This window comes from Microbispora sp. NPDC046973 (assembly GCF_040644495.1).
GTDB lineage: Bacteria > Actinomycetota > Actinomycetes > Streptosporangiales > Streptosporangiaceae > Microbispora.
In genome coordinates this window covers 1-53,730 of sequence record NZ_JBEYWQ010000040.1, presented here as the reverse complement: position 1 = coordinate 53,730, position 53,730 = coordinate 1, and the positions used below count along the sequence as shown (strand labels likewise).

60 protein-coding genes and 1 pseudogene (1 of these 61 only partly in view) are annotated in these 53,730 nt (G+C 71.2%); 28 read left to right on the top strand and 33 right to left on the bottom strand.

What is annotated here, in order from left to right; genetic code table 11:
• Positions 1 to 317: the 5' portion of a VOC family protein gene (locus tag ABZ860_RS38705; protein WP_357230344.1), read on the bottom strand. The gene continues 109 nt to the left of window position 1, outside the view; 317 of the gene's 426 nt are visible here — the first part of the coding sequence; the start codon lies at positions 315 to 317; its stop codon lies off the left edge, out of view.
• Between the two features lie 259 nt (positions 318 to 576).
• Positions 577 to 1,308, bottom strand: a complete 732-nt coding sequence (locus ABZ860_RS38700; protein ID WP_357230326.1) for an alpha/beta hydrolase — start codon at positions 1,306 to 1,308, stop codon at positions 577 to 579.
• 494 nt (positions 1,309 to 1,802) lie between these two features.
• Here ABZ860_RS38700 and ABZ860_RS38695 point away from each other — a divergent pair, with 494 nt between their 5' ends.
• Positions 1,803 to 3,548: a nitroreductase/quinone reductase family protein gene (locus tag ABZ860_RS38695; protein WP_357230324.1), complete on the top strand. Its 1,746-nt coding sequence runs from the start codon at positions 1,803 to 1,805 to the stop codon at positions 3,546 to 3,548.
• Positions 3,549 to 3,599: 51 nt separating this feature from the next.
• Here ABZ860_RS38695 and ABZ860_RS38690 read toward each other — a convergent pair whose 3' ends face one another.
• Positions 3,600 to 4,838, bottom strand: a complete 1,239-nt coding sequence (locus ABZ860_RS38690; RefSeq protein ID WP_357230322.1) for an MFS transporter — start codon at positions 4,836 to 4,838, stop codon at positions 3,600 to 3,602.
• A 179-nt stretch (positions 4,839 to 5,017) separates the two neighbouring features.
• On the opposite strand from ABZ860_RS38690, the gene ABZ860_RS38685 reads away from it, so the two are divergent.
• Genes ABZ860_RS38685 through ABZ860_RS38675 form a run of 3 tightly spaced genes read left to right on the top strand, consistent with a single transcriptional unit; the run spans position 5,018 to position 7,023 of the window.
• Positions 5,018 to 5,917: a LysR family transcriptional regulator gene (locus tag ABZ860_RS38685; protein WP_357230320.1), complete on the top strand. Its 900-nt coding sequence runs from the start codon at positions 5,018 to 5,020 to the stop codon at positions 5,915 to 5,917.
• A gap of 57 nt (positions 5,918 to 5,974) precedes the next feature.
• A complete protein-coding gene (locus ABZ860_RS38680; protein WP_357230318.1) occupies positions 5,975 to 6,742 on the top strand; it encodes an antibiotic biosynthesis monooxygenase in 768 nt (255 codons plus the stop codon).
• Positions 6,739 to 7,023 (top strand): hypothetical protein, encoded by a 285-nt coding sequence (locus ABZ860_RS38675; RefSeq protein ID WP_357230316.1) that lies wholly within the window; start codon positions 6,739 to 6,741, stop codon positions 7,021 to 7,023. Before ABZ860_RS38680 ends, ABZ860_RS38675 begins: the two co-directional genes overlap by 4 nt.
• Positions 7,024 to 7,046: 23 nt before the next feature.
• On the opposite strand, the gene ABZ860_RS38670 is transcribed toward ABZ860_RS38675, so the two are convergent.
• A complete protein-coding gene (locus tag ABZ860_RS38670; RefSeq protein WP_357230314.1) occupies positions 7,047 to 7,997 on the bottom strand; it encodes an NADP-dependent oxidoreductase in 951 nt (316 codons plus the stop codon).
• The gene (locus ABZ860_RS38665) at positions 7,994 to 8,974 is read right to left on the bottom strand and encodes an NADP-dependent oxidoreductase (protein WP_357230312.1); all 981 of its coding nucleotides are present in this window, start codon (positions 8,972 to 8,974) and stop codon (positions 7,994 to 7,996) included. Before ABZ860_RS38665 ends, ABZ860_RS38670 begins: the two co-directional genes overlap by 4 nt.
• A 113-nt stretch (positions 8,975 to 9,087) precedes the next feature.
• On the opposite strand from ABZ860_RS38665, the gene ABZ860_RS38660 reads away from it, so the two are divergent.
• Positions 9,088 to 9,636 (top strand): TetR/AcrR family transcriptional regulator, encoded by a 549-nt coding sequence (locus ABZ860_RS38660; RefSeq protein WP_357230310.1) that lies wholly within the window; start codon positions 9,088 to 9,090, stop codon positions 9,634 to 9,636.
• A gap of 210 nt (positions 9,637 to 9,846) precedes the next feature.
• On the opposite strand, the gene ABZ860_RS38655 is transcribed toward ABZ860_RS38660, so the two are convergent.
• A complete protein-coding gene (locus tag ABZ860_RS38655; RefSeq protein ID WP_357230308.1) occupies positions 9,847 to 10,362 on the bottom strand; it encodes an ATP-binding protein in 516 nt (171 codons plus the stop codon).
• 75 nt (positions 10,363 to 10,437) lie between these two features.
• A complete protein-coding gene (locus tag ABZ860_RS38650) occupies positions 10,438 to 11,325 on the bottom strand; it encodes an aminoglycoside phosphotransferase family protein (RefSeq protein WP_357230306.1) in 888 nt (295 codons plus the stop codon).
• Positions 11,326 to 11,459: 134 nt separating this feature from the next.
• On the opposite strand from ABZ860_RS38650, the gene ABZ860_RS38645 reads away from it, so the two are divergent.
• Complete coding sequence (locus ABZ860_RS38645; RefSeq protein WP_357230305.1) at positions 11,460 to 11,744, top strand: hypothetical protein; 285 nt, start codon at positions 11,460 to 11,462, stop codon at positions 11,742 to 11,744.
• Positions 11,745 to 11,754: 10 nt separating this feature from the next.
• Positions 11,755 to 12,582: an aminoglycoside phosphotransferase family protein gene (locus ABZ860_RS38640; protein WP_357230303.1), complete on the top strand. Its 828-nt coding sequence runs from the start codon at positions 11,755 to 11,757 to the stop codon at positions 12,580 to 12,582.
• On the opposite strand, the gene ABZ860_RS38635 is transcribed toward ABZ860_RS38640, so the two are convergent.
• The gene (locus tag ABZ860_RS38635; RefSeq protein WP_357230301.1) at positions 12,510 to 13,127 is read right to left on the bottom strand and encodes an ArsR family transcriptional regulator; all 618 of its coding nucleotides are present in this window, start codon (positions 13,125 to 13,127) and stop codon (positions 12,510 to 12,512) included. The two genes, ABZ860_RS38640 and ABZ860_RS38635, sit on opposite strands and share 73 nt — an antisense overlap.
• Before the next feature lie 117 nt (positions 13,128 to 13,244).
• Here ABZ860_RS38635 and ABZ860_RS38630 point away from each other — a divergent pair, with 117 nt between their 5' ends.
• From ABZ860_RS38630 to ABZ860_RS38620, 3 genes are all read left to right on the top strand, one after another.
• A complete protein-coding gene (locus ABZ860_RS38630) occupies positions 13,245 to 14,195 on the top strand; it encodes a DUF2218 domain-containing protein (RefSeq protein ID WP_357230299.1) in 951 nt (316 codons plus the stop codon).
• Positions 14,196 to 14,370: 175 nt separating this feature from the next.
• Complete coding sequence (locus ABZ860_RS38625; protein ID WP_357230342.1) at positions 14,371 to 14,709, top strand: ribosomal protein L7/L12; 339 nt, start codon at positions 14,371 to 14,373, stop codon at positions 14,707 to 14,709.
• A 50-nt stretch (positions 14,710 to 14,759) separates the two neighbouring features.
• On the top strand, positions 14,760 to 15,851 hold the full coding sequence (locus ABZ860_RS38620; RefSeq protein WP_357230297.1) for a tyrosine-type recombinase/integrase: 1,092 nt from the start codon (positions 14,760 to 14,762) through the stop codon (positions 15,849 to 15,851).
• Positions 15,852 to 15,859: 8 nt separating this feature from the next.
• On the opposite strand, the gene ABZ860_RS38615 is transcribed toward ABZ860_RS38620, so the two are convergent.
• Both ABZ860_RS38615 and ABZ860_RS38610 read right to left on the bottom strand, forming a co-directional pair.
• Positions 15,860 to 16,417 (bottom strand): GyrI-like domain-containing protein, encoded by a 558-nt coding sequence (locus tag ABZ860_RS38615; protein WP_357230295.1) that lies wholly within the window; start codon positions 16,415 to 16,417, stop codon positions 15,860 to 15,862.
• A complete protein-coding gene (locus ABZ860_RS38610) occupies positions 16,414 to 17,229 on the bottom strand; it encodes a GyrI-like domain-containing protein (protein ID WP_357230293.1) in 816 nt (271 codons plus the stop codon). Before ABZ860_RS38610 ends, ABZ860_RS38615 begins: the two co-directional genes overlap by 4 nt.
• Positions 17,230 to 17,380: 151 nt before the next feature.
• On the opposite strand from ABZ860_RS38610, the gene ABZ860_RS38605 reads away from it, so the two are divergent.
• Together ABZ860_RS38605 and ABZ860_RS38600 are read left to right on the top strand one after the other, a co-directional pair.
• On the top strand, positions 17,381 to 17,788 hold the full coding sequence (locus ABZ860_RS38605; RefSeq protein ID WP_357230291.1) for a YciI family protein: 408 nt from the start codon (positions 17,381 to 17,383) through the stop codon (positions 17,786 to 17,788).
• Between the two features lie 24 nt (positions 17,789 to 17,812).
• Positions 17,813 to 18,958 (top strand): DUF6596 domain-containing protein, encoded by a 1,146-nt coding sequence (locus ABZ860_RS38600; protein WP_357230289.1) that lies wholly within the window; start codon positions 17,813 to 17,815, stop codon positions 18,956 to 18,958.
• A 57-nt stretch (positions 18,959 to 19,015) separates the two neighbouring features.
• Here the strand turns inward: ABZ860_RS38600 and ABZ860_RS38595 are convergent, their stop codons facing one another.
• Positions 19,016 to 20,479, bottom strand: coding sequence for a pectinesterase family protein (locus tag ABZ860_RS38595; RefSeq protein WP_357230287.1), 1,464 nt, complete (start codon positions 20,477 to 20,479; stop codon positions 19,016 to 19,018).
• 245 nt (positions 20,480 to 20,724) lie between these two features.
• On the opposite strand from ABZ860_RS38595, the gene ABZ860_RS38590 reads away from it, so the two are divergent.
• The gene (locus ABZ860_RS38590) at positions 20,725 to 21,483 is read left to right on the top strand and encodes a MerR family transcriptional regulator (RefSeq protein ID WP_357230285.1); all 759 of its coding nucleotides are present in this window, start codon (positions 20,725 to 20,727) and stop codon (positions 21,481 to 21,483) included.
• 39 nt (positions 21,484 to 21,522) lie between these two features.
• Here ABZ860_RS38590 and ABZ860_RS38585 read toward each other — a convergent pair whose 3' ends face one another.
• Positions 21,523 to 21,981: an SRPBCC domain-containing protein gene (locus ABZ860_RS38585; protein WP_357230284.1), complete on the bottom strand. Its 459-nt coding sequence runs from the start codon at positions 21,979 to 21,981 to the stop codon at positions 21,523 to 21,525.
• Positions 21,978 to 22,409 carry a metalloregulator ArsR/SmtB family transcription factor gene (locus ABZ860_RS38580; protein WP_357230282.1) on the bottom strand — a complete coding sequence of 144 codons (432 nt, stop codon included), beginning with the start codon at positions 22,407 to 22,409 and terminating at the stop codon, positions 21,978 to 21,980. Before ABZ860_RS38580 ends, ABZ860_RS38585 begins: the two co-directional genes overlap by 4 nt.
• 97 nt (positions 22,410 to 22,506) lie before the next feature.
• Here ABZ860_RS38580 and ABZ860_RS38575 point away from each other — a divergent pair, with 97 nt between their 5' ends.
• Positions 22,507 to 23,244 (top strand): HAD family hydrolase, encoded by a 738-nt coding sequence (locus tag ABZ860_RS38575; protein WP_357230280.1) that lies wholly within the window; start codon positions 22,507 to 22,509, stop codon positions 23,242 to 23,244.
• A 12-nt stretch (positions 23,245 to 23,256) separates the two neighbouring features.
• On the opposite strand, the gene ABZ860_RS38570 is transcribed toward ABZ860_RS38575, so the two are convergent.
• The 5 genes from ABZ860_RS38570 to ABZ860_RS38550 form a co-directional block, all read right to left on the bottom strand.
• Positions 23,257 to 24,021 carry a GNAT family N-acetyltransferase gene (locus ABZ860_RS38570; RefSeq protein ID WP_357230278.1) on the bottom strand — a complete coding sequence of 255 codons (765 nt, stop codon included), beginning with the start codon at positions 24,019 to 24,021 and terminating at the stop codon, positions 23,257 to 23,259.
• An 8-nt stretch (positions 24,022 to 24,029) separates the two neighbouring features.
• Positions 24,030 to 25,457 (bottom strand): adenylosuccinate lyase, encoded by a 1,428-nt coding sequence (gene purB / locus ABZ860_RS38565; RefSeq protein WP_357230276.1) that lies wholly within the window; start codon positions 25,455 to 25,457, stop codon positions 24,030 to 24,032.
• A gap of 82 nt (positions 25,458 to 25,539) precedes the next feature.
• The gene (locus ABZ860_RS38560) at positions 25,540 to 26,550 is read right to left on the bottom strand and encodes an RNA polymerase subunit sigma-70 (protein ID WP_357230274.1); all 1,011 of its coding nucleotides are present in this window, start codon (positions 26,548 to 26,550) and stop codon (positions 25,540 to 25,542) included.
• A gap of 193 nt (positions 26,551 to 26,743) precedes the next feature.
• On the bottom strand, positions 26,744 to 27,121 hold the full coding sequence (locus tag ABZ860_RS38555) for a GntR family transcriptional regulator (RefSeq protein WP_357230272.1): 378 nt from the start codon (positions 27,119 to 27,121) through the stop codon (positions 26,744 to 26,746).
• Complete coding sequence (locus ABZ860_RS38550; protein WP_357230270.1) at positions 27,118 to 27,933, bottom strand: hypothetical protein; 816 nt, start codon at positions 27,931 to 27,933, stop codon at positions 27,118 to 27,120. Before ABZ860_RS38550 ends, ABZ860_RS38555 begins: the two co-directional genes overlap by 4 nt.
• 798 nt (positions 27,934 to 28,731) lie before the next feature.
• On the opposite strand from ABZ860_RS38550, the gene ABZ860_RS38545 reads away from it, so the two are divergent.
• Positions 28,732 to 29,367, top strand: coding sequence for a TetR/AcrR family transcriptional regulator C-terminal domain-containing protein (locus ABZ860_RS38545; protein ID WP_357230268.1), 636 nt, complete (start codon positions 28,732 to 28,734; stop codon positions 29,365 to 29,367).
• A 199-nt stretch (positions 29,368 to 29,566) separates the two neighbouring features.
• Here ABZ860_RS38545 and ABZ860_RS38540 read toward each other — a convergent pair whose 3' ends face one another.
• The 5 genes from ABZ860_RS38540 to ABZ860_RS38520 form a co-directional block, all read right to left on the bottom strand.
• Positions 29,567 to 30,325, bottom strand: a complete 759-nt coding sequence (locus ABZ860_RS38540; RefSeq protein WP_357230266.1) for a MerR family transcriptional regulator — start codon at positions 30,323 to 30,325, stop codon at positions 29,567 to 29,569.
• Positions 30,326 to 30,335: 10 nt separating this feature from the next.
• A complete protein-coding gene (locus ABZ860_RS38535) occupies positions 30,336 to 31,220 on the bottom strand; it encodes a DUF2268 domain-containing putative Zn-dependent protease (protein ID WP_357230264.1) in 885 nt (294 codons plus the stop codon).
• Positions 31,221 to 31,310: 90 nt separating this feature from the next.
• Positions 31,311 to 32,693 carry an MFS transporter gene (locus ABZ860_RS38530; RefSeq protein WP_357230262.1) on the bottom strand — a complete coding sequence of 461 codons (1,383 nt, stop codon included), beginning with the start codon at positions 32,691 to 32,693 and terminating at the stop codon, positions 31,311 to 31,313.
• Positions 32,690 to 33,319, bottom strand: a complete 630-nt coding sequence (locus ABZ860_RS38525) for a winged helix-turn-helix domain-containing protein (RefSeq protein ID WP_357230260.1) — start codon at positions 33,317 to 33,319, stop codon at positions 32,690 to 32,692. Before ABZ860_RS38525 ends, ABZ860_RS38530 begins: the two co-directional genes overlap by 4 nt.
• Positions 33,320 to 33,404: 85 nt before the next feature.
• A complete protein-coding gene (locus ABZ860_RS38520; RefSeq protein WP_357230258.1) occupies positions 33,405 to 36,710 on the bottom strand; it encodes an efflux RND transporter permease subunit in 3,306 nt (1,101 codons plus the stop codon).
• A gap of 110 nt (positions 36,711 to 36,820) precedes the next feature.
• Between ABZ860_RS38520 and ABZ860_RS38515 the strand changes: the two genes are divergently transcribed.
• From ABZ860_RS38515 to ABZ860_RS38500, 4 genes are all read left to right on the top strand, one after another.
• The gene (locus tag ABZ860_RS38515; protein WP_357230256.1) at positions 36,821 to 37,378 is read left to right on the top strand and encodes a MarR family transcriptional regulator; all 558 of its coding nucleotides are present in this window, start codon (positions 36,821 to 36,823) and stop codon (positions 37,376 to 37,378) included.
• Between the two features lie 45 nt (positions 37,379 to 37,423).
• Positions 37,424 to 38,197, top strand: coding sequence for an SDR family oxidoreductase (locus ABZ860_RS38510; protein WP_357230254.1), 774 nt, complete (start codon positions 37,424 to 37,426; stop codon positions 38,195 to 38,197).
• 222 nt (positions 38,198 to 38,419) lie between these two features.
• Positions 38,420 to 38,800: a hypothetical protein gene (locus ABZ860_RS38505; protein ID WP_357230252.1), complete on the top strand. Its 381-nt coding sequence runs from the start codon at positions 38,420 to 38,422 to the stop codon at positions 38,798 to 38,800.
• Between the two features lie 74 nt (positions 38,801 to 38,874).
• Positions 38,875 to 39,030, top strand: coding sequence for a hypothetical protein (locus tag ABZ860_RS38500; RefSeq protein WP_357230250.1), 156 nt, complete (start codon positions 38,875 to 38,877; stop codon positions 39,028 to 39,030).
• A 136-nt stretch (positions 39,031 to 39,166) separates the two neighbouring features.
• On the opposite strand, the gene ABZ860_RS38495 is transcribed toward ABZ860_RS38500, so the two are convergent.
• Complete coding sequence (locus ABZ860_RS38495; RefSeq protein WP_357230248.1) at positions 39,167 to 39,667, bottom strand: MarR family transcriptional regulator; 501 nt, start codon at positions 39,665 to 39,667, stop codon at positions 39,167 to 39,169.
• A gap of 110 nt (positions 39,668 to 39,777) precedes the next feature.
• Here ABZ860_RS38495 and ABZ860_RS38490 point away from each other — a divergent pair, with 110 nt between their 5' ends.
• Together ABZ860_RS38490 and ABZ860_RS38485 are read left to right on the top strand one after the other, a co-directional pair.
• Positions 39,778 to 40,218, top strand: coding sequence for a hypothetical protein (locus ABZ860_RS38490; RefSeq protein ID WP_357230246.1), 441 nt, complete (start codon positions 39,778 to 39,780; stop codon positions 40,216 to 40,218).
• A gap of 74 nt (positions 40,219 to 40,292) precedes the next feature.
• The gene (locus ABZ860_RS38485) at positions 40,293 to 40,706 is read left to right on the top strand and encodes a nuclear transport factor 2 family protein (protein ID WP_357230244.1); all 414 of its coding nucleotides are present in this window, start codon (positions 40,293 to 40,295) and stop codon (positions 40,704 to 40,706) included.
• 180 nt (positions 40,707 to 40,886) lie between these two features.
• Here ABZ860_RS38485 and ABZ860_RS38480 read toward each other — a convergent pair whose 3' ends face one another.
• The 6 genes from ABZ860_RS38480 to ABZ860_RS38455 form a co-directional block, all read right to left on the bottom strand.
• Entirely contained in the window at positions 40,887 to 41,585 is a 699-nt protein-coding gene (locus ABZ860_RS38480) for a Clp protease N-terminal domain-containing protein (protein WP_357230242.1), read from the bottom strand.
• Between the two features lie 79 nt (positions 41,586 to 41,664).
• The gene (locus ABZ860_RS38475) at positions 41,665 to 42,510 is read right to left on the bottom strand and encodes a hypothetical protein (RefSeq protein WP_357230240.1); all 846 of its coding nucleotides are present in this window, start codon (positions 42,508 to 42,510) and stop codon (positions 41,665 to 41,667) included.
• 193 nt (positions 42,511 to 42,703) lie between these two features.
• Positions 42,704 to 43,477 (bottom strand): recombinase family protein, encoded by a 774-nt coding sequence (locus ABZ860_RS38470; RefSeq protein WP_357230239.1) that lies wholly within the window; start codon positions 43,475 to 43,477, stop codon positions 42,704 to 42,706.
• Positions 43,474 to 44,076 carry a maleylpyruvate isomerase N-terminal domain-containing protein gene (locus tag ABZ860_RS38465; protein WP_357230237.1) on the bottom strand — a complete coding sequence of 201 codons (603 nt, stop codon included), beginning with the start codon at positions 44,074 to 44,076 and terminating at the stop codon, positions 43,474 to 43,476. The genes ABZ860_RS38470 and ABZ860_RS38465 overlap by 4 nt, the downstream gene beginning before the upstream one ends.
• A gap of 179 nt (positions 44,077 to 44,255) precedes the next feature.
• Entirely contained in the window at positions 44,256 to 44,672 is a 417-nt protein-coding gene (locus ABZ860_RS38460; RefSeq protein WP_357230235.1) for a PPOX class F420-dependent oxidoreductase, read from the bottom strand.
• Positions 44,673 to 44,775: 103 nt separating this feature from the next.
• Complete coding sequence (locus ABZ860_RS38455; RefSeq protein ID WP_357230233.1) at positions 44,776 to 46,110, bottom strand: M14 family zinc carboxypeptidase; 1,335 nt, start codon at positions 46,108 to 46,110, stop codon at positions 44,776 to 44,778.
• Between the two features lie 32 nt (positions 46,111 to 46,142).
• Here ABZ860_RS38455 and ABZ860_RS38450 point away from each other — a divergent pair, with 32 nt between their 5' ends.
• Complete coding sequence (locus tag ABZ860_RS38450) at positions 46,143 to 46,751, top strand: TetR/AcrR family transcriptional regulator (RefSeq protein WP_357230231.1); 609 nt, start codon at positions 46,143 to 46,145, stop codon at positions 46,749 to 46,751.
• 292 nt (positions 46,752 to 47,043) lie between these two features.
• Here the strand turns inward: ABZ860_RS38450 and ABZ860_RS38445 are convergent.
• A pseudogene (locus ABZ860_RS38445) lies at positions 47,044 to 47,301 on the bottom strand (Tn3 family transposase); the annotation flags it as partial.
• Between ABZ860_RS38445 and ABZ860_RS38440 the strand changes: the two are divergent.
• The 6 genes from ABZ860_RS38440 (at position 47,266) to ABZ860_RS38415 (ending at position 52,526) form a co-directional block, all read left to right on the top strand.
• Positions 47,266 to 47,466 (top strand): hypothetical protein, encoded by a 201-nt coding sequence (locus tag ABZ860_RS38440; protein WP_357230346.1) that lies wholly within the window; start codon positions 47,266 to 47,268, stop codon positions 47,464 to 47,466. The pseudogene ABZ860_RS38445 and the gene ABZ860_RS38440 sit on opposite strands and share 36 nt — an antisense overlap.
• A gap of 314 nt (positions 47,467 to 47,780) precedes the next feature.
• Complete coding sequence (locus ABZ860_RS38435) at positions 47,781 to 48,134, top strand: hypothetical protein (protein WP_357230230.1); 354 nt, start codon at positions 47,781 to 47,783, stop codon at positions 48,132 to 48,134.
• Positions 48,135 to 48,229: 95 nt separating this feature from the next.
• Positions 48,230 to 48,889 carry an SGNH/GDSL hydrolase family protein gene (locus ABZ860_RS38430; RefSeq protein WP_357230228.1) on the top strand — a complete coding sequence of 220 codons (660 nt, stop codon included), beginning with the start codon at positions 48,230 to 48,232 and terminating at the stop codon, positions 48,887 to 48,889.
• A gap of 161 nt (positions 48,890 to 49,050) precedes the next feature.
• Positions 49,051 to 51,111, top strand: coding sequence for a cellulose binding domain-containing protein (locus tag ABZ860_RS38425; RefSeq protein ID WP_357230226.1), 2,061 nt, complete (start codon positions 49,051 to 49,053; stop codon positions 51,109 to 51,111).
• 60 nt (positions 51,112 to 51,171) lie between these two features.
• Complete coding sequence (locus tag ABZ860_RS38420) at positions 51,172 to 51,549, top strand: MerR family transcriptional regulator (RefSeq protein WP_357230224.1); 378 nt, start codon at positions 51,172 to 51,174, stop codon at positions 51,547 to 51,549.
• Positions 51,546 to 52,526 (top strand): aldo/keto reductase, encoded by a 981-nt coding sequence (locus ABZ860_RS38415; protein ID WP_357230222.1) that lies wholly within the window; start codon positions 51,546 to 51,548, stop codon positions 52,524 to 52,526. Before ABZ860_RS38420 ends, ABZ860_RS38415 begins: the two co-directional genes overlap by 4 nt.
• A 112-nt stretch (positions 52,527 to 52,638) precedes the next feature.
• Here the strand turns inward: ABZ860_RS38415 and ABZ860_RS38410 are convergent, their stop codons facing one another.
• Positions 52,639 to 53,382 carry an alpha/beta hydrolase gene (locus ABZ860_RS38410; RefSeq protein ID WP_357230220.1) on the bottom strand — a complete coding sequence of 248 codons (744 nt, stop codon included), beginning with the start codon at positions 53,380 to 53,382 and terminating at the stop codon, positions 52,639 to 52,641.
• Positions 53,379 to 53,730: LysE family transporter (locus ABZ860_RS38405; protein ID WP_357230218.1), on the bottom strand; the 352-nt coding region annotated here is incomplete at its 5' end. The genes ABZ860_RS38410 and ABZ860_RS38405, both read right to left, overlap by 4 nt.

Sequence of the window (53,730 nt, the reverse complement as noted above, 5' to 3'; positions counted from 1 at the left end):
TGGGTGCGCAGGCGGGCGATGACGTCGTCGATGTCGTCGACGGCGAACATGATGCGGCGAATGCCCAGCGTGTTCGCCGGGGCGTCCTCCGGCACGCCGCCGATCGCCGCCGGCGTGTGATACTTCGCCAGCTCGATCCGTCCGTGGCCGTCCGGGGTCCGCATCATCGCGATGTCGACTCGCTGGTCGTCGAGCCCGACCAGACGCGCCGCCCAGCGTCCCTCGATCAGCGCCTTGCCCTCCAGTTCCATGCCGAGTTCGGCGAAGAACGCGACGGCGACCTCGAGGTCGTCGACGACGATGCCGACGTTGTCCATCCGCTGAATCGCCATGGGAATCCTCCTTTTGTCGCGCGGCCCGTCGTGGCCGCCGGCGTACCTGAGACGGAGCCGGCGCCGCATTCTCGACACCCGGGATCCCGGAATTTTCCTCTCGGGCGCCAGCACGCCCGCATCGCCGAGCGAGAACACTCCTCTATCGCGACAAAAGGCCCCTCTCCGGAGATTCAGCCCCATACCGGACAGAAGGTGAATTCTGTCCGGTATAGGGCGTAGTGTCCGGTCTCTACGTGTGGTGCTAACCGAGGTGCCGCATGAAGAACCGCAGCGAGCCGTCGGTCTCGAACTCGGGGATCTCCCCGTGCTTGCCGGGGTTGGCGTGCAGCGTCTTCTCGGCCGAGGCCAAGGCGTCGAACAGTGCCAGGCCCTGGGCCCGCGGCACCCGCTCGTCGTCCCACTGCAGCAGGAACCGCACCGGCACGGTGATCCGCGCGGCGACCTCGGCCGACGCCGACGCCCCGCCCAGTCCCAGCACCGCCGCGCGGACCCGGGGTTCGGCGGCGACGAACGGAACGCCGAGGCCGCACCCCAGTGACACCCCCCAATAGCCCACAGGGCCGGCGCCGACGTGCTTAATCTGCTGGAGCGCCCGCAGCACGGCCCGCCATTCCGGGACGGTCTGACGGGCGACGAGCGCCTGGAAACCGGCGATCAGCGGAGCCGGCTCCTCCCCTGCCGCCACGCGAGCCTGGTTCTCCGTCGCGATCTTGTCGTATCTCTCGTCCTTGGGCCGGTCGCCGTGGCCGGGCACGTCCACCGCGGCCACGGCGAAACCGCCCTCGGTGACGAAGCGGCGCGCACGGGTCACCACGTCGGGGTCCTTCTTGTGCCGGCCGCCGCCGTGTCCCATCAGGATGAGGGGCCGAGCGCCGGCGGCGCCTTCCGGCGTCCAGAGCACGCCGGGGATCTCACCGAGGGTGAAGAGGTGTTCACGGACGCCGCCGGACGACGTCTCGGAGTCGAAGCGCAAAGCGTTTCATGCCTTTCGGGATGCCTGCTGCGGGCACTCCCCTAGGCCATGCGACGGAGGGAGTCCCGACCTGTCACAGCGTTGATCGGTCTCACCTCCTCGGTTCGCAGCGATGCGCGGTGCCGGTGAATTTATCACAGATCTCGTAAGGCGGGGCTTGTCCCCCACCGAGTCGCAAATGCATACAGATGCCGTGTTGCCACATCGCTGAAGGTGGCGATAACGTCAAACCGTGACTGCCGGGTCGGCCATGGGCCACAAGCGAGTGAGGCACCCGGCCACGGCGTGAGGGCCGGGCGGGCGCGAGGCCCGCCGCATTTCCGACCTCCTGTTCTGGAATCTCTCTTACCGCGTATCGGCATGTCCTGCGACGCCGGCGGAATCGCCGACGTGCAGTTCCTTTGCCGCGCGCGTTTCCGCCATTCCTTCATAACCGCCCGCCCGCGTTCGGCGGCGCGGTCGATTCACCATGCCCGAAAACAAGAAAGCAGAGAATGCCGAACGACGTCAATCAGCAGATCATCCGGGAATTCCGCGCCAACCGCGGGAAAGTGAGCGGCCCCTTCGAGGGAGCCCGGGTGCTCCTCCTGACCACCACCGGCGCCCGCTCGGGAGCCCGCCACACCGTGCCCCTCGGCTACCTGAACGACGAGGGAGGCCGCATGCTGGTCATCGCCTCGGCCGGCGGCGCCCCGCACCATCCGGCCTGGTATCACAACCTGCGGGCCAACCCCCACGTCACCGTGGAGACCGGCGTCTTCACGATCGAGGCCGAGGCCGCCGTCGTGGAAGGCGAGGAACGCGAGCGGCTCTTCGCCCGTGCGGTGGAAGCCGACCCGGGCTGGGCCGGCTATCAGGCGAAGTCCGGCCGTGTCCTGCCTGTCGTCGCGTTGACCCCGCGCTCTGTGGCCCTCCCCGACCTGCCGGAAGGCGAGGTGCTGAAGGCGGTCCACGACGCCTTCCGGCGGGAGCTGGCCCTCGTTCGCGCCGAAGCCGCCTCCTCGGGCCCGCGCGTGGGCGCGCAGCTGCGCGTCAACTGCCTGGCCGTGTGCGGCGGGCTGCGCCATCACCACACCGAGGAAGGCGGCCGGCTGTTTCCGTACCTGCGTGACCGCCATCCCGGGCTCGATCCGGTCCTCGATCGTCTGGACGCCGAGCACACCGTCCTTGCCCGCCTCCTCGGCGATCTGCAGACGCTGCTCTCAGCCGGACCGGCCGGCCTGCCGACCGAGGTGGACCTGCTGACCGAGGTGGACCGGCTCATCGCGCAGATCGAAAACCACCTCTGTTATGAAGAGGGGCACCTGGTCCCTCTGCTGAACGCGCTACCGCCCCGGCATGAGGATCATCTGCGCGTCACGCGCGTTCCCGCCACGTCCGACGACCGTGCGGCCGTGATGGCCGCGATGCGGGGTCTGGTCGCCCGCGCCCCGGCGCTGGCCGCCGACCTGACGCCCGCGCTCGCTCATACCGGAGGCGTGCCAGGACAGTGGGTCGGCGCCGGCGAAGGCTCGGCCACCGAGGACGGCGTCACGCTGTACGTGCACGGAGGCGGCTTCGAGCACACCCAGCCGGCGCTGGAGCCTCTCATGGCCGGCCGCCTGTCCCAGGCCACCCGGCGTCCCGCGTTCAAGGTGGACCAGCGCCTGGCTCCCGCCCATCCGTACCCCGCGGCCTTGGACGATGTCGTGGCCGTCTACCGGAGCCTGCTGGAGCAAGGCGTTCCCGCCGGTCGCGTCATCGTGTGCGGCGAGTCGTCGGGCGGCACGCTCGTCCTGTCGGCGCTGCTGGTGCTCAGGCACGCGGGCGATCCCCTGCCCGGCGCGGCCGTCGCGGTTTCCCCGCTGACCGACCTGACCCTGTCCAGCCGGTCCCTGGACGTCGACGACGGCCGGGATGTGATCAACCGCCGTGTCGCCGAGCACGCCGCCGCCCGGTATCTGGCCGGCGCCCGCGCCGATGAGGCTCCGCAGTCTCCGCTCCACGGCGACCTGCGTGGCCTGCCCCCGCTTCTGCTCGTGGCCGGGACCGCGGAGGTGCTGCTGGACGACACCCGCCGCTTCGCCGCGGCCGCATCGGCCGCCGGTGTCGACGTGACCCTCGACCTGTACGAGGGCATGCCGCACGCCTTTCACGCGAGCGTGATGGCGCAGGATCCACCCGCCGTCGCCATGACGTTCCTGCGCCGCCTCACCGACTGGGTGGCGGAAACCCCGGCAGGGGGTGCGAGGTCGCGCTGATCAGCCCATGGACGCCCCTGACCGCCCGGGCGGGACGGCCTGTCTGGGCGGTCAGGGGCGGTCCGGGACCGGCTGATCGGAGGTGGGTGCCGGCGCATCGCCGGGGACGGTGCGGGAGGTCTTGCGGCGGGTGCCGAGTGTGAGGAGCAGCGAGGCCGCGGTCAGGGCCACACCGAACCAGACGACACTCGTGACGCCCAGATGATCGGCGAACAGTCCGCCGGCGAGCGCTCCGATGGCGATGGATGTGTTGTATGCCATGGTGTTGAGTGACATGGCGGCTTCGAAGGTGTCGGGCGCCGCGGCCTGCGTCATGTTGACCTGGGAGAGCTGGACGACGCCGAAGGAGACGCCCCACAGCACCAGCGTGACGATCGAACCGGCCTGACCGTGGGCGATCGTGAGCAGCAGCAGCAACGACAGGACGAGTCCCCCGCAGCCGGCGATGAAGCTGCCCCTCAGGTTTCTGTTCACCGTGTATCCGGCGACGAAGTTCCCGGCCGCGCCTCCCGCGCCGTAGACCATCAGCGCCGCGGTGATGAAGAAGGGCGTGGCGGACGCGCTCTGCTCCAGGTAGGGGCGCACGAACGTGTACGCGCCGAAATGGCCGAGCACGAAGAGCACGACGGTGAACAGCACCAGGCGGAGCGGCACGTTCTTCAGCGGGAGCCCGAAGACCTCCCGTACGGAGACCGCGTTCGCCGACGGCAGCGAGGGAATGACGGCGACGACCGCGAGGAACACCAGCGCGCTGAGGCCGGCCCAGATCAGGAACGTGGTTCGCCAGCTGGTGAGGCTTTCCAGGACTGTTCCCAGGGGGATGCCCACGACGGCGGCGATCGAGATGCCGGACATCACGATCGCGGCCGCCCTGCTCGCGTGGCGTTCCGCGACAAGGCGCATCGCCATGCTCACGCCTATGGCCCAGAACACCCCGCTGGCGAAGCCCATGGTGAGCCGCGTTGTGAGGACCAGCGGGTAGTTCGGCGAGATGGCGGTGATCGTGTTTCCCAGGGTCAGTATCGCCAGGAGGGTGGACAGCAGGACGCGCCGGTTGACGCGCCTGGTCCATGCCACGATGAAGGGCACGCCGAGCCCGGCTGAGACGCCGTACAGGGTGACCATCAGCCCGGCGGCGCCCACGGATATGTGCAGGCTTGCGCTTATCGGGGTGAGCAGGCCGACGGGCATCAGTTCGGTGGTGAGGAAGACGAAGAGGCTGGCGGTGATCGCCGCGACGCCGAGCCATGATCTCAAGGTCGAGTGCGGATGTGTGTCGGAGGTGACCATTGGTGTTCTTTCTGATGGTGATCGTCCGCCGGCCGACGGCGGCTGGCCGCCCGGTGCGGCGGAAGTAGTCGTCGGCGGCGGGGATCCGGTGAGCCGACGAGATCAAGGGTGCGCCACCATCGATCGATGAGTCCAACACATGCTTTTCATCGGTATTGATCGTGGTTCACTATGGTTGCGTGGAGCTGCAGCAGCTGAGGTATGTCGTGGCGGTCGCGGAGACGACGAACTTCACCCGGGCCGCCGAGCGCTGCCATGTGGTGCAGTCGGCGCTCAGTCATCAGGTCGCGGCTCTGGAGCGGGAGCTGGGCGCGCGGCTGTTCGAGCGGACCAGCCGGCGTGTACGGCTGACGCCGGCGGGAGAGGCGTTCGTCGCCGCGGCGCGGGAGTGCCTGGAGGCCGCGGACCGCGCCCGGGCCGAGGTGGCGGCCGCCGCCGGGGAGATCCGCGGGCGGCTCGCCGTCGGCACCATTCCCACGGTGGCGGCCGTCGACCTGCCGGTCGCGCTGAGGGACTATCGCCGGCGCTATCCGCGGGTGCGCATCACGCTCGCCGCGGCGGGCAGCGACGAGCTGATCGAGCGGGTCCGGCAGGGCGGCGTCGACGTCGCGTTCCTCGGCCTGCCCCCGCGTGCGGAGCCCAAGGGCGTCCAGAGTCGCCGCCTCGGCGGAGGTGAGCTGGTCGCCGTGGTCGCGCCCGATTACCACCGGACGGAGAGCGAGGCGGACCTGCGGGGCCTGGCGGACGAGCCGTTCATCGACTTCCGCGTCGGCGCGGCCGGTCGAGCGCAGTCGGACGAGGCCTTCGCGGCGGCAGGAGTGCGCCGTGATGTGCCCTTCGAGGTGTCGTCCGCCGACCTCATGGTCGATCTGGTGCGGCAGGGTCTGGGGGTGGGCATGTTGCCCGCCGCGTACGCGCCGCGCTTTCCCGACCTGCGGGTCATTCGCCTTCGCGATGCTCCCAGGCGGGTGGAGCACCTGATCTGGGACAACCGGCCGTCTCCTGCGGCCACAGCCTTTCTCGAGCTGATTCGGGCTGATCACGCGTCTTCGGCTGCGGCTTCAGTGGAGATTACATGATTACAATGCAGTCGTGATCGTATTTTCTGGCGGCGCGGTCTTCGGGGCGGTGCTCACATGATCGTCGAGTACATCCGCTATCGGATCGACCAGCAGGACGCGGAAGAGTTCGAGGCCGCCTACAAACGCGCCGCGGTGCCCTTGGCGGCCGCGCCGCAGTGTGTGGACTACGAGTTGTCCCGGTGCGTGGACGAGCCCGAGTGGTACGTCCTGCGCATCACGTGGACCTCGGCCGAGGATCACCTGCAGGGTTTCCGCGGTGGCGAGCACTTCGGTGCGTTCTTCTCCGCGATCAAGCCGTACGTGCGGCAGATCGAGGAGATGCGGCACTACGAGGTCACCTCCGTGCGCGGCACCGGTTCCTCGGTCCCGAGCCTGTACGACTGGGCGGGCGGCGCGGAGGCGTTCGAGCGGCTCACCGAGACGTTCTACGAGCAGGTTCTCAAGGACGAGCTGATCGGCCCCCTGTTCGCCCACATGGACCCGGGTCACCCCAAGTACGTCGCGATGTGGCTGGCGGAGGTCTTCGGCGGGCCGTCCCGCTACACCGACGAGCGGGGCGGCTACCACCACATGCTGGTCCAGCACCTCGGCAAGACCATCACCGAGCCTCAGCGCCGGCGCTGGGTCAACCTCCTCATGGACGCCGCCGACGTGGTCGGCCTGCCGGCGGACCCCGAGTTCCGCGCCGCCTTCGCGAGTTACATCGAGTGGGGCACCCGCCTCGCGTTCGCCAACTCCCAGCCCGGCGCCCGGCCTCCGCAGCAGGCTCCCGTCCCCCGCTGGGGCTGGGGCGTGGCCCCGCCCTACTCCCCCACGTCGTGATCCGGCACGGTTGGGCGGATCGAACCACCCGCGCCCGGGCGGATCTCCGGGATCGTGGCCTCGGCCCTGCACAGCGCGGAGGTCACCTGGTCGGTGCGGATCTGCTCTGGTTGAGAACGGCTGCCGAGGACAAGGGCGGCGAGATCGCCACCGACCGGCGTGGACTGACCCCGCTGTTCTGGCAGCACGTCCAGCCCTATGGCGAGGTACGGCCGGATGTCGCCAGGCGCCTGCAACTGGGCGATGGCGCGGATGCCGCGAAGCCCGGCGGACCGGTGTAGTTCGAAGGCCCCAAGAGCCGTGGTTAAGGACTGGTCAGCATGGTGATGACTCGTTTGCCTCGTGCGTGTCCGGTTCCGGCCAGCTTGTGGGCCTGGCCGATGTCTTCCAGCGGATAGATCTCCTCGACGATCGGCTGAACGGCCCCCCGGTCGACGTATTCGGCCAGTGCGGTGAGGTCGGCTCGCCGCGAGCGTGCCATCATCACGCGCACTCGCGGCCCCGGCGTGACGATTGAGCGGATGGCGTATCCCATGCCACTGCTGGCAGTGGTCATCATCCGGCCGCCCCGGCGTAGCAGGCGTCGGTAGCGGGCGAGGTCGCTGCCGTGGCAGTCGAGAACGACGTCGAAGGATCCGCCGATCGCGGCCGGATCGCGGTAATCGAGCGTGCGGCTGGCCCCGAGGTCGCGGCAGAAGTCGTGGTTGTCCGCGCCGGCGACCGCGGTGACCCGGGCGCCCATCGCGAGGCCGAGCTGGATCGCCGTGCTGCCCACGCCGCCGCTCGCGCCGACCACCAGCAGATCCTCGCCGGCGGCGAGCCGGAGCACGTCCCGCAGCGCGCGCAACGCGGTCACCCCGACGCTGGGCAGCGCGGCGGCCCACGTGAGATCCACCCGGGCCGGCGCGGGCCCCAGACCGGAGGCCTTGACCGCGACGTACTCGGCGGCCGCCCCGATACGGCCGGAGACGTCGCTGAGGAAACCCCACACGCGCTGCCCGACCTCCACGTCGGTGACCCCTCGCCCAAGTGCGATCACCTCCCCGGCGTAGTCCAGACCGGTTCGCTTCGGGAAGCGGCGGCCCGCCATCAGCTTCATCCCGCCGGAGCGAATCGTCACGTCGACCGGGTTGACGCTGGTGCCGTGGACACGGACGAGCACCTGACCGGCTCGCGGCTCCGGCCGGGCGACGGTCCGCACGCTCAGTTCCTCCGGCCCGCCGTACCTGTCGTACTCCACCGCGCGCATGCTCATCGGGCGGCCTCCGGGTCCACGATGACGACGAGCTTGCCGCGCGTGTGCTCGTGCGCCAGGTCCTGGTAGGCGCGCGCGGCATCACTCAGGACATACGTCCTGATCGCGGGTTCGGGCAGGGTGCCGTCGAGCACGTGGCCGGCCAGGGAGTCCATGGTGCCGGGGCGGAGGTCGGTGGTGCCCATCACCGTGGTGACCGCCGGATGGGCCGGCGTACCGGGGGTGGTGCTGAGCAGTCGTCCGCCGGGGCGCAGCATCCGGGTCGCCGCGACGACCGCCTCGCCCGTCAGCGCGAGGTTCACCACCGCGTCCACGCCTTCGGGGTGGCGCCGCCGTACCTCCTCGATGAGGTCACTTTCGCGGTAGCCGATCACGTCGGCGGCGCCCAGCCCCCGCAGGTAGTCCCGGTCGGGCTCGGTGCCGCTGGCGATGACGGTGCACTGCCTGGCCAGCAGCGGCACGACGACGCTGCCGATGCCGCCGGGCGCGCCGATCACCACGACTGTCGCACGCGGCTGGAACCGTCCGCGATCGAGGATGGCGAGCGCGGTCATGCCGGTGCTGGGCAGCGCGGCCGCGGTGACCGCGCTGAGCTTCGCCGGCCGCTTGGCCAGGTACGGCCCGGCCTGAAAGGTCGCGTACTGGGCCAGCGCGCCGGAGGTGACGGCGGGGATGCCGACGCCGGCGGCGAACGACGGCGGTGCGCCGAACCCGAACACCTCCTCGCCCACCTCGAACCCGTGCGTGCCGGGGCCGAGCTTGGTCACCGTGCCGGCGGCGTCGGTGCCGGGGACGAACGGGAAGTCCAGCGGGACCATCTCGCGTACCGTGCCCGCGGTCATCAGCAGGTCGGCAGGGTTGAGCGAGGCGGCGGACACCCGGACCTGCAGCTGCCCTGGACCGGGTTCGGGGATCGGGAGGTCATCGATGGCGAACGAGTCGGGTGTGCCGTAGCCGGGGACGACGAGAGCTTTCATGAGCGTCCTTCCAACGAGACAGGTTGTCTCTCAGCAGGCATACTGTCCGTACTGCGCCGCATCGACCAGTCTCAATACCGGCGTTCCGTCTCAACCTGGACAGGAGGCCTGAAGTGTCTCGGGAGAACGTCCGGGTCCGGCGTACCCGCACGCTGCTCAGGCAGGCCCTGGTCGAGCTCATCGAGGAGCACGGCTTCGAGCGGCTCACCGTCGGGCAGATCACCGAGCGGGCGATGGTGAGCAGGGCGGCCTTCTACCGCAACTACCGGGACAAGTACCAGCTCGTGGAGCAGATCTTCGACGAGGCCATGGGCGAGCTGCTCGGCACTATGACCGACCGGCCGGACACGCCGGTGCTGGAGGGGTGGACCGGCTTCTTCGAGCACATCGACCGTTACCACCGCCTCTACGGCGCGCTGCTGGGCAGCAACGGCAGCACCTGGTTCGCCCGCAGGATGCAGGCCACCCTCACCGACATGACCGCCCAGCACCTGCCCAAGCCGCCCGGCGACCTGGTCCCCACACTCCTGGGAGGCATGTTCCTCCAGGCCATCGTCTGGTGGCTGGACACCGGCAGGCAGATCCCCGCGCGAGAGATCGCCACCCAGACAGCCAAACTGGCCTCAGCGCTCATCGCCGAGGCCGACGATAACGGAGTATGAAGCCGCCGTATCGGCGCTACGCGGCTCCCTGTCAGGCAAGGCCCCGCGTGGGTTCGGCCCTCGGGCATGCCTTCCGGGGTGAGGACCGCTCCGTCAGGGCTGACCGTGCCGAGCAGCGCGTCCGTGTCGTGCGCGTTGAACGCGGCATCGATCGATGCCGTCACGACGCGCCGATGTGTCCCTCCCGCCGCAGTCTTCGCCGGGGGCTGTTCACGGCCATCGCCCGCCCGGGGTGGCTTCGTCTCGTACGGCGAAGCCGCCCTGGTCGTCGAAGGTCACGGTGTGGACCGCGTCGAATCCGTCCGACAGGCGTGGGCGGCGGAGGCGGCTCACGGTTGCGTGGATGCCGATCTCGGGCACCCGCGCGCGGCCCGGCCTCCGTGCGTTGCGGTCCAGGGAGGCGGTGAGGTCGGGAGGGAACCAGTAGGCCACGACCCGGGCGCCGTGTTCCTTCGCCGCGACGATGAGCGGGCCCCACTCCTCCGGGGAGGGATTGGTGTTGTCCACGGCCACGTTGTGCCCCTCCTCCAGCGTCTCGGCGATGATGCGGAGCTGGCGTCGCTGCCGGTGACGGGCGTTCGGCCAGTTGTCCTTGCTGACGTGGGCGTGCGTCGCCGCCAGGCGCTGCCGGTAGAAGGTGGTCTTGCCGGAGGCCTGCAGCCCGACGAGGATGGCGAGCTCCCGGCCGGTCATGGCCGAGCGTCGTGTGCCGGGGTCATACCTCATCCTCCCTCGATGTCGTCCCGGTGGGAGCGAGGGCCGGGCAGCCGGGGTGTCCGTGATCCCGCTGCCGGTCCCCGGTCAGGCGTCGTGGTCGGCGAGGACCTCGTCGATCATGTGTAGCTGGTCGGCGGCCCGCGCCGCGTCCGTGTCGATGACCTGGGCCAGGACGATCAACGCCTTCCACAACGCCCATCCCCTGGCCCGCGCCCAGGTGGCGCGGTCCTGGCGTACGGCCGCACGGAAGGCGCGCCTGCTCTCCCCCGCGAACATGGTCCACGCGATGACCAGATCGCACGCGGGGTCGCCCACCCCGGAGGTTCCGAAGTCGATGACGGCGGTCAGGCGTCCGTCCCTGACGAGCAGGTTTCCGCCCGCGACGTCGCCGTGGAACCACACCGGCCTCCCCTGCCAGGCCGTCTCCAGGGCGGCGTCCCAGACGGCGGTGGCCCGCTCGGTGTCCACACGACCGTCGAGCGCGGACAGCGCGCGGCGGGTCTCGTCGTCGTAGTGGGCCGGGGACGCGCCGCGGTGGAAACTGTGCGCGCCCGCCCGCGGCCCGTCCGTCGCGTCGGCGCTCTGCAGGGCGAGGAGGAACTCGGCCACCGAGACGGCGAACGCGGGCAGGTCGTCGATGCGGCCGGCGAAGGCGGTCTCGCCCTCCAGCCACCTGCGGACCGACCACTCGAACGGATATCCCTCCCCCGGCGCGCCCTTGGCCAGCGGCTCGGGCACGGCGACAGGGAGCGACGGCGCGAGGAACGGCAGCCACCGGTGTTCCTTGTCCACGGCCGGTGCGTAGCCGGCCGCGGTCGGGAGCCGGACCGTCATCTCCGCGCCGAGGCGATAGGTGCGGTTGTCCCAGCCGTCGACCTGGACCGGTGTCACGGGCAGGTCGCGCCACTGCGGGAACTGGTCCGCGATGAGTCGTCTCACCAGCGCCGCGTCGATTCCGGCGCGTCCGTCCAAGGGCGGATGATCGGCCACTGTGGGAGTGTCGCCGCCGCTCCCCTGGCCGTGCAACGGGATTTACCCGGGCCGGCTCTCGTACGATCACGGCATGGCGGAGCTCGACCGGCACCATCCCGAGGGGCGCGGGCCGGATGGTCCGCTCTGCCACTCCAGGGAGGACTTCGACGTCGCCGCGTACGTGCGGCGCGTCAGGGGCGGTCGTCCCCTCGGAGCGTACGTATCTGCTGTCACCGGGCAGCGGGCAGGGCAGCGCCCACCTGCACTGGCACATCGCGCCGCTGCCGCCCGGCACTCCGTACGAGCGGCAGCAGTTCCACGCGTTGATGACGGAGAACGGGGTGATCCCGTGGTCGCTGGAGCAGGCGGCCGACCTCGCGCAGAGGCTGCGCGCGGCGCTCGCCGAAGGCCGACCATGAAGGGACCGGCATGAAGGAGCCTGAGATGGACGAGGAGGAGCTGACCGGGGGCGGGGTCAACCGTGTCGTCCGGGTGGGGGGCACGGTGCGGCGGCCCGCCCGCCCGTGGACTCCGGCGGTGCACGCCCTGCTGGACCATCTGGCGGCGGCGGGGTTCGGCGGCGCGCCGAGAGCCCACGGGTGTGACGGACAGGGCCGGGAGGTGCTGGATTTCCTCCCGGGTGAGGTGCCGGACTATCCCCTGCCGGCGTACGCGATGGCGGATGAGGCGCTGGCCGGTGCCGGGGCGTTGCTGCGGGACTACCACGACGCGACGGTGGGTTTCGCGCCTCCGGAGGGCGCCGGGTGGTACTTTCCGCCGCGCGTTCCGGCGGAGGTGGTGTGCCACGGTGACGTGGCGCCGTACAACTGCGTGTTCCGGGAGGGGAGGCCGGTGGCGTTCATCGACTTCGACACCGCGCATCCGGGGCCGCGGGTGTGGGATGTGGCCTATGCCGCCTACCGGTTCGTGCCGTTGCATGATCCCGGCCGTGACGAGAGCGCTCCGGGGGTGGAGGAGCAGGCGCGGCGGCTAGGTGTGTTCGCCGACGCCTACCGGCTCGGGGCGGAGGACAGGCAGGCGCTGACGCGGAACGCGCGGGCGCGGCTGGAGCATCTGGTGGCCCACATGCGTGCGGAGGCGGCGGCGGGTCACGAGGCGTTCGCCGCTCATGTCGCCGAGGGGCACGATCTGCTGTATCTCACCGACAGCGCGCATATCGGGCGTCATGAGGTGCTGTTCTTGGCGGCGCTCTCGCCGGAGGGGCAGGGCGGCAGCGTGGGGATGTCGGCGGGATAGAGCGAGAGCAGCAGCCCGTACGGCTCGCCGCCGGGGGGCGGGGTGCGACCGGGAGGCGGCAGGAGGTCGCGGAGACGGGCGATGAGCGCGTGGGCCTCCTCCTGGGTGAGCCAGAGGTGGTTCAGCAGGGTCTGCTCGGCCTGGCCGGGCCGGGGGGGCAGCATCTCGCCGAGTGCGGCCCTGACGAGGAATTCGGGGTCGGCGACGGCCTCCTCGTGCAGCCGGAAGCCCCGGCTGACCAGGGCGAGGGTCTGTTCGGTGCCGCCGCGCACGTGCCGGGTGCCGGCGAGGCGGACGATGCCGGCCTCGCGCAGGACGCGGACGTGGTAGCCGATGGTGCCCTTGGCGGCTTGCAGTGCCGCGGCGAGTTCCCCCAGTGTCGCGGGGCGCTGGCGGAGCAGGTTGACGATGCGGTGACGGACGGGGTGGCCGAGAGCCTTGAACTGCGCGGGGGTACGTAGCTCCAGGAGGTCGGGGTCGTGCGGGGGTGTGGCGGGGCGCTCCCCCGGCGTCGCCTCGTCGTCCACGGAGTTCACGGAATCCACGGAAGAAAGTGTCGAGGATGGTCGACGCTTTGACAAACGGGTGAGCGGGCCAGCAGAATCGCCGGGCCGGAAGCGTCGAGAAGCCTCGACGCTTGATGTGTCACATGGAGGAAGCCGATGCCTCATTCGACGGCGTACGTCGTCACCGACAGGCCCGAGCGCTACATCAGGCAGCTCGTATCGCACATGGGTCACAAGGCGGAGGCCGCACTCGGCGGCGACGGCCGGGCGGTGATCGAGCTGGGGTCCGGGCGTTGCGTGCTGCGGCCCAGCGGCGGCGGATTCGAGATGATCGCGACCGCCGCCGGCGAGGAGTCGCTGCTCGGCGTGCGGGACGTCGTCACCCGTCACCTGCTGCGGTTCGCCACCCAGGAGGAGCTCGTGGTCGACTGGACGCCGCCGGCCGGGGGTGAGGCGGCGTGGAGCCTGTCCCCCGTCGTCGACGACTATCTGCTCACGCACTGCTCGCCCGTGGACGAGGTGCTGCGGGATCTGGTCGTCAGGACCCGGGAGGAGACGGGCGGCGCGGCCGGGATGCAGGTCTCGCACGACGAGGGCGCGCTGCTGACGATGCTGGCGCGGATGTCGGGCGCCCGCCTGGCCGTGGAGGTGGGGGTGTTCACCGGCTACTCCTCCATCTGCATCGCCCGGGGGCTGCCGCCGGACGGGCGGCTGCTGGCGTGCGACGTGAGCACGGAGTGGACGTCGATCGCCAGGAACTACTGGGAGCGCGCGGGGGTGTCCGACCGCATCGACCTGCGGATCGGGCCGGCGCTGGAGACGCTGCGCGCGCTTCCGGCCGAGCCGGTCATCGGTTTCGCCTTCATCGACGCCGACAAGGTGAGCTACCCCGACTACTACGAGGAGGTGGTCACGCGGCTGACCCCCGGCGGTCTGGTGGTGCTGGACAACGTGTTCCAGGGCGGGCGCGTGTTCGACCCGGCCTTCCAGGGAGAGGCGCAGGTGGCCGTACGCGGCCTGAACGAGACGATCGCGCGCGACAGCCGGGTCGAGTCGGTGATGCTGCCGGTGCGGGACGGCGTCACGATCGCCCGGCGCGTGGGCTGATGGCGAAGGGCTGACTGTCCTGTGGGGCGGGGCTTACGATCACCGCATGCCTAACATCGGTCCCTTCGAGCTGTTGGTCCTCGCCGTCATCGTGATCGCGCTTCTCGGTGTGGGGATCGCCGCCGTGCGGGCCGGCGCCCGCCCCGCCGGGCCGCTGGCGTGGCGCAGCCCCGGCCTGCTGCCGCCGGTCTCGGCCGACCTGCAGCACCGGGTGCGGGAGCTGTACGCCGACAACAAGAAGATCGAAGCGATCAAGCTGGTCCGCGAGCAGACCGGGCTGGGCCTGAAGGAGGCCAAGGACCTGACCGAGGCCCTGGCCTCCGGGCGGCCGCTGCCGGTGGCCCCGGCCCACGGGCGGCCGGATCTGGCCTCGCGGGTGCGGGAGCTGAAGGCGGCCGGACGCGGCGAGCAGGCGGTGTTCCTGGTGCGCGGCGAGACAGGCATGGGCCAGTCGGAGGCCGAGCGGTTCGTCGAGGCGATCGACGCCGTCGACGCGGAGGGCGGCGAGGCGTAGGAGAACCGCCCCGGTGTTTGCTGTCGGTGCGGCTCGGTACGGTGTCGATCATGCTGCCCGTACAGGTGAACAGGCTGACCGTGCAGGAGGCCGGGGACCGCTATGTGGAGCTGGTCCGGGCCAAGACGGTGACCGGTGCGCTGTCGCCCGCGACGGCCGAGGTGTACGCGCGGGACGTGGCCACGTTCGTACGGCTGGCCGGGCCGGACCGGGTGCTGGACGACCTGACCGGCGAGGACGTGGACGCGGTGCTGCTGGCCTTCGCGCGCAAGCCGGACGAGCGCAGGAAAAGCGATGACCAAAGGAAAGGCACGGAGAAGGGCACCGGGCAGAGCGCGGCGTCGCAGGCGAGGTTCCGCCGGTCGGTGTCGGCGTTGTTCCGGCACGCCACGTCGGCCGGATGGGTGCATCTGGATCCGATGGCGGCCTCGTCGGTGCGGGCGCGGGAGCGGGGCGGGCTGCGGCCGGAGCGCCGGGCGCTGACACGGGAGCAGGCCGAGGGCCTGATCGAGGCGGCAGGCTCCCCCGCCGCGCCGCCGCGGGAGGCGGCCGGTTCCGGCGCGGGGCGCCGCCGGCGTGCCGACCAGCGGACGGAGGTGCGTGACGCGCTGGTGGTGCTGCTGCTGACCACGCTGGGCCCGCGCGTGTCGGAGCTGGTGCGGGCCAACGTGGAGGACTTCTACACCAACGACGGGGTGCGCTACTGGCGGATCTTCGGCAAGGGCGGGCGGACCCGTGACGTTCCGCTGCCCGATGCCGTCGCGGCGGCGCTCGACGCGTACCTGGCGGTCCGGGCGGGCGGGGACGGCGAGAAGGCGCTGTTGCTGTCGTGGCGGGGCAGGCGCCTGGCGCGGGGCGATGTGCAGGCGGTCATCGACCGGGTGCAGCGGCTGGTGGATCCCGGGCGGCGCCGGGCGGTGACGCCGCACGGGTTACGGCACACGACGGCGACGCACCTGCTGGCGGACGGCACGGACATGGACGCGGTGCGGCGGGTGCTGGGCCACAGCGATCTGTCGACGCTCGGCCGCTACCGCGACGACCTGCCCGGGGAGCTGGAGGTGGCGATGGGGTCGCATCCGCTGCTGCGCCGCCGGCGCGGCCGGGCCGGACGGGACGACCAGGCCGCGCCGGACGCCTAGCGGGGCGATCAGGCGGTGCGTACGGGCTGACGCAGGATGGTGCGCAGGGCCGCGGGGTCGGTCTCCTGGACGCCGCTCAGGTAGATCTCGTGGTGGAGGCCGGCCGGGACGAGGCCGTGGGCGCGCATGAACTCGTCCATGAGCGCGAGCGACTTCGGTTCCTCGGCGAAGGAGCCGTGGTGGGTCATCTGGACGCACCGCCCGTCGGTGAAGGTGACGAGCAGGACGGCGTCGACGCCGGGGGCGGGGCGGGCGGCCTCGCGGGCCTGTTCGGCGAGGGCGGGGTCGACGGTGGCGGGCAGGCGGAGGAACAGGTGCCAGTACCAGTCGTCCCTGGGGACGTCGAGAGGATGGCGGGTGGTGTCCTCGACCCACCAGCGGCCTTCGAGCACGGGCATGGGCAGTCCTCCGGCGAGGCCGGTGAGGGGTCCCGCGACGGCGTACAGGGCGGTGATCGCGGCGAGGTGCGCGGGCCCGCCGGGCGCGCCGCGTCCGCTGACGCCGAGTCCCGTCACGGGGCCGAAGTCGGCCAGTTCGGGGGTGTCGGCGGCGGAATACCAGTTCATTCCTCGTCCTCCAGTCGGATCATCAGGTGGGTGACCAGCCGCTCGGGCGGGGTGGTCGCGGGGTCGGAGACGTAGGCCTCGCGGAGCGGGCCGGTGGGGGCGTGCCCGCGCTCGGCGCACCAGGTGAGCAGGGCGTGGGCGGTGAGCGAGATCTGGTCGTAGGGGCCGACGTGGGCGGCGACGGCGAACGTGCCGCCGGGCAGGATCTCGGGGTCGGCGCCGGGCACCTGCGGCAGGCCGGTGCCGGTGAGGGCGACGGCGACGGGGATGGACTCGCCGTAGTCGAGCGGGAACAGCCCGACGAGGGCGGGTGCGGGTGGCCCGGCGGCCATCAGCCGGGCGACGCAGGCGGAGGTGGCGCGGGCGATGTCCTCGGTGCCGGCCGCGAGGTCGCGGACGACGATCGCGGGGCGCGGCGGTTCGGCGACGATGGTGACCTCGGCGGCGGGCAGGCCGGTGGCGAGGATGCGTTCGAGGCTCTTGAGGGTGCGTCTGCGGCGCGCGAGTTCGGCCTCCAGGTCGTCCCTGACCCGGGTGAGCGCGGCGGCCGCAGAGCCTCCTCCCGGGGCGTCTTGTCCCCCGTCACCGCCGGACAACACATCCGCGACGACGGGCAGGGGGACGTCGAGGGAGCGCAGCAGGCCGATGACGAGCGCGTCGCGGGCCTGGGCGGTGCGGTAGTAGCGGTAGCCGCTGGCGGGGTCGATCCAGGCGGGTTCGAGCAGCCCGAGTGTGGCGTAGTGGCGCAGTTGCTTGACGCTGAGCCGGGCGAGGCGGGCGAACTGCCCGATCGACAGGAGGTCGTCGTTCACACGCCCCAGGATGGTCTCTCCCTCAGTGGGAGAGTCCACCGCCGGATTTCTTGTAACAGGTGTCGTGCGGGGTGTCGAGAATGTGGTGCCGGCTCCGTCCCAGGGACACGGGCGGTCGTGACGGGCCGCGCGGCGAAGAAGGAGAACCAGGATGAAATATCTGATTTTGAAGCACTACCGAGGCGGCCCGGCCCGCGTCGTCGACTACGGGTCGATAGACCAGTGGACGCCGGAGGAGGTCGACGCGCACGTGCAGTTCATGCGCGACTTCGCGGCCCGCTTGGAGGAGACGGGTGAGTTCGTCGGCGAACAGGCGCTGTCGCCCGAGGGCACCTTCGTGCGGTATGACGGCGAGGGGCGCCCGCCGGTGACCGACGGCCCGTTCGCCGAGACCAAGGACCTCATCGCCGGCTGGATGATCATCGACGTGGAGTCCTGGGACCGCGCGGTCCAACTGGCCGCAGAGCTGTCGGCCGCTCCCGGGCCCCGCGGCGAGCCGATCCACGAGTGGCTCGAGCTCCGGCCGTTTCTCACCGAGCCGCTTACGGTGACGGAGTGAAGGTGATGCAGTGAGGGTGATGCAGTGAACGAGTCGCTGCTGCGGGAGCTGGTGCCCGCGGTGATCGGCATCCTCGTCCGGCGCGGCGCCGGCTTCGCCTCGGCCGAGGACGCCGTGCAGGAGGCCCTGATCCGGGCGCTGGAGACCTGGCCCGGCGACCCGCCGCGCGATCCGAAGGCCTGGCTCGTCGCGGCCGCCTGGCGCAGGTTCCTCGACGCCGCCCGTGCCGAGGCGTCGCGGCGGGGGCGGGAACTGGCCGTCGAGGCCGAGCCTCCCCCCGGTCCCGCGCCCGCCGCGGACGACACGCTGCGGCTGTACTTCCTGTGCGCGCACCCCACCCTGCCGCAGGGCTCGGCCGTCGCCCTGACGCTGCGCGCGGTCGGCGGCCTGACCACGCGGCAGATCGCACAGGCCTACCTCGTGCCGGAGGCGACCATGGCCCAGCGCATCAGCCGGGCCAAACGGCGGATCGCGGGGCTGCCGCTCGACCAGCCCGGCGATCTCGGGACGGTGCTGCGGGTGCTCTACCTCGTGTTCAACGAGGGGTACGGAGGGGATGTCGACCTGGCGGCCGAGGCGATCCGCCTGACCCGCCAGCTCGCCGCCCTGACCGACGAACCCGAGGTCGCGGGGCTGCTCGCGCTCATGCTGCTGCACCACGCGCGCCGCGCGTCCCGCACGGGCCCGGGAGGCCGCCTGGTGCCCCTCGCCGAGCAGGATCGATCGCGCTGGGACACCCGCCTGATCGCCGAGGGGGTGGCGATCCTGCAGGCCGCGCTGGCCCGCGACCGGCTGGGCGAATACCAGGCGCAGGCCGCGATCGCCGCTCTGCACGCCGACGCCCGCAGCGCCTGCGAGACCGACTGGGTGCAGATCGTGGAGTGGTACGACGAACTGCTGCTCCTGACCGGCAGCCCGGTGGTGCGGCTCAACCGCGCGGTGGCGGTCGGCGAGGCCGACGGACCGCAGGCCGGCCTGGCGGCACTGGCCGGCGTGGACCCCGGCCTGCCCCGCTATGCCGCGGTGCGTGCCTACCTGCACGAACGCGCCGGCGACCTCGAACAGGCCGCCGAGCTGTACGCCGAGGCCGCCCGCGCCGCCACCAGCCTGCCGGAGCGCGACCACCTCACCCGTGAGGCCGCCCGGGTGCGGCAGGTGCCGCGTCCGTGAGCCCGCCGGGGGCGTACGGGACGGCGGCGGTCAGAGGCACGGCCGCGACGGCGGCGGTCAGCCGACCGGGTTCCAGCCGTCGGATCCGGCCAGGTATCTCTGTGGGGTGTAGTTCGCCGCCTGGGAGTCGCTCATCTGCGGCCGGTTGGAGTTCACCGTGGCGCCCGCGCCGGTGTTCCTGTACTCGAAGAAGCGCGCGTTCTTCCACGAATTGCCGGACATGTCGGTCCAGGGCTGGGAGGTCTTCATCGTGGAGCCGAGCGTCGACTCCCGGTAGAGCACCTGGGCGTTCGGACCCCACGGGCGGCCTAGCTGGGTGGTGTCCGCCGTGGCGCCGGAGATCCGGGACCGGTAGATCAGGAAGCCGTAGGTCTTGCCGGCGTCGGTCCTGGCGGCGGTGATCGGCCCGCCGGTGCTGCGCTTTTCGTAGATGTCGCAGTCGTTGATCACGATGGTGCCGTCGCCGAAGATGAAGTCGACGGTGCCCTCGACGTAGGAACCGGTCATGTAGGCGCGGGCGGACGCGTTGACCAGGAAGGTGTCCTGGTCGCCGAGCAGCCGCACGTTCGACAGGACCGCCCGGTCGGCGTTGAGGTTCAGGGCCACGGCCTGCTGGCCGGTGGTGCTCCCGTTCTCCTCGTAGTCGTTGGAGACCGTCAGGTTGGTGAGGGCGGCGTCGTGCCCGTTGACGAAGGCGGTGGCGCTGTTGAAGGTGCCGTAGGTGCCTGCCGAGTGGTTGTTGACGATCACGACGTCCCTGGCCGACGAGCCGAGGCCCTGCAGGGTGATGTAGGGCTTGTCGGCCGGGATGGTGACGATCTCCCGGTAGGTGCCGGGCTTGATCGTGATGACCACGCGGCTGCCGTTGTTCGCGGGCACCGCGTCGACGGCGGCCTGCACCGTGCGGTACCTGCCGGTGCCGTCTGCGGCGACCGTCGCCGTGGCCTGCGTGCCGGCCGGGGTGAACAGCCACTGTTTGTTGGTGTTGGCGGTGCAGGTCTCCTGGATGATCGCGGCGCCGGAGGAGGTGGAGGCGCCCTTGTCGCTCAGGCACAGCCCGCTGGACACGCTCACGATCTGGTAGGTCCCCGACCCGGAGGCGACCAGCCGCCACTGCTGATTGGTCTGGCCGGCGCAGCTCCACTGCTGGATCTGCGTCCCGGAGGCGGTGGACGCGCCCGGGACGTCCAGGCACTTGCCGCTGTTAGCGTTCACAATCGTGAAAAGTCCGGACCCGGCCGAATTGAGGGTGAACTGCTGCCAGGCGGCTCCGGTGGTGCAGCCCCACTGCTGCACCAGGGCGCCGTTGTCCTTGGAGCCGGACACGACGTCCAGGCACATGCCGCTCTTGGTGACACTGATCTGGTACGTCCCGCCCGCCGTGGGCACCGCGGCCTGGGCGGGCACGGCGTGCAGCGCCACGGTGGCCAGGGGCACGGCCGCCACGACGGCGACACCGCGCGCCGCGCTCCGGCGGATCCGCGTCGGGGCCGGGGGTGTTTCGAGGGATGTGGGGGGCATCTGCGCTCCTTCGGACGCGCTGCGTGAACGGGAGGACCGCCGCTCGCCCCGCGGCTGCCTGCGTCGGCGCGAGAGCCCCCGCACCGTAGAATCACATTCCGGAATATGTCAATCGTCCAAACTATCTTTTCCTTCGACGCTGCTGGTCGATGGCGTGAGCCGGCTGGAACTTTCATCGCGGCGCGATCGGTTGACCCTCACGTAGCGGAAGGCCGCAGGCTTGGCCCCGGAAGGGAGGAGAGCCCATGGGCTACTCGGTCGGCCAGGTCGCCCGCTTCGCGGGGATCACGGTGCGTACGCTGCACCACTACGACGAGATCGGGCTGCTGCGGCCCAGCGAGCGGTCGGCCGCCGGATACCGGCGCTACAGCGAGCCGGACCTCGACCGGCTGCAGCAGGTGCTGTTCTACCGGGAGCTCGGGTTCTCCCTGGAGGAGATCGCCGTCGTCCTCGACGATCCGGGCGCCGACCCGGTGACCCACCTGCGCCGCCAGCACGAGTTGCTGCGGCGCAGGATCGGGCGGCTGGAGGCGATGGCGTCGGCGGTCGAACGTGCGATGGAGGCGAGGAAGTTGGGGTTTTCCCTCACACCGCAGGAGCGGTTCGAGGTGTTCGGCGACTTCGATCCCGAGCAGTACGCCGAGGAGGCGGAGGAGCGCTGGGGCGGCACCGACGCCTTCGAGCAGAGCCGCCGCCGGACGGCCCGCTACACCAAGGACGACTGGCGGGCCATCACGGCGGAGGCCGGCGAGGTGCTGCAGGCGTTCGCGGCGGCCTTCGCCGAGGGGGCGCCCGCGGACGGGCAGCGGGCGATGGACGTGGCCGAACGGCACCGCGCGCACATCACCCGCTGGTTCTACGACTGCACCTACGAGATCCACAAGGGTCTCGGGGAGACGTACGTCACCGACCCGCGCTTCGCGGCCAACTACGAGCGGGTCGCCGAGGGGCTGAGCCGCTACGTGCGCGACGCGGTCCACGCCAACGCGGCGCGGCACGCCTGACCCCCGGGAGGCCCGCCCCGGCTGGTCCGCTCGCGGTGATCACAGTACGGCGGCGAGCGAGCCGGTCATGAGGCGGCGCCATCCGCCGTCCATGATGGAGCGGGCCCGCCGCTGCATCTCGTTGCCGGGGTCGAAGCCCTCGTGGGTGAGGAACAGCCGGGTGCCCCGGCCTTCGGGTTCGAGCGTCCAGGTGATCGTCCAGTCGGCGCCGCTGGGGCTGGCGGGGTCGGCGTCGCGCCAGCCCAGGCGGAGCATGCGCTCGGGCTCGAAGGCCAGCACCTCGGCCTGGACGTCGCCGGAGAACCCGGCGCCGGGCATGGCCGTCCCCCGCATCGTGTAGCGGTGCCCCACACTGAGGCGGAAGTCGCCCGGCATGAACCACCGCGCGAGCAGGTCCGGGTCGGTCAGGGCCTGCCACACGCGGGCGGGCGGGTGCGCCAGGTATTCGTCCAGGTGCAGCACGGTCGGGTCGTCGGCGTCGTTCATGACCTCGTTCATGGCCTCTCCTCGTCCTGGCCGGTCCGGGGGCCGCTGCCGCTGTCGTGCGGATGGCCGCCGGCGCCGGTGTCGTGTGTGGTCTCGGTGTCGTCGAGCAGGTGGCGCAGGGCGGTCAGCCTGTCGCGCCAGAACCGCTCGTAGGGGTCCAGCCAGTCGCGGACGCGGACGAGCGGGACGGGCTCCAGGCGGTAGAGCCGGCGTCTGCCGTCCCTGCGTTCGCTGACCAGCCCCGCCTCCCGCAGCACCCGCAGGTGCTCGGAGAAGCTGGGCCGGGCCATGGAGAAGCAGGAGGCCAGCTCCTGCACGGACTGGGGGCCGTGCTCGCGGAGCAGGCGCAGCACCTCGCGCCGCACCGGGCTGGCGAGCGCGGCGAAGATCTCGTCTTCCGCCGGCGGCGACTGCCGTACGGCGGTGGGGGTGACGTCCACGGCACCATAATAGGTAGGAAATTTCCTACCTGTCATCTCCGGCAGCTTCACAGTCAGGAAACGCGACGGAAACACGGCCCGGTCAAGATGAGGACTCGTGATCAGGGCCATTCTGTTCGACCTCGACGAGACCCTTTTCGATCATCGCCGGGCGGTCGCGCACGCCGCGACCCGCTGGACCGAGTCGGTCTGCCCCGGTCACGAGCTGCTGCCGGAGACGCCGGCGCTGTGGCTCGACCTGGAGGACAAGCACGTGCCCGCCTGGCAGGCCGGGGAGTGCTCGTTCGCCGAGCAGCGGCGCAGGCGGCTGCGCGAGTTCTGCCGGCGGCTCGGGCTGCCCGAGCCGTCCGACCCCGACGCGGCCTTCGCCGGCTTCCTGACCCACTACGAGTCGGCCTGGGCCGCCTTCGCCGACGTGCCCGGGACGCTGGACGCGCTGGCGGCCCTCGACGACGCCCCCGTGCTGGGCGTGCTCACCAACGGCGTGGCCGTGCAGCAGGAGGCCAAGCTGCGCCGCATCGGGCTGATGGACCGCATGGAAGTGGTCCTGTCGCCCGACACGCTCGGCGTGTTCAAGCCCGCCCCGCAGTGTTACCACGAGGCGGCGGCGAAGCTCGGCCTGCGCCCGCACGAGGTGCTCATGGTCGGCGACAACCTCCTGCTCGACGCGGTCGCCCCCACCCGCGCGGGGATGCACGGGGTGTGGCTCGACCGCTACCGCGCCGAGCCCGGCGCCTCCTCCCCCGCCGTGACGAGGATCACCACGCTGCGCGATCTGCCCGGCCTGCTGGACGCACTGGACGCGCGCCTGCTCGGCCAGTCACGCGCCGCCTGAACCACGAAAGGTTCAGGCGCGCAGGCCGGTGGCCGCGACGCGGCGGCGGGCGAAGCCGAGCCGTTCGTAGACGACGACGGCCGCCCGGTTCCAGTCGTCCACCATCAGCGCCACGCGGCCGTGCTCCGCGAGCAGCGCGGACGCCACGAACCGGCACACCCGCTCCCCCAGCCCGCGTCCCCGCGCCGGTGCGGCGGTCGCGACACCGGCGAGCAGGCCCACCGTCGGCGCGGACCACGCGTCGGCCGCGACCGCCAGCAGGGCGCCGGAGCCGTCCCGGACACCGGCCCAGCGGCGTACGCGCGGCAGGCCCGGCACGGCGTAGGAGTCGGGGTTGGCGGCGGCGAGCAGCGCTGCCACCTCCGGGGCGGCGGAGTCCGCCAGCCAGGAGACCGACCCCTGCCGGCCCGTCACCTCCCCGCCTGTCGCGTCCTCACGCGGCGGGGCGAGCTTCTCGGTGCCCATCCAGGAGAAGCAGGCCGCCGGCTCCAGCTCCGGCGCGGCCTCGACGACCTGTTCGATCAGCGCGGCGTCACCGAGGGGCCGGTAGGACGGCCCGGCCTCGGCCAGGGCGTGCCGCACGAGCGGGACGACCCGGGCGGCCGTGCCGCGCACCACGAGGCGGTCGCGCCGGGACGCCTCGGGGCTGGCCACCGCCACCGCGTCCCCGTACGCCCAGGCGCGCACGCCGGGCCGCATGCCCTGCGCCGCCCACACCACGAGGTCGTCGTCGCCCGAGGCGGCGGCCACCTCGGCCTCGCTCACCAGCTCACGCACGCGTGTCCCTACAGGATCGCGCCCGGGACGTAGGCGGCGTCATCGGGATGGCGCGCGGTGATCTCGCCGACCCGCGCGGTCACGGCCGCCACCTGACCGGCGGCCGCGCCGGCGAAGGAGGCCCGGTCGGCCAGCAGCGCGTCGAGCTCGGCCCGGCCGAGCGGGAAACGATCGTCGGCGGCCAGGCGGTCGAGCAGCTCGTTGCCCGCGCCGCGCGACCGCATGGCCAGCGCGGAGGCGACCGCGTGCTCCTTGATGATCTCGTGGGCGGTCTCACGGCCGACCCCGGCCCGCACGGCCGCCATGAGCATCTTGGTCGTGGCGAGGAACGGCAGGTAGCGGCCCAGCTCCGCCTCGATGACCGCCGGGAACGCGCCGAACTCGTCCAGCACGGTCAGCATGGTCTCCACCAGGCCGTCGAAGGCGAAGAACGCGTCGGGCAGGGCGACTCTGCGGACGACCGAGCACGACACGTCGCCCTCGTTCCACTGGTCGCCGGCGAGCTCCCCGGCCATCGAGGCGTACCCGCGCAGGATGACGGTGAGGCCGTTGACGCGCTCGCAGGAGCGGGTGTTCATCTTGTGCGGCATCGCCGACGAGCCGACCTGGCCTTCCTTGAAGCCCTCGGTGACCAGCTCGTGCCCGGCCATCAACCGGATGGTCTTGGCCAGGGAGGACGGGGCGGCGGCCAGCTGCACCAGCGCGGTCAGCACGTCGTAGTCGAGCGAGCGGGGGTAGACCTGGCCGACGCTGGTGAAGCGGCGGGGGAACCCAAGGTGAGCGGCGACGCGGTCCTCCAGCGCCGCCAGCCGGTCCTCGCCGCCGAGCAGGTCGAGCATGTCCTGCGCGGTGCCGACCGGGCCCTTGATCCCGCGCAGCGGGTAGCGCTCCAGCAGGTCCTCCAGCCGCGCGTAGGCCACCAGCAGCTCGTCGGCGGCGGTCGCGAAGCGCTTGCCGAGCGTGGTCGCCTGCGCGGCGACGTTGTGCGAGCGGCCCGCCATGACGGTCGAGGAGTGCTCGGCGGCCAGGCGGCCCAGGCGCGCCAGCAGCGCCACGACCCGCCCGCGCACCAGCAGCAGGCTGTCGCGGATCTGCAACTGCTCGACGTTCTCGGTCAGGTCGCGGGAGGTCATGCCCTTGTGGACGTGCTCGTGCCCGGCCAGGGCGTTGAACTCCTCGATGCGAGCCTTCACGTCGTGCCGCGTGACCTTCTCCCGCTCGGCGATGGAGGCCAGGTCGACCTGCTCGGCCACCTTCTCGTAGTCGGCGACCGCCTGCTCGGGCACCTCGATCCCGAGGTCGGCCTGGGCCCTCAGCACGGCGAGCCAGAGCCTGCGCTCCAGCACCACCTTGTGCTCGGGAGACCACAGGCGGGCCAGCTCCGGCGAAGCGTAACGGGCGGCCAGGACATTCGGGATACGCGGCTTGGCATTCACGTTGGCCCAGTCTATTGAGCCCGCTCCTTCCGGCTGTCCGCAGGTGCCGGGCACGCTTCGCACAGACTCTCACGGCGGGATCTCACAGCCTGGGCGCGAGCCCGAACGCCGCGAACAGCTCCGGCCCGAACGAGGTGATCTCCGCGACCAAGCCGTCCTCCACCCGCAGCACCGTGACGGCGAACGCGCGATGCGCGGCGTCGCCGGGCCGGCGTACGTACGAGGCGACGGCCGGCTGCCGGTTGGCGCCGAGCGGCAGCATCCGGAACCGCCCCTGGAAGCCGGGCGAGGCGGAATCGAAGCTGTCGGCGAGCGACGCCCGGATCGCCTCGCGCCCCTGGAACCAGAACGGGTACGGCGGCATCGACGCGCGGGCGTCGCCGGCCAGCAGCACGGCGACGGCGGCGGCGTCGGCCGCCTCGTAGGCCGCCATGAGGCGTCTGAGCACCTCGCGTTCCGCGGCCGCCGCGGGTGCGCGCGGCCAGTCGGCCCTGCGCGCGGGCAGATGGCGGCGCATCGTCGTGCGGGCCCGCTGCAGCGCGCTGTTGACCGACGGCAGGCTCGTGCCGAGCAGGGCGGCGATCTCCCCGCCGGGCCGGCCGAGCACGTCGCGCAGGATCAGCGCGGCCCGCTGGCGCGGCGGCAGGTGCTGCAGCGCGGCCAGGAACGCCAGCTCGATCGTCTCCCGGTCGACCACCTCGGCGCCGGGCCCGTCCTCCTCCAGCAGACGGTCGGGGAACGGCTGCAACCAGGGAATGTCGGTCCTGGGTCCGGCCACCGCCTGGGCGGGCTCGCAGGCGGGCTCCAGGTGATGTGGCAGCACCCGGCGCGGCAGCCGTTCGAGGGCGTCCAGGCAGGCGTTGGTGGCGATGCGGTACAGCCAGGCGCGGAACGTCGCCCGCCCCGCGAAGCCGGCGCGCCCGCGCCAGGCCCGCAGGAACGTCTCCTGGACCTGGTCCTCGGCGTCCTCCAGCGAGCCGAGCATGCGGTAGCAGTGCACCCGCAGCTCTCCCCGGTAGCGCTCGCACAGCGCGCTGAACGCCGCCGCGTCGCCGGCCGCCGCGGCGGCCACCTCCTGCGGCTTCTCCTCCACGAACGTCCCCTCCCCAGGCTTCTTCTCCGCAGCGCGGACACGGCCGGCCCGGCCGTCGTACGGTATGACGGCCGGGCGGGGGAAACATCATCGGTCCCCGGGTCCTGGCAGCCCTGCCGGACCGGGCGATGGAGCACGACTCGCCTATGCCGACGTCGCGTGCCCGGCGGCCTGACCCTGCGCCGGGTCACGGTCACGACGAGGCCGGTGCTGCCGCGCCGGACGTCAGAGCCGCCTGGACGATGCGGATCGCCTCGCCCGCGTCGATGCCGACGCTGGCGATCACGGCCGCGTAGTCGGCGGCGGCCCGCCGGGCCCGCTCCAGGCCCTCCTCGCCGGCGGCCGACACGAACGAGCCCGCCCGCCCGCGCGTTTCGATCAGCCCCGCCTCCTCCAGCTCCCGGTAGGCCCGGCCGACCGTGTTCACGGCCAGACCGAGGTCGGCCGCGAGCTGGCGGATGGTCGGCAGCCGGGCGCCCACGGCCAGCGTGCGGTCCTGGATCTGCCGGGCGAGCTGGGCCCGCAGCTGCTCGAACGGCGGCACCGGCGAGGCCGCGTCGATGACGATCACCGGACGCTCATCACCCGCCGGGCCACCGTCGCGCTCGACGGCGTCCTGACGCGGAGCGCGACGCACGCGACCATGCCCAAGACAACGTTGGCGACCGCAGCGGCGCTCAACCAGCCGGGCGCGGTGCCGAACAGCAGCACCATGGGCAGCGACCACTGCACGCTCGGCGTGGTGAGGTCGCGGGCGTCCTCGACGCGCATGATGACGTCGGCGGTCAGCGACTCCTCGTCCTCCGCCACCACCGGGCGCCGCAGTAGGTGACGCAGTTGCATGGCGGTGATGGCGGTCACGCCGAGCAGGCCGATCAGCAGGACGACGGCCAGCTGCCGCACGGTGGGGTCGGGAACGGCCAGGGCGCTCCCGGCCAGCATCATCGCACCGGCGAACGTGGCGACCACGAAGACGGCGTACGGCCGGCCGAGCACGGCCCGCCAGCCGGGCTGGATCAGATGGGCGGCCCTGCGGGACAGCGACGCGCCCGCCCGCTGATCGACGCGTCGCACCCACCAGTCGAGCAGCGACTGTGCCAGCAGCAGCCCGGCCACCAGCGCGGTCAGGGCCAGCAGTGGCAGCGGGCGATGCGACTGGGAGCCGTCGAAGGCGGGAACGGCGGCGAGCGCGCTCGCGACGATCAGTACGGCCGGGATGAACGCAGCGACGAGGCGGGCACGTCCCCGGACCGCCAGCCGGTCGGCCAGCAGCGGGGTCGGGCGGGCACCGGACAGGCCGTGCCGGGCCAGCCACGCGTCCGCCAGTCGCAGATCAGCCGCACGCGCCGGCGGACCGGCGTCCGCTGACGGTTCATCGGTCATGGCGCCTCCTTTGTCGCAAACTTTGTATCAACATCGTGCGTCAAAGCTTGCGACAAAGTCAACGCTCTGCGGGCTCTCGTCGTCGCGGTCCTTCCAGCCGTGTTCCGGCCGGACCCCGATGAGGCCCCGGAGCGGGGCCCGCGGCCCCTGAATGTTGGGCGCTGGGCGCTGGGGCCAGGCGCCGCCGCTCCAGACGGTGCCGTCGACGCCGTGAGTGAGGACGGCGACGGAACGCCGACCGGTCACGGCATCACGACGAGTCGCCTGCCTTTGAGGCCGGTTCGCTGCCAGGCGGTCTCGATGTCGCTCAGCGGGACCTTCTCCACCTCGAAGGTGAGCTCGCCGGACCGCGTCCACGTCACGATCTGCTGGTACACCTCGTCCCGTCGCGGGCCACCGGATCGGGGAAGTCCTCATAGCGCGGGATGCCGCCGACCTCGTGGAGCACCGCTGCCTTCATCCGAGTTCCTGTCCGAATAAGCGGGCGATCCGCGTCTGCCACGCCGCCAGGGCGCGAGGCGGACGGGCCGGAGCGTGGTTGAACCCGTGCTGGTGCGAACGGTGGTGGGAACGGTGGTGCGTGAGCGAGTGCCGCCGCCCGTGGCCGTGGCGGGTCTGGCCCTGGTGCCCGGCCGGCCGCTCGGTGTGCGCGGGAACCCCCGGAATGCGATGGGTCGCCCAGTGCAGCAGGTCGCGAAGTGAGGGCTGGCGCCTCATCGTTGCCTCCTCTGGCGCGTGACTCTCTATCGGTGATAGAGGACTCTATCACTGATAGACTCCGGCGGGGAGGTGCCGGAATTGGCTTTGGACAAGCAGCGGATCGTCACCGAGGCCGTCGCGCTGCTGGACGCCGAAGGTCTCGACGGCGTGACCACGCGCAAACTGGCGGCCCGGCTCGGCGTACAGTCGCCGACCCTCTACTGGCACATCCCGAACAAGGCGGCGCTGGTCACCGCGATCGCCGAGGCGATTCTCGAGCAGCAGTTTCCCGAGGAGCCGGCGTCGCCCGCGCCGGAGGAGCGCTGGCAGGACTGGCTGATCGGCCTGGCCGGGCGGCTGCGCCGCGCGTTGCTGGCCCACCCGGACGGAGCCCGGATCATCGCGGCCTCCCAGCTGTCCCTCAAGATGGCCGCCATCTCCGAACTGGCGATGAGCACACTGGTCGGGCGGGGCATTCCCCTGCGGCAGGCTCGCCTGATCGTGCTGACGGTGCTGCGCTTCACCGTCGGCTACGTCCTGGAGGAACAGGCCGGCCGCCCTGGCGCGGACGCCCTGGACGGCTTCGACATGGCCGCGTACGCCGCGGCGTACCCCACCGTGATGGCCGGCGTGACAGAGTACTTCCAGGCCGGCCGCACCGTCGACGATCTGTTCCGCGACTGCCTGGAACAGATCATCCATGGTCCTGCCGCGCAGGCCGGCCCCACGTCCTGACGGTCAGCCGCTCCGCAGGCGAGCGAGCCCCGGCGCGAGCGCCCCGAGCCGCTCACCGCACGCCGACATCGTCGCTGTTTTATCGGCCCTCACCTATGAGACAGCCGCCGGCCGTCCAGGGCGTTCCCGACCCGACGGTCGATGCAGACCCAGCTCGGCTTCCTCAAGGCCGTCGGAGTCACCCGGGTCTTCTCGGAGATCACATCCGGGTCCGCGCGTACGCATGCAGTGCGTCGCGGACGAACGTCGCCCCCGCGTCGTCGTCGTACATGCCGGCGAATCGGGGGTCGTCGACGTACATGTCCCCCAGGCATTCCACCATCTCGATCGAACGCTCCCGGTCGCCCTCGGCCGTGGGAGTGCCCGGGATCCGACTCAGCCACTGGACGTGCCGGGCAGCCAGTGACTGCGCGTGTTCCCCTGTCGGGGGCACGCCGGCCTTCGCCGCGGCGACCCAAGCGGCGACGAGGTCCTCGGCATCCCGCTTCCAGGCCCGCTGCTGGTCGAGGGTCTTGCCGTGCCACCAGTCGTTGCTCTCCTGGAAGGCGCGCTCGCCCCAGCGGGCGACCACCTCGTCCCTGTAGGCGTCGTTGAACCCCGCCAGCATCACGTCCATCTGCGGTTCCGCCCCCGCCACCAGGGCGTCGAGCGTGTGGCGTACGGACCGGATCCGCCGTTCGATGCGGTCCCGTTCCTCCTCCAGCGCGGCGATGTGGGCGCGGAGCCCGTCGCACGTGTCCACCTCGTCGGCCAGGACCTCGGCGATGGCCGGCAGGCCCATGCCGAGCCGGCGCATCAGCAGGATCCGCTGGAGCCGGACGACCGCGGCCGGGTCGTAGTAGCGGTACCCGTTGGCGCCGACGCGGGACGGGGCCAGGAGCCCGACACGGTCGTAGTGGCGCAGAGTGCGGCTGGTGATGCCGGCCCTCGCCGCGAGTTCCTGGATCGTCCACTCCATCGCCCCAGTGTCACCCCCGGCCGAGCGCGACCGCGACGACCTGCGAGCTGTCGGCGTGCAGGGCCTGGGCCGCCGTCCGGCCGGTCGCCGCCAGGTAGGCGTCGACGAGCCGGTTGCCCGCGGCGTACCCGGCGCCCATCGGCAGCCCCACCGGGGTGAGGCCGAAGCGCTCGGCGCTGGGGTCGCCGTGCACCCAGGCGGTGAGGTTCTGCATGCCTGTGACGTCGAGCCCGGTGAGCACCTTGGCGAAGACCTCGTCGTCGCCAAGGTGCGGCACGCCGATGCGGGCATGACCGAGCTCGTCGCCGTACAGCTGGCGGGCGAAGGCGTCGGCCAGGCCCTCGGAGACGATGTGCTCGCCGACGGTGACGGTCATCGGGTCCCACACGACCCCGCCGGGACTGAACCGCAGGTTGTGGTGCAGTTCGTGCACGGCGGTGGCCTCCAGCCGCTCCACGTTCTCGGGAAAGGGCCAGAACGTGATGGCGATCTGGCCCGAGATGCCGCCGAACCCGGTCAATCCCTTGCACGGCCCCATGAAGTGCTCGTCACCCGGGTCGCCGAGGACGAGCAGCACGGTGATGTCGGGAGCCTCCAGCCCCGGCGTCGCCTCCAGCAGGACGGCGAGGGCGTCGTCGAGCGCGCGCCGCATCCGCTGCCAGGCCCCGGCCGCCGCCAGGGTTTCGAGCGCGTCGAGGCAACGCTCCTCGTCGCGGTCGATGGGGAACCCGGACGTCTGGAGGTGCACGGCGACGAGGTCGACCTCGCCGGGGTGGTGGCGGTACATGCCTCTGATGGGCTCCAGCATCGAACGCAGCAGGTCGGCGCGGTCCGCGACCGGGGCCAGCAGGATCCGCCTCATGGCGGAGTAGGTGTCGAGAACAGTGATCGACATGGCCCCGATGCTAGAAGTTGACGCAGCGTCAACGTCAAACCAGCGGCGCTCTTCGTCGAGGTATGGCCGGCATGCCGTCACCCCGTCCCGTCATGACCGGCGATTCGCCGCTGCGATGGACTCACCCGACTCGGTCAGCGCTGTTCCGGTCTGCGCGGCTCCTCGGTCTTGCGGTTCGCGGTGACCGGCATCCAGCGCTGCACCCCGCGATCCCCGGCCGCGCAGGCGGTCCATCTCACGCCATTGGGGCAGCAGCGCGGCCAGGTTGGTGGTCAGGAAGTACATCGCGCCGGCTGCGAGCAGCACCGGTGCGAGCCCGGACCACGCCACCGCCGCCCCGGCGATCAGCCCGCCCAGAGGGATGCCCGCCCACGCCATCGAGTCGCCCAGCGCGTTGACCCGGCCGCGCAGGCCGGGCGGCACCCGCTCGAAGGTGATCGCCCCGAGGATCGGGTTGAGGAAGCCCCCACCGGCGCCGCTGGCCGCGAACACCGCCAGCACCGCCCACATGGGCGCGTCGGCGGCCAGCACCAGGAACCGCGGCGCCCCGGCCAGCAGGAACCCCGCGAAGAACACCACCCGGCGCGGCATCCGATGCGCGACGGCCGCGGCGACCAGGCTCCCCGCGACCGCCGTGGCGCTCCACACGCCGTTGCTCAGCCCGATCGCGGTCGGGCCGTTCCCGGATCGCTCGGCCCACACAGGCAGCAGGACGGTGTTGAACGCCGCGTCCAGCAGGTTGGTGATCCCGACCATGACGATGATGGTGAGCAGCAGCGGCTCGCCGCGCAGGAAGACGAAGCCCTCGCCGAATCGCCGCCAGTAGCCGGAACCGTCCGGGGCTTCGTCCGCCGGGCGGCCCATGCCGCGCGGCAGGGCCAGTGAGATGATCAGCGACCCGAGCGCGAAGCACGCGGCGTTGAGCACGAGACCGGTCAGCGGGCCCAGCAACGCCACGAGAAGGCCGCCGACCGCCGGTCCGACGGTGGAGGCCAGCCGTTCGGTCACGCCGGACAGGCCGGTGGCGCGCTCCAGCGGCACGCCGGCGCGGTCGGCCGCGTCCGGCACCATCACATGCTTGGCCAGGTCGCCGGGGCCGCGTACGGCGCCGATCACCGCGACCAGGGCCAGCAGCACGGGGAAGGACAGCAGGTCCACCGCGTGCAGCAGGGGGATCGCCCCGGCCGCGGCCGCGCTGACCGCATCGGTGCTCCAGGAGACGACCCGTGGGCCCGCCCGGTCCACCAGCGGCCCGGTCAGCGCCTTGACCACCACGTACGGAGTCATCTCGCAGAAGGCCACCAGCCCGGTCTGGGTGGCGCTGCCGGTCGTGACCAGCACGAACCACGGCAGCGCGATGGCCGACACCCGGGTGCCGGTCAACGCGACCGCCATGGCCGCGAGCAGCCCGCCCAGCGGCCGCAGCCTCCGGGCGCGGGAGGAACCGCCGACGATCGTGTCCGCGTCCGTCATCGGGCCTCGTCTTCCTCGGCGGCGGGCGCGTCCAGTTCGGGCAGGATCTGCACGATCACCGACACCCGTTCCGCGTCCTCGGGGGCGCCGGCCGCCTCCGGCGTGTCGCGACGGTGGCGGGTGATGACCGCCCACAGCTCCTCCCGCAGGGCGGTGGCCTCCTGCGGGGTCAGCCGCAGCGCCCAGTCGCTCATGTCGCACGCGGCGCGCCACGCGCGCGGCATCGTCTGGAGCTCGTTGATCGCCCGCTGGGTGCGCATGGTGTAGGTGGCGGCGACCGACTGCAGGTAGGCCACCGTGGCCTCGGGCTCCCGCTCGGCGAGGTCCAGGTCGTCCAGGAAGGTGGACCGGTGAACCGCGCGCCACCAGCGCTCCCGCGCGTTCCCGCGCGCGGTGTCGTCCTGGACGAATCCCGCGGCGGCGAGCCGGCGCAGGTGGTAGCTGGCCGCACCGGAGTTGATGTTCAGCAGCTCGGCGAGCCGGGTGGCCGTCGACGGGCCGTGCTTGCGCAGCAGGCCCACCACCTGCACGCGCACCGGATGCGCGAGGGCGCGCAGCCCCTTGGCGTCGAGGACGACCGCGTCCTCGGCGGGCGGGCTGAGGGGCGTGTCTCCGTGATCGGTCATGGCCCCACCATAGACCGCAAACAGTTCTTCGCGAAGAGTCGTTTGCGAAGAACTGTTTGCGGTTATGGTTTGTGACTGCCCGGGCTCACTTGGCCGGTTCGAGGGCCTCCTCGCCGTACACGGTCAGGTCACCGTCGCCGTCGCCCGAGGCGGGCTGCTTGGGCGTACGGCGCATGCGCTCCTTCAGGCGCTCCACCATCGTGTAGAGCGTCGGCACCAGCACCAGCGTCAGCAGCGTCGAGGAGATCAGGCCGCCGATCACGACGATGGCCAGCGGCTGGGAGATGAACCCGCCAGAACCGGTCACCCCCAGCGCCATCGGGGTGAGCGCGCAGATCGTCGCGATCGCGGTCATCAGGATCGGGCGAAGCCTCCGCCGGCCGCCCTCCATGACCGCCTCCACCACGCCCAGGCCCTGCTCGCGGTACTGGTTGATCAGGTCGATCAGCACGATCGCGTTGGTGACGACGATGCCGATCAGCATCAGCATGCCGATCAGCGCGGGCACACCGAGCGCGGTGTCGGTGGCCAGCAGCAGCCCGATCGCGCCGGTCGCCGCGAACGGAATCGACACCAGCAGGATCAGCGGCTGCACCAGACTGCGGAACGTCGCCACCATGATCATGAAGACGATCGCCACCGCGAGCAGCATGGCCACCCCCAGGTCGGCGAACGCGTCCTGCTGGTCGGAGCTCGCACCGCCGATCTTGTACGTCACCCCGGCCGGCAGCCGCAGCGTCTTCAACTGGTCGGTGACCTTCGTGGTGATCGCACCCAGGTTGGACGCGTCGGCGGTGCCCGACACCGTGGCGGTGCGGTCGCCGTCCTGCCGGGTGATCTGGGTCGGGCCGCCGGCCTTCACCACGTCGGCGACGTCGCCGAGCTTCACCATGCCCGTCGCCGTGGGGATCGCGAGCTTCCTGATCGCCGCGATGTCGTCGGGCGCGTCACCGCCGGCGCGCAGGATCACGTCGCTGGAGCGGCCGTCGACGTCGATCGAGCCGACCGGCGCGCCGCGGAACGCCTGCGCGACCAGCTGCCCGATCCCGGCCTCGGTCAGGCCCCTGGCGGCGGCCTTCTCCCGGTCCACGTGCACCTCGACCCGCGGGACGCTGTCTTCGAGGTTGGAGGCGACGTCGCGCAGCCCGTCGATCCCGGCCATGGCGTCGCGCACCGTGGTGGCCGCCGTCTTCAGCGCGGCCTGGTCCGAGCCCTGCACGATGACCTGGACCTGGTCGGAGTTGAACCCGCCGCCGCTGCCGCCGACCGTGACGTCGCCGATCCCCGTCAGGCCCTTCAGCCTCTCCCGCAGCCGGTCCTCCAGAGCGGAGGTCTCCACGCCCTCCTTCAGCGTGACGGAGAACGACGCGCGGTCGGCGCCGCCGCCCACCCCGCCGAGGAAGCGGTTCCCGCCGCCGACCGTCACCTGGTAGGACTTCACGCCCCCGTCGGCCGCGAGCACCGCCTCGACCTTCTTGGCCGCCGCGTCGGTGGTCGCCAGGTCGGTCCCGGCCGGCATCCGCTGGCTGATCTGCGTGGTGTCGTTGCCCGAGTTGTCGAGGAAGTTCGTCTTCAGATTGGGCGCCAGCGCCATCGTGGCGACGAACACCACCACCCCGATCAGCACCGTGACCAGGCGCCGCCGCGTCGCGAACCGCAGCACCGGCAGATAGATCCGCTGCAGCGGGCTGCGCAGCTCCCTGCGCTCGGCGTCCTCGCGTACGGCCTGCGCCTCCTGCGGCGTGAGCGACGGCGCCTTGAGGAACCAGTAGGCCAGCACCGGGATGACGGTCAGCGCCACCAGCAGCGAGGCCAGCAGCGCCACGGTCACCGTGATCGCGAACGGGCTGAACAGCTGCCCCACCATCCCGCCGACGAAGGCGATCGGCAGGAACACCGCGACCGTCGTGAGCGTCGAGGCGGTCACCGCGCCGGACACCTCGCGTACCGCGCCGAGGATCGCCCGCCGCTTCTCCTCGCCGTAGGCGAGATGGCGCTTGATGTTCTCCAGCACCACGATCGAGTCGTCGACCACCCGGCCCACGGCGATCGTCAGCGCTCCCAGCGTCAGCAGGTTCAGCGAGTAGTCGCCGATCCACAGCGCGATCAGCGCGATCACCACCGACAGCGGGATCGACACGGCCGTGACCAGGGTCGAGCGGACCGACAGCAGGAACACCAGGATCACGAGCACGGCGAACGCCAGGCCCAGCAGGCCCTCGGTGGTGAGGTCCTCGATGGACCGCTCGACGTACGGCGCCTGATCGAACACCACGGTCAACTCGGCGCTGTCGCCGAGGGCGCGCGTCAGGTCCGGCAGGGCGTCGTTCACATCGTGGGAGATCTGCACGGCGTTGCCGTCGGGCACCATCGTGATCGACACGCCGAGGCTCGGAGTGCCGTTGGTGCGGGTGAGCGTGGTCGCGGAAGCGTCCTCGACCTTGATGTCGGCCACGTCGCCGAGCTTGACCGGCTTCGGCCGGGCCGCGGCGGCCCGTGCCTGCGCCGCCGCGAGCGCCGCGCTCTGCGAGGCGCCCTGCCCGGCGGCCGCAGCCTGGCCCGCACCCTGTCCAGCACCCTGGCCTGGGGCCTGCCCCGCGCCCGCGTCGCCGCGCTGCCCGGCCGCGGCGCCCTGGCCCGCCGCGGGCGCGGCGGGGGTCAGGTAGAGGTTCTCCAGGTCCTTCACCGTACGCACCGGGTCGCCGATCTGCACGGTCAGCGACTTGCCGTCCTCGGTCAGCGTGCCGGCCGGGATGGACACCCCGTTGGCCCGCAGGAGATCAGGAATGGCCGCGGCCGACAATCCCAGCAGGGCGAGCCTGCCCTGATCGGGGGTGATGACGACCTGTTCCTCACTGGCGCCGCTGACGGTGACGTCCCGCACGCCCTCGATCGACTGCAGCTCCGGCACCATGATCTTCTCGATCTTGTCGAGCATGGCGTGCTGGTCGCCGCCGTCGCCCACCGCGATCGCCATCACCGGGATGTCGTCGGTGCCACCCGCGACCACCTGCGGATCGACGTCGGCCGGAAGCTGCGCCTTGATGCGGCTCACGGCCTGCTGCATCTTCCCGATCATCTGGTCGATGTCGGTGCCGTACTCATAGGCCACCTGCACCTGGGACATCCCCTCCCGTGAAGTGGAGGTGATGTCGGTGACGCCGGCGATACCCTGGAACGCGCTCTCGATCGGCTTGGTGACCTGCTCCTCCACGATCTCGGGAGCGGCACCCGGATAACTAGCCACCGTGAACGCCGCCGGGAACTCCAGCGACGGGAAAAGCTGTTGCTTCAGCGAGGGAATCGCGAACAAGCCGAAACCCGCGAGCACCAGCGTGATCATGATCACGAGAGTGCGGTTGGCAAGGCTCAGCCTGGCCAAGGAGGTCATCCGAGCTCCTGACATCGGGGGAAGCGTTCGCCCAAGCCTAACACTTCGCCTTGTCCGAACATTCAGCTGCCGCATTAACGGCTGGTAACCTCTTGACCGGAGAGGTGACAGTGAACGACAGCCCAGCCGAGCGACGCACCGGAACCGGCGCGGCGGCCGCCCCCCGCCCACAGGACGACCCGGCCACCCGCGGGGAGATCGGGGAGGACCCCGAGCGCGGGTGCCTCATCGCCCGCCTCGCGGAGCTGCAGCGCAACATGGGCCGGTTCTTCGCCCGCGACCGCTCCATGCCGCTGCTGGCCTCCACCCTCACGATGCAGCAGCTCAAGGTCGTCATGTTCCTGTCGTTCGCCGGGTCCGCCTCCGGGCAGGAACTCGCCCGCCACCTCGGCGTCGGCCTGGGCACCGTCACCGGCATCGTCGACCGCGTGGTCGCCCAGGGCCTGGCCAGCCGCCACGAGGACCCCCACGACCGCCGCATACGCCGCGTCCAGCTCACCGAGGCCGGACGGCGGCTCACCAGTGAGATCATCGAAGCCGGCACCGGCGGCTACATCCGCCTCCTGCGGCGCCTCGACACCGAGACCCTGCGCACCATGGAGACGGTGATGCGCAAGATCGAGGACGCGATGCGCGAGATGCACGCCGAAGACGCCGACCCCGCCTGACCCGCCCGCCGGGCCCGCCCCGGCCTGCTGCTACCTTCCGGCGATATGCCGATCTACATCGAGGAACTCTTCTCCCTCACCGGCCGGGTCGCCCTGGTGACCGGAGGCAGCTCCGGCATCGGATACGCCATCGCCGAGGCGCTCGGACGCGCCGGGGCGGCCGTGGTCCTGGTCGCCCGGCGGCGCAAGGAACTCGCCGAGGCCGTCGGCAGGCTCGAAGGCCACGGCGTGCGCGCCGCCGCGATCAGCGCCGACCTCGGCGACCGCGCCGACGTCGCCCGCGTGTGCGAGGAGGCGGACGCCTTCTTCGGCGAGATCGACATCCTCGTCAACGACGCCGCCAACAACATCAGAAGGCCCATGGCCGAACTGACCGTCGACGACTACGACCAGACCATCGCCGTCAACCTCACCGCGCCGTTCCTGCTCGGGCAGCACTTCGGCCCCCGCATGGCCGCCCGGGGCAGGGGGCGCATCATCAACATCGGCTCCCAGCAGTCGATCAGCGCCTTCGGCGACAGCGGCGTCTACGGCGCGGCCAAGGCCGCCGTCTGCGGGCTGACCCGCTCCCAGGCCGAGGCGTGGTCGCCGCGCGGGGTCACCAGCAACGCGATCATCCCCGGCTTCGTCCTGACCCCGCTGACCGCGCCCGCGCAGGCCGTCCCGGGGCGGGTGGAGCAGCTCGCCGCCCGGTCCATGACCGGGCGCAACGGCGTCCCCGACGACTTCCGCGGCGTGGCCGTCTTCCTCGCCTCCGACGCCTCGTCGTACGTCACCGGCCAGGCCATCTGCGTCGACGGCGGCTTCAGCGTCCACTAGGAAGCGGGCGGCGCGGCCTGCCTGCGGGTTTCCGGGGCCGTGGGCGATAGCTGATCGCTACTTGGCCCCGCGCCGCAGCTACGCAGTTCCAGGCCGGGTATGAGCGTCACGTCCCGGCGCAACCGGACGAGCGACAGCGAACGCCGGGGCAGGAACAGGAAGGCACGTACCGAGATGTCCCGCTCCCGCGCGCGTGACCCGCGCGACACGAAGGTCCTCGCGATGGGCCTTTCGACCCGGCGGCTGGCCGTGGCCGCGCTCGTGATCACTGCGGCGGCCGCGGTCGCACAGCCCGCGATCGCCCGCGTCGCCCCGCATCACCCGCGCCAGGGGCTCACCGCTTTCCGCAGCCCCGGCCCGGGCGGAGGCGGCGGCCAGGTGGTCAAAGGAGGACGGGCGGGCGGCGCCCAGGGGCGGTCGGGCGCGGGCCGGTTCAACCAGAACGTGACCGGCGTCATCGCCCCCACCTTCGTGCGGGGACAGGCGCAGCAGGCCATCACCGACCACGGCGGGTTCGAGGTGCAGTCCGCCTTCTGCGGATCCCAGCCGGACATCTGCTGGCTCGGGCAGAACATGCCGATCCGCCACAGCCACAGGTCGTGACGCCGCCCCCTGATCGGGGCTACTCGTGTGCGGTGAACATGTCGATCAGGCTGTGGGGTGCGTCGTCGCCGAACATGAGCTCGTGGAGATGGGCGGCGTCGGCGGCTTCCGCGGCGCTGCGGGTCGAGTTCGGCCGAGGCGGTCGTGAACAGGAACCCAGCACCGAAGCCAAGGTCACCGTCGACCTGGCCGGCACGTCGCTCTCGCTGCCGCTCGTCACCGGCAAGTAGGTCGTCCGGCCCTCGCCTGCGGTCGCGTCCGACGTGGCCGCGACCGCAGGCATGGTGATCTCGCACCTGGTGCTGCGGCAGGCCCGCCACCCTGCTGCGCGAGCATCGCGGCGACGGGCACGCGGCTGGTTTCGTGTCAGGAAGTTGGGGGGTGCGGTGCCTGCCGGGTGTGGTGGTCCAGCAACCGGGTGAGCAGGTGCACGAACTGGTCGCGTTCGGCGGGGGTCAGCGGGGCGAGCAGTTCGTCGTGGAGGTCGTCCAGGACCTTGTCCAGGCGGCGCAGGTGCCGGCGGCCTTGGGCGGTGATCGTGATGACGTTGCGGCGGCGGTCGTCGGGGTCCGGTGCCCGCCCGACGAGGCCGCGCTCGGCCAGTTCGTTGAGGACGCCGACCATGTCGCTGCGGTAGATGCCGGTGCGCCGGCTCAGCGTCGCCTGGCTGCCCGGGCCGTGCTCATGCAGCGAGGCCAGCACGGCGTAGTGCCACTTGCGGGCGTCGGCCTGGGCCAGTCCCTCGTTGATCAGCCGGTCCGACCGCGCGGTCATGCCTGACAGCAGGCGGCTGGCCCGTCGGCGCAGTCTGTCCGGCGTCTTCTCGCCGTCGTGCGGCATGTCCGCGGCTTCGGCTCTGCTGTTCATGATGCTGATCCTACCTGGGTTGCGTTAGTCCGGCTAACGATGTAGGTTCGTTCATGGCACAAACGTTAGCGATATAAACGTTAGTCATTGAAACGGATTGGAAGGTCATCATGACGACCGCAGCCCAGACCTTCGGCACCGCGCTCATCGGCCAGACCGAGAAGGCGCTCAACGCGATCCTGGATCGGCAGCTCGCCGGGACCGGCATCACCGAACCCCAGTGGGTGACCCTCACGCTGACCGTGGTCAGCGGCGGGACCATCGACCGGGCCGAGCTCATCCACCGGGTCGGCGGCGCCACCCAGTTCAGCCAGGCGTCGGTGGCCGAACGCATCGCCGAACTGACCGCCGCGGGATTCCTGCGCGACGGCGGCGAGGGCCGCGTCCAGGTCACCGACGAAGGGCGCGAGCGCTGGACGCAGGTCCGCGCCGCGATCGGCCCGATCACCCAGGGGCTGTGGGGCGACCTGCCGGCCGAGGACCTGGCCACTGCGGGCCGCGTCCTGAGCACCGTCCTGGGCAGGGCCAACGCGGTGCTGGCAACCCCCTGAACCCTGACTCCCCGAAACCCGCCACCCCCGGCGCGAAGACAACATCTCTGCCCTGCAGCACGAAAGAGGAAGTCATGTCCACGCACACTCTGATCGCCGACCGTATCGAGATCGCCGACCTGCTCACCCGCTTCGCGCTCCTGCTCGACGAGAAGCGATGGCAAGACGCGGGCACCGTCTTCGCCGACGATGTGACCGTGCACTCGCCCCGCGGGGGCGAACTCCACGGCATCGACAAGGTCGTCGGCTTCATGCGCCGGAGCGAGGTCGAAGGGCAGGAGGCCCAGCACACGACCACCGATCTCCTGGTGAACGTCGACGGCGACCAGGCGGCCGTCTCGGCGAACTCGCTCGTGTTCTACTACCGCCCGGGCCAGGCGCCCCACTTCACCGGCGGCCTGCGGCAGCACTTCACCGCGGCCCGCACGCCGGCAGGCTGGCGGCTGCGTGAGGTGCGGATCACGCCCGCCTGGACACGCGAGAGCTGACCTCCGCGAGGCCGGGGACACACCAGGGGAGCCGGCGACCTTGTCAGCATGCGGCTCCGCCCGGTCCCCGGCCTCCGGCGACCGGCGCGGACGGGTCCGGCTTCGGCGGCGCCATCGCCGCCGCCCGCAACGTACGCGGCGCCCAGGCCGCGGCGCGGCCGCCGGCGACCCTCGCCACGATCAGCCGCGCGCGGCGGACCGCCTGGCGATCTCGGTCGTGACCGTCTCGTGCAGCTCGTCCGACGTGAAGCCGAGGTTGCGCAGGATCTGCGCGGCCAGGCCCTCCTCGACGCGGATCAGGCCCAGCAGCATGTGTTCGGTGCCGACCCAGTCGTGGCCGAGGTCGGCCGACGCGTGGAGCGCCTGCTCGATGGCCTGCTTGCTCTCCGGCCGGAACGCGATGTGACCCCGCAGCGCCTTCTGCCCGGCCGGCGGCATCGCTTCCTCGATCGCGTCGCGGATCCGTCGCTCCGACTCGGTCTTCGCCACCAGCACCTCGTACGCCAGGCCCCGCGGTTCGCCGAGCAGGCCGAGCAGGATGTGCTCGGTGCCGATGAAGTCGTGTTTGTGCGCTCGGGCCGCCTCCTGCGCCAGCACGATGCTGTGGCGGTTCAGGTCGGTGAACCGCTCGAACACGTTGGGCGCGTGGCGTTGCTGCGCGGCCTGTTTGGACACCCCGATGGCGTCGCCGACCTCGCTCCACGACGCGCCGGCCTGCCTGGCCTTGCGGACGTAGTGGTCGACGAGCTGGTCACCCAGGTCGGACAGGGTCTGGGCACGCAGCCGCGCCTCGCTGACGCGGGCCAGGTCGTCGGCGTCGGGGAGTTCCTCGTCGAGACGGGCGATCAGGTCGGTGAGGCTGATGTTGAGTGGGCTCATGCGTCAACCGTAGGTTGACGATCCCGCGATCGTCAACCTGTAATTGACGGGCGTCCCGGCTTCGACCCGCCCGGCTGGATCACCGGCACTCCGGACGAGCCATCCCCAGCTCCCGGTGCAGCCGGGCCGGGTCGGCTGCGGCCGCGGCCGCCTTCCCGTCCAGCTCCCAACCCCTCCCGTGCGCCGCCGCGAAGGCCTCCTCGCCCAGCGCGGCCCGCCCCCGGCGGCTGAGCTCGCGAACCTGCCGATCGGTGCGGTCGTGAGCGCCGCGCAGCCGGGAGGCGGCGCCGAGCAGGACGGCCGATTCGCGATGCCGCCCGTGCGCCGCCGCGAGCGCCGCCGCGTACGCCTTGTCCAACGCCCTGTCCGCGCCGGCCAGGGCACCCGTCTCCAGGCAGAGCGAGACCCGCACGCCGGCGACCAGCGTCCGCACATGGTCACCCGGAAACGCCCGGTCGCCGTGCAGGCCCCGTTCGGCCTCGTCGAGCAGCTCCCGCGCCCGGTCCAGGTCGCCGAGCCGCACCCAGAAGACGGCCTCCCACGCGTCGACCAGGAACAGCATCTCCGGCGAGGCCCCACCCAGCGCCCGCTCCCGGGCAGAGTCGATCACCGCGATCGCCAGGTCGGTGTCACCGCGCCGCAGATGCAGGTCGACCCACCGCAGGTCGCCGAACACCTCCTCGTCGAACACCTCGTCGCCGAGGCCGAGCGAGCCGAACCCGGCGGCCAGCGACCGGGCCTCGCGCAGGTCGGCCAGCGCGCCGTCGAGGTCGTCGTCGTACTGCCGCAGCTGGGCCCGCATCGGCAGCACGGCGGCCTGACCCCAGCGGTCGCCGACCCGCCGGAAACAGGCCAGGGCCGCCTCCACGTCGGTGCGCATCCCGTCGAGCTCCCCCGCGTTCTCGGCGGACTGGGCCCGGAACATGCGCGCCAGCCCGGACAGCCACACGTCGTCGCCGCCGGCTAGGCGCTCGATTACCCCGAGCGTGGTCTTCTCCCCCTGCAGGAACGGGGCATGACGTGCATCCGAACCAAAAGTCCCGTTAGCAGAGCAGCGTTGAGCGGCTTGCCGTGACTTTCCGTTCAAATGCGTCTCGCCGAAGGGTTTTCGCAGGTCATCACGGATGCAGTCGGGTGGCCTGAACGGCTGTGACACGGGCGGCGTACACGCGGTGCGCCTTGCGCTCGGTCGGGCTGGTATCGGCGAGGGCGGCGCTCTGTTCCAGCGCGGCGCGGTGGAGGACGAGCGGGGCCGTGATGCGGACCGAGTAGCCATGGCCGCGGCGGATGGTCTGCCCGGAGGCGAGGGCCTGGCGGACGGTTTCATCACCAGTGGTACGCAGGTGATCGGCGAGCAGTCCCGGCAGATCGAGGGTCGCGTCCGGGCCCAGCGCGGGCACGCGATGCTGCTCGCCGGTGCCGGTCAGTGGCGCGTCGAGCTCGTCGGGCAAGTTACGGGCGCCAGCGGTGTCCAGGACACGGCGGATGGTTTTGGGGGCGACCTGGTGCCGCCGGGCCAGGGCCTTGATGGCGGCGCCCTGGCGGTACTCCTCGACGATGGCGGCCGCCTTGTCCTGGTCGAGGGCGGCGGGGCGGCCTAGGGTCTTGCCGGCGGCCTTGGCGGCGGCTACGCCTTCGCGGGTGTTCTCGCTGATCATGTCGCGCTGGAACTCCAGCACGGCTGCCAGGACGGAGACCATCATTTTGGTGCCGGGGTCGTCGCTGGCCAGGTCGATGCCGGACAACAGTCCGGAGTCGACGCGCAGGTGGAGGCCGCGGCGGATGAGCACGGGACGCAGGGCGAGGATGTCGGCGACGGAGCGGAACAGGCGGGCGGCGTCGGCGATACGGATGGTGTCGCCGATGGCGGCCTCGTGCAGCAGCGTGGTCAAGCCCGCGCGGTCGAGGGAGAGTTGCCGGCTGGAGGGGCGGGGTCTTCGTAGACGGGGGCGCCTCCGGCCAGCAGGGTGGTGAGGGCGTGCCGCTGGCGGGCGTCGGTCTGGTTGTCGGTGGAGTGCCGCAGATAGGCCAGGTCAGCCACGCCCGGCATCCGCGGAGTGGTTGCTGGTGAAGGGGATCTCGGTGCCGTTCCAGTCGGTCTGCTTGACCAGGGCCATCGTCCCTTTCCCGAAGGTCGGCCTTGTGGCAGCCGGTGGGTGTCTGCGACCACTTCCGTGATGCCGCCGACCAGTGGCTTCCAGGGGTGGCCTGCGTTGTCGCGGATCGCGCTGACCAGCACGGCCGTGGACAGGGTGGCCGATTCCTGGCGGGCCCGCCGGTCTGCGGTCCGGTTGATGTCACCCCGCGCCTTGATGAGTTCGAGCACCATCCTGGGCAGCGAATAGCGGAATCCCATCGACATGTGAGCCGCGACCTCTAGTACGCGCCATCCGGCGCACAAGGTCGGTGCGTCCCACTGCGCGGGTTCCAGGCTGTCCAGCATCACCGCCAGTTCCCGGCGTTCATTCGCGATTGCGGTGGTGATGTCCATGGTTGTGCTCTTTCTTGGGAGTTCAGTGCACCTGCTGGCCGCTCCGGGCCTGTGTCGGCTCGCCGCGATCAGGGGTGGCCAGGATCAGGTCGGTGGTTGGTCAGCCGCCGAGCCCGGTGCGGTCACGCCGGGCCCTGTCATCGGTGCGGCGACCGGGGTGAGGTTGGCGTGGGGATGCCTTATGGCTGGGTGACGCCGCTGGCGCGCTCGATCATGAAGCGGATGGCGACGCGTCCTTCAGCGTGGATGTTCGATAGGAACACCTCCCAGTCGGGGTATTCGTCGCTGAGCGCGCCGTGCAGGTTCTTGAGAGCCTCAGCATCCAGTCCGACGTCCGGCGAAAGAACCTCTGCGTGTCCCTCGACCTGAACCCATGGCCCGAAAAATCGGTCTGTGAAGACGCAGATCGAACCCCGTGGATCTCGCCGTAGGTTACGGGTCTTGGCTCGCGCCTCCGTCGTACTCAGCACAACGCGACCGGCACCGTCGAGAGCGACGATCACGGGTGAGAGCTGGGAGCGTCCATCCTTGCGCCACGTACTGAGCACCGCGTGATGGTGATTGCGTAGAAAGCTCTGGGCCTGTTCGACTTTCATGGATTTCCCGATTCAGATAGCGCTTCTCAACAGCTTCGGTGCGATGCCAGGGTGCACCCTGAATGGGGCGTTCACCTCTGATGGAGCGAGACCATCACCAGGGTCAGCGCCGATCGGCCGCACGACGGTTCGCTGCGGCCGTGTGCGCAGCGGCGATCAGGGCGGCACCAAGCTGCACCGCGACCAGCCTGCGGATCTCGATCGGCGGGCCAGGGGAGTCGGATTCGGCCTGGCCGTACCAGAGGTCGAAACGTTCGGCGAGCAGGCGACGCTGCTCGCCGATGGCTGATGCCAAGTTGCCGGCGGCGAGCTCGGCGTCGAGCATCCGCAGGAATACTCCGACCAGGCGCAGCCGCAGCAGGTGCACCATCTGGCGGTTGCCGAACTCCTCAGCGACCGTGGCCGGCCGATTGGGATCGTACGAGGCCTCTTCCAGCTCGCCGAGCTTACGGAAGCTTCCCAGCGTTCCCTCGGTCGAGCGGCGGAACGGCGATTGCACAGTCAGATCGCCGACGACGGCCCGCATGCTCACCTGCAGCACATCAACCAGCTCGCGCCGGGCCGCGTTTCCCTCAGCGGCGATCTCCCCATAGGTGCGGCCGGAGGGACTTCGATCCGACACACGCTCGTCGGTCCAATAGGGCACCTCGGTGACCAAGTGGAGCGCGCCGTATCTGGCTGCGTAGTCAGCGCTGCTGCCGCCGACGCCGAAGGCCACGCCCACCTGCGACCCCGGCGGGGTCAGGTAGACGGCGGGGACGATCGGCGTGGCGCCGGGCAGTTCCGGCTCACCGTGATGCAGCGGCAGGCCTTCCACGCCCGGCAAGGCAGCCAGTTGCTCGGCGAGCGCCAGGTCTTCACGGTTGAGGTAGAAGAACGCGCCCTGATACTCACCGTTGTGCAGGGAGTAGACCAGCGACGGGCGTACCTCGTCTATCAACCGCATGAGCGCGGCTGTCTCCGGCAACGGGCGGTCGAAGGAGTAGTCGCCGGCGGTCAGCGGGAAGGTCCACTCGACCTGGTCGGCCAGGTCGGGACGGTAGAAGTGCTGTGCGTAGGCCCGGCGGTCGCCGGGGCGGGAGTACCAGCCTTCGTTCAGACGGGCGCCGTCGGGGTCCGCGCACGCCACGACATGCCAGCGAAAGCCTAACTCCGCCTGCAGTTGTGGGTGCTGGCAGAGCAGTCTGATCAACGTGAGGGCGGTCAAGGCCCCGACCGGCTCGTTGGGATGCGGCCCAGCGATGACCACCGCGTCGGCTGGGCCGTCGCTGACCGTCACGGCATGCAGCGGGTCGCCCATCCGTGAGGCGCCGATGCGGCGCGGCCGGACCAGGCCAGGATGGGCCGCGGCCAGTTCCTCCAGCTCGGCCTGGAGCGCGTCGACGGATGGGAACGCGGCACACGCGGGGACGCAGCTCATGTACTCAGCAACATTCATAATGAGGTTACGGTAATAATATAATTATGAGAATGACAAGGGCCGAGGCCAAACAGCGCAACCGGCAGGCCCTGCTGGCCGCCGCGCGCCTGATCGTCGCCCGCGACGGCCACCGGGCCAAGCTGGAGGAGATCGCCGAGCAGGCCGAGCTGACCACCGGCGCCGTCTACTCGCTGTTCGGCAGCAAGAACGGACTGCTCGTCGCCCTGGTCACCGACCACCTCACCCCGCACTACGACAGCATCGAGCAGGCCATCCCTGCCGATATGGGCCTCGCCGAGGCGGTGGAGGTCTTCGCTCGCCACTACCGGCACCTGTGCGACGACCCCGAAGCGTTGCGCCATCTGTCGTTCGAGATCAGCCTGCAGGACCTGGCCCTGCGCGACCCCGAACTGGCACCCAAACTCGCCGCCTCCGTCCGGGCACACGAACAACGCCTGACCGCGCTGCTATCCGGCAGACTCCACTACGGGACCGCCGTCACGTCGCGGCAGGCGCAACGCTTGGCCACGGCGCTGCGTGCGCTCCTGGTCGGCCTTAGTCAGGGTGTCATCCTCGGCCTCGCCGACGACGCCTCCAGTGACTATTTCGCCGCCACCGCCCGCGCCCTGATCACCCCGGACGTCCTTGGGCCGCCTTGACTTCCCGCCCGCGCACAGGAAGCGGTCCGACGTAGCCGAACCACCGCTCACGCCGACGGCTTGCACTATGTCCTCGTCCCCGACAGCACTGGCTGCATCGGAGTCTGACCCGCCGCCATGGCTCAACCCCACCCCCACGTCCGGCGACCAAGACCGATCACCCTGACGCATCGGGACGGGCGGCGGGAAATAGATCAAAAACTCCGGACACCTAGAGAATGTCCTCTTCCCAATCCGGCTCGTCGGGGTTGCGAAGCTGCCGGACGCCGGCGGGCCCGAGGTCGGGCTGTCCGAAAGAGTAGGTGCCGATCACGTTGATGTGCTGGCGGACGAAGGGCGATAGCCGGGCGACGTCTTCCTCGGCCAGCGGATAGCCCTCGGCCTTGAGCTGATCGAGAGCGCGGTCCATGTAGAAGGTGTTCCACAGCGTGACGCAGTTGAGCACCAGGCCAAGGGTGCCGAGCTGGTCTTCCATGCCCTTGTAGTAGCGCTGGTAGATCTCACCTTTCCTGCCGTGGAAGATCTTCCCTTCCAGCGCATGACGGGACTCTTGCAGGTTGCGTACGCCCTTGATGTCACGCCGGTAGGGTTGTCGGTCGCGGTCGCGGCCTTGCCGACCAGTTCGGTGGTGACCAGCAGATCCAGCATCTCCAGACAGTCGTCGACCGCCCTGCCCTCCAGATGGATCACTGTGGCCAGCAACGTGGCGAGCTGACGGGAGGGCCCATGGCGGCGCAAAGCGGTCGCAGTGGCCTGCATGCCGTACCGCGCCAAATCGACCATCCGCCGGTGCGGCACCTCCGGAGGCAGCGGCATAGCCCCCAGCCCCAATCCGAGGATTTCCACAGGAGCTCCAGCGCCTTCTCCAGATTCCTGACCCCCACCCCGCCGCCGACGGCGGCTCGGCGCGCAGCAGGCGCAGGTGGCGCTCGCGCAGCGCGGGGCAACGGTCATGAGACGGACCCCCATGCACAGGCGATCCAAAAGGTCATTCGCGACCTGCTCGAAACCCCCGGCGGAACGACCTACGTGTTCGACAAGACATCGGGATCGTCGATCCGCTACGACCTCGGCAGCGAACACCCACTGGTCGGCCGCAACGCCCCGGACCTGCGTCTCGAGGACGGCACCCGCCTCGGCGACCTGATGCGGGACGGACGAGGCGTCGCGCTCGATTTCAGCACCGGCCGATCCCTGCACGGTTCGGCGAGGGGCTGGGAAACCCAGATGCGGTACGCGGCCGGGCCGGCGAGAAACGACCTCGGAGTGGGTGCCGTGCTCGTCCGGCCTGACGGCGTGGTCGCCTGGGCAGGTGACCACGACCCCGATCGCGAGGCGTTCGAGCGGGCCGCCGGTCGGTGGTTCGGCCGTCCGGCCATCTGAAGCGGCTGCCCCGCTCCCCCATCGCCGCCGTGGGCGGCGGCTACAGCCACCCCATCGAAGTGACCCTTTCCCTCAACCGAGTTCAAGGAGCGCACATGACGATCACCCTCCGGCAGGGAAGCACCGTGATGTTCACCGGCGATTCGATCACCGACTGCCGGCGCCTGGAGAGCGAGGACGGGCTCGGGTTCGGCTACCCGCTGCGCGTCGCGGGCGAGTGGGGCTTCCGGCACCCCGACCGGCCGGTCACCTGGCTGAACACCGGGATCGCGGGCGACAAGGTGATGGACCTCGAAGCCCGCTGGCACAAGGACGTGCTCGACGCGCGCCCGGACGTGGTGTCCATCCTCGCCGGCGGCAACGACATGGGCTGGCACACCTACGACCCGGACGGCTACGTGATCCCCGCGGAGGACTACGCGGCAGGGTACGACCGCCTGCTCGCGCCCCTCGCCGAGGCGGGCACGGAGCTGATCCTCATCGAGCCGTTCCTCCTGCCCCGCGGCCGTGTCGAGGTCGGCGATGCGCACGTCGGCGAAGAGGAACGGAAGGAGTGGCGCGCCGACCTGGATCCGAAGATCCAGGTCGTGCGCGCGCTCGCCCGCGAGTACGGCGCGCACCTGCTCGCCGCCGACGGCATGTTCGCCGAGCTCGCCGCGACGACCGGGCCGGAGCACTGGGCCGCGGACGGCGTGCACCCGACGCCGGCCGGTCACGCCGCACTCGCGGCGGCCTGGCTGCGCCTGGTGGCGTGACCGCGCGTCGCCGCACCCGCCGACTGCGTCAGCCGGCATGAAAGTTGCACGACCCGCCTAATTCCGCCGCAGCTCAGAGCCGCGCAGGGGGACTTCCGCTTGACCGTTCCATACGTCCTGATCACGATCACACGGGCAAGATCCTCCAGAAAAGGGACGTAATGAGCACCCTGCGCATCGCCAGGCCGGCCATCGCACTCCTCACGAGCGCAGCGGTGGCCGCCCAGGTCCTCACCGGCGTACCCGCCGCGACCGCCGACACCGCGCCCGTCAACGTCACCGTCAACACCCGCGCGGGCCTGGCCGCCGCGTCCGACACCGCCGTGGGCGCCAACCACGCGATCTGGGACGGCAACCTCGGCACGAACGAGACCGCCGACCTCCTCAAGGCCGCCGGTGTGAAGATGCTGCGCTACCCGGGCGGGTCGTACGCCGACATCTACCACTGGAAGACCCACACCGCCCCGGGCGGCTACGTCGCCCCCGGCACCGACTTCGACACCTTCATCAGCGGGGCCAAGCGCACCGGCGCCCAACCGATCATCATCGCCAACTACGGCACCGGCAGCGCCCAGGAGGCCGCCGACTGGGTCGAGTACGCCAACGTCACCAAGAAGTACGGCGTGAAGTACTGGGAGATCGGCAACGAGAACTACGGCAACGGCCACTACGGCGCCGACTGGGAGGCCGACGACCACGCCGACAAGAGCCCCGCCGAGTACGCCAGGAACCTCGTGCAGTACGCGGACGCGATGAAGGCCGTCGACCCCACCATCAAGATCGGCGCGGTGCTCACCACCCCCGCCAACTGGCCCGACGGCATTATCGCCGACGGCGACCAGGCCACCTGGAACGACACCGTCCTGTCGGTCGCCGCCTCGAAGATCGACTTCGTCATCCTGCACTGGTACCCGCCGTACAACAACGCGGCCGACGTCCTCACCAAGACCGCCCACATCCCCGACATGATCTACCTGGTCCGCAAGCAGATCGCCAAGCACGCGGGCGCCCGCGCCGGCGACATCGGCATCGCGGTGACCGAGATCAACAGCGGGATCGCGCCGAACACCCAGCCCGGCGCGCTGTTCGCCGCCGATGCCTACGCCGGCCTCATGGAACAGGGCGTCTTCACCGTCGACTGGTGGAACGTCCGCAACGGCATCGGCACCGTCAGCACCGTCGCCGGCCAGACCGACTACGGCGACTTCGGCATACTGTCCAGCGGCTCGTGTTCGGGCGACACCTGCGAACCCCCGCTGAACACGCCCTTCGCCCCCTACCACGCGCTCACTATGATCAGCGCGTTCGCCCGCCCCGGCGACCGGTTCGTCCGCGCGGCCACCGACGAGCCGCTGGTCGCCGCCCACGCCGCCCGGCGCCCCAACGGCGACCTCGCCGTCCTGCTGATCAACCGCGACCCGGACGGCGAACACCAGGTGAAGATCGACTACGAGGGGTTCACCCCCGCCGGCGAAGCGCCCACGGTACAGACCCTCACCAACGGCGCCACCTCGGTCAGCACCGGCCACGACGGCACCGCCACCACCCGGACCCTCCCGCCGTACTCGCTGACCACGCTGGTGCTGCACCCGGCCACCGCCACCACGGGCGCCCCCGGCGCGCCTGGGCAGCCCACCGCGAGCGGCGTCACCGACAAGACCGCCACCATCTCCTGGCCCGCCGCCGCGCCCGGCGCGAGCCCCGTCGCCAAGTACGAGATCCACCGCCAGAACGGCGCCGTCACCGAACAACTCGGCGAGACCTCCGGCACCTCCTTCACCGTCGGCAACCTCGTCCCCGGCACCCGTTACACGGTCAACGTCATCGCCCGCGACACCGCCGGCCGCGTCTCCTGGGCCTCCGCGCCGCTCACCTTCACCACCGGCACCCCCGACAAGAGCTCCTGCTCGGTACGCCTGAAGGACACCAGCGACTGGGGCAACGGATTCGTCGCCACCGTGGACATCACCAACACCGGCACGGCCGCCGTCGACGGCTGGACGCTCCACTTCACCTGGCCCACCTCATGGCAGACCGTCAGCAGCGGATGGAGTGCCAACTGGACGCAGAGCGGGACCTCGGTGACCGTCACCAGCAGCCCGGACAACGGCAAGCTCGCACCCGGCGCGAGCACCTCCATCGGCTTCGTCGGCGCCTACAGCGGCCCCAACGTGCTGCCGACCGCCTTCACCCTGAACGGCGCCCTCTGCACCGCCCAATGAGCCGCATCCACTGATCACCGACTTGACTTAGAGCGCGCTCTAACTCCCAAACTGGTCCCCATGGACGAGGGCATGACCATCGCGCAGGTAGCGCAGCGTACCGGCCTCACCGCCCACACGCTGCGCTACTACGAACGTGCCGGCCTCATGCTGGAGCCGCCACCGCGCGGCGACAACGGCCACCGGCGCTACACCGAGCGGGACGCCGACTGGATCGCGCTGCTCACCCGTCTGCGGGCGAGCGGCATGCCCATCACCGCGATGCGCCGGTACGCCGAACTCGTCCGCAGGGGCCGGGACACCTACGTGGCCCGCAAGGAGCTGCTCGAGGCCCACCGGGCCGACGTGATCGCCAAGATCGAGCAGCTCCGAAGCGATCTCGAGATCGTCGACTACAAGATCGATCTCTACAGCCGCAGGATCATGGGAGAAGAATGAAGCAGCACACGCTCGGCCAGGGCCTTCGCACCTCGGCGCTCGGCCTGGGCTGCATGGGAATGAGCGACTTCTACGGCCCGGGCGACGAGTCCGAATCGATCCGGACCCTCCACCGCGCGCTCGACCTGGGGATCACCCTCCTCGACACCTCCGACGCGTACGGGCCGTTCACCAACGAGAGACTCGTCGGCAAGGCCGTCGCCGACCGGCGCGACCAGGTGGTTCTGGCCACCAAGTTCGGCATCGAGCGCCTGCCCGACGGCACGCGCGTCGGCGTCAACGGCCACCCCGACTACGTGCGCCGCTGCTGCGACGCCTCACTGGAACGGCTCGGGGTCGACCACATCGACCTGTACTACCAGCACCGCGTCGACCCCGATGTCCCCGTCGAGGAGACCTGGGGCGCCATGAAGGAGCTGGTCGAGGCCGGGAAGGTCCGCCACCTCGGCATCTCCGAGGCCGCGCCCGCCACCGTGCGCCGCGCGCACGCCGTCCACCCCGTCACCGCGGGACAGTACGAGTACTCGCTGTTCACCCGGGACATCGAGAACGAGCTCCTGCCCACGCTCCGCGAGCTCGGCATCGGCCTGGTGGCCTACAGTCCCCTCGGCCGCGGCCTCCTGACCGGTGCGTTCACGAGCACCGGGGACCTGTCCGGTGACGACTTCCGTCACCACAACCCCCGTTGGCAGGGCGACAACTTCGCCGCCAACCGGGCCCTGGTGACCAAGGTCGGCGAGATCGCCACCGCGCTCGGCGCGACCCCGGCCCAGGTGGCCCTCGCCTGGGTGCTCACCAGGGGTGGGGACGACGTCGTGCCGATCCCCGGCACCAAGCGGATCGCCCGGCTGGAGGAGAACGCCGCTGCCCTGGAGATCAAGTTCGAGCCGGAGCACCTGGACGCGCTCGACTCCCTCGCAGGTCAGGTCGCCGGCGACCGGTACAACCCGGCCGGAATGAGCACGGTCAACCACTGACCGGCCAGGAGGCCCCGGCACGAGGTGCGTGCCGGGGTCTCCTGTTTTGGAGGGTTTTTGTTTTTGAAGTTGATCTTGTTTCTCTAACGACCGGGCGCCTTTACAAAGTAGATCAGGAAAGGAAACCGATCAGCAGGCGGGTGATCTCGGCGGGGCGTTCCATGCTCGGCAGGTGACCCGCCCAGTCGAGGTCGAGCAGTGTCGCGTCGGGCAGCGCCTCCGCTATGTGCCGCCCGCTCTCCCGGAAGTACGGCAGGTCGTGGCCGCCGGTGACGACCAGCGTGGGCGCGGTGACCACCGTCAGGTCGATCGGCTCCCTGCGCCGCTCGGGCTGCGGATCGGCGGCCAGTTGCACCTCGAACGCGTGCCGCTGCATCGCCGCGACCCGCGCTCTGGTCGGCTCGTCCGCCTCGGGACCCAGCCACGTGCGGACGTTGAGGTCGACCGCTCCCCCGACGTCGCCCGCCTCGATCAGCCGGTCCTCCTCCGCCCCGAACGCCTCGAGGTCGGGGGTCGGCGGCAGGCCACAGCCCGCGTTGAGCAGCACGAGCCGCGAGACGAGATCGGGATGCCCGGTCGCGAGCTCCAGCGCGACCCGCCCGCCGTACGACGATCCGACGAGCCTGATCCGGCGCAGTCCGAGCGCCGCGAGCAGGTCCGCGACGTCGGCGGCGTCCGAGTACGGCCCCTCCGCGGTGCACGGGGTGCGCCCGTGTCCCCGGAAGTCGAGCCGGATGACACGGAACCGCTCCCCCAAAGGCTGCCACTGGGGGTCCCACATGCCCGAGTCGACCACGCTGGAGTGCAGCAGGACGACCGGCTCACCGGAGCCCCGTTCCTCGTGCCAGACCGTCATCGGGCCTCCAGCGCGACGCGGACGCCGAGGGCGACAAGGACCGTCCCCGACACCTGTTCCAGACGGCGGCGGACCGCGGGCCTGCCGAGCACGGCACCGGCCCGGCCGATCAGCCAGATCACCCCGACGTACCAGATCACGTCCACCACCACCCAGATCACCGCGAGCATCGTCAGCGTCAGCGGCACGTGGGCCCCCTGGGGCACGAACTGCGGCAGGAACGACATCGCGAACACCGCGGCCTTGGGGTTGGCGCCGCAGGTGGCGAGCCCCAGGCCGTAGGAACGGCGCCGGCCGTCCGCGGCCCGCGCCTCGTCCCCGCCGTACGGCACGGACGAGGCGCGGGCC

Bases quoted from the DNA above. Each gene is read 5' to 3' on its own strand.
- ABZ860_RS38695 (WP_357230324.1), top strand. From the start codon at position 1,803: ATGCCGAACGACGTCAATCAGCAGATCATCCGGGAATTCCGCGCCAAC.
- ABZ860_RS38690 (WP_357230322.1), bottom strand. From the start codon at position 4,838: ATGGTCACCTCCGACACACATCCGCACTCGACCTTGAGATCATGGCTC.
- ABZ860_RS38680 (WP_357230318.1), top strand. From the start codon at position 5,975: ATGATCGTCGAGTACATCCGCTATCGGATCGACCAGCAGGACGCGGAA.
- ABZ860_RS38670 (WP_357230314.1), bottom strand. From the start codon at position 7,997: ATGAGCATGCGCGCGGTGGAGTACGACAGGTACGGCGGGCCGGAGGAA.
- ABZ860_RS38665 (WP_357230312.1), bottom strand. From the start codon at position 8,974: ATGAAAGCTCTCGTCGTCCCCGGCTACGGCACACCCGACTCGTTCGCC.
- ABZ860_RS38655 (WP_357230308.1), bottom strand. From the start codon at position 10,362: ATGAGGTATGACCCCGGCACACGACGCTCGGCCATGACCGGCCGGGAG.
- ABZ860_RS38645 (WP_357230305.1), top strand. From the start codon at position 11,460: ATGGTCCGCTCTGCCACTCCAGGGAGGACTTCGACGTCGCCGCGTACG.
- ABZ860_RS38640 (WP_357230303.1), top strand. From the start codon at position 11,755: ATGAAGGAGCCTGAGATGGACGAGGAGGAGCTGACCGGGGGCGGGGTC.
- ABZ860_RS38630 (WP_357230299.1), top strand. From the start codon at position 13,245: ATGCCTCATTCGACGGCGTACGTCGTCACCGACAGGCCCGAGCGCTAC.
- ABZ860_RS38620 (WP_357230297.1), top strand. From the start codon at position 14,760: ATGCTGCCCGTACAGGTGAACAGGCTGACCGTGCAGGAGGCCGGGGAC.
- ABZ860_RS38615 (WP_357230295.1), bottom strand. From the start codon at position 16,417: ATGAACTGGTATTCCGCCGCCGACACCCCCGAACTGGCCGACTTCGGC.
- ABZ860_RS38605 (WP_357230291.1), top strand. From the start codon at position 17,381: ATGAAATATCTGATTTTGAAGCACTACCGAGGCGGCCCGGCCCGCGTC.
- ABZ860_RS38595 (WP_357230287.1), bottom strand. From the start codon at position 20,479: ATGCCCCCCACATCCCTCGAAACACCCCCGGCCCCGACGCGGATCCGC.
- ABZ860_RS38590 (WP_357230285.1), top strand. From the start codon at position 20,725: ATGGGCTACTCGGTCGGCCAGGTCGCCCGCTTCGCGGGGATCACGGTG.
- ABZ860_RS38585 (WP_357230284.1), bottom strand. From the start codon at position 21,981: ATGAACGAGGTCATGAACGACGCCGACGACCCGACCGTGCTGCACCTG.
- ABZ860_RS38550 (WP_357230270.1), bottom strand. From the start codon at position 27,933: ATGACCGATGAACCGTCAGCGGACGCCGGTCCGCCGGCGCGTGCGGCT.
- ABZ860_RS38540 (WP_357230266.1), bottom strand. From the start codon at position 30,325: ATGGAGTGGACGATCCAGGAACTCGCGGCGAGGGCCGGCATCACCAGC.
- ABZ860_RS38535 (WP_357230264.1), bottom strand. From the start codon at position 31,220: ATGTCGATCACTGTTCTCGACACCTACTCCGCCATGAGGCGGATCCTG.
- ABZ860_RS38530 (WP_357230262.1), bottom strand. From the start codon at position 32,693: ATGACGGACGCGGACACGATCGTCGGCGGTTCCTCCCGCGCCCGGAGG.
- ABZ860_RS38525 (WP_357230260.1), bottom strand. From the start codon at position 33,319: ATGACCGATCACGGAGACACGCCCCTCAGCCCGCCCGCCGAGGACGCG.
- ABZ860_RS38520 (WP_357230258.1), bottom strand. From the start codon at position 36,710: ATGACCTCCTTGGCCAGGCTGAGCCTTGCCAACCGCACTCTCGTGATC.
- ABZ860_RS38510 (WP_357230254.1), top strand. From the start codon at position 37,424: ATGCCGATCTACATCGAGGAACTCTTCTCCCTCACCGGCCGGGTCGCC.
- ABZ860_RS38505 (WP_357230252.1), top strand. From the start codon at position 38,420: ATGGGCCTTTCGACCCGGCGGCTGGCCGTGGCCGCGCTCGTGATCACT.
- ABZ860_RS38500 (WP_357230250.1), top strand. From the start codon at position 38,875: ATGAGCTCGTGGAGATGGGCGGCGTCGGCGGCTTCCGCGGCGCTGCGG.
- ABZ860_RS38495 (WP_357230248.1), bottom strand. From the start codon at position 39,667: ATGAACAGCAGAGCCGAAGCCGCGGACATGCCGCACGACGGCGAGAAG.
- ABZ860_RS38490 (WP_357230246.1), top strand. From the start codon at position 39,778: ATGACGACCGCAGCCCAGACCTTCGGCACCGCGCTCATCGGCCAGACC.
- ABZ860_RS38485 (WP_357230244.1), top strand. From the start codon at position 40,293: ATGTCCACGCACACTCTGATCGCCGACCGTATCGAGATCGCCGACCTG.
- ABZ860_RS38480 (WP_357230242.1), bottom strand. From the start codon at position 41,585: ATGAGCCCACTCAACATCAGCCTCACCGACCTGATCGCCCGTCTCGAC.
- ABZ860_RS38475 (WP_357230240.1), bottom strand. From the start codon at position 42,510: ATGTTCCGGGCCCAGTCCGCCGAGAACGCGGGGGAGCTCGACGGGATG.
- ABZ860_RS38465 (WP_357230237.1), bottom strand. From the start codon at position 44,076: ATGGACATCACCACCGCAATCGCGAATGAACGCCGGGAACTGGCGGTG.
- ABZ860_RS38460 (WP_357230235.1), bottom strand. From the start codon at position 44,672: ATGAAAGTCGAACAGGCCCAGAGCTTTCTACGCAATCACCATCACGCG.
- ABZ860_RS38455 (WP_357230233.1), bottom strand. From the start codon at position 46,110: ATGAATGTTGCTGAGTACATGAGCTGCGTCCCCGCGTGTGCCGCGTTC.
- ABZ860_RS38450 (WP_357230231.1), top strand. From the start codon at position 46,143: ATGACAAGGGCCGAGGCCAAACAGCGCAACCGGCAGGCCCTGCTGGCC.
- ABZ860_RS38430 (WP_357230228.1), top strand. From the start codon at position 48,230: ATGACGATCACCCTCCGGCAGGGAAGCACCGTGATGTTCACCGGCGAT.
- ABZ860_RS38425 (WP_357230226.1), top strand. From the start codon at position 49,051: ATGAGCACCCTGCGCATCGCCAGGCCGGCCATCGCACTCCTCACGAGC.
- ABZ860_RS38420 (WP_357230224.1), top strand. From the start codon at position 51,172: ATGGACGAGGGCATGACCATCGCGCAGGTAGCGCAGCGTACCGGCCTC.
- ABZ860_RS38415 (WP_357230222.1), top strand. From the start codon at position 51,546: ATGAAGCAGCACACGCTCGGCCAGGGCCTTCGCACCTCGGCGCTCGGC.
- ABZ860_RS38410 (WP_357230220.1), bottom strand. From the start codon at position 53,382: ATGACGGTCTGGCACGAGGAACGGGGCTCCGGTGAGCCGGTCGTCCTG.